The 56,117-nt window shown below is 64.5% G+C and carries 49 protein-coding genes, 2 tRNA genes, 2 rRNA genes, 1 pseudogene and 1 riboswitch (2 of these 55 cut by a window edge); of the genes and pseudogenes, 20 read left to right on the top strand and 34 right to left on the bottom strand.

What is annotated here, in order from left to right; genetic code table 11:
• The 4 genes from JQ580_RS13405 to JQ580_RS13390 form a co-directional block, all read right to left on the bottom strand.
• Positions 1–813: ribosomal RNA gene (locus JQ580_RS13405) — 23S ribosomal RNA — on the bottom strand (it extends 2,059 nt beyond the left edge of the window).
• A 413-nt stretch (positions 814–1,226) separates the two neighbouring features.
• Positions 1,227–1,302 (bottom strand) — tRNA-Ala (locus JQ580_RS13400).
• 33 nt (positions 1,303–1,335) lie between these two features.
• A tRNA-Ile gene (locus JQ580_RS13395) sits at positions 1,336–1,412 on the bottom strand.
• 191 nt (positions 1,413–1,603) lie between these two features.
• Positions 1,604–3,092 (bottom strand): 16S ribosomal RNA (locus tag JQ580_RS13390).
• Together the 16S and 23S rRNA genes with 2 tRNA genes alongside form the textbook arrangement of a ribosomal RNA operon.
• A gap of 1,156 nt (positions 3,093–4,248) precedes the next feature.
• Between JQ580_RS13390 and JQ580_RS13385 the strand changes: the two genes are divergently transcribed.
• Together JQ580_RS13385 and JQ580_RS13380 are read left to right on the top strand one after the other, a co-directional pair.
• Positions 4,249–6,315 (top strand): M23 family metallopeptidase, encoded by a 2,067-nt coding sequence (locus tag JQ580_RS13385; protein ID WP_212280506.1) that lies wholly within the window; start codon positions 4,249–4,251, stop codon positions 6,313–6,315.
• Between the two features lie 149 nt (positions 6,316–6,464).
• Complete coding sequence (locus JQ580_RS13380; protein ID WP_212280505.1) at positions 6,465–8,084, top strand: SMP-30/gluconolactonase/LRE family protein; 1,620 nt, start codon at positions 6,465–6,467, stop codon at positions 8,082–8,084.
• A 133-nt stretch (positions 8,085–8,217) separates the two neighbouring features.
• Here the strand turns inward: JQ580_RS13380 and clpB are convergent, their stop codons facing one another.
• Positions 8,218–10,857, bottom strand: a complete 2,640-nt coding sequence (clpB, locus tag JQ580_RS13375; protein ID WP_212280504.1) for an ATP-dependent chaperone ClpB — start codon at positions 10,855–10,857, stop codon at positions 8,218–8,220.
• Positions 10,858–11,099: 242 nt separating this feature from the next.
• On the opposite strand from clpB, the gene JQ580_RS13370 reads away from it, so the two are divergent.
• The gene (locus JQ580_RS13370) at positions 11,100–11,888 is read left to right on the top strand and encodes an MOSC domain-containing protein (RefSeq protein ID WP_212280503.1); all 789 of its coding nucleotides are present in this window, start codon (positions 11,100–11,102) and stop codon (positions 11,886–11,888) included.
• 107 nt (positions 11,889–11,995) lie between these two features.
• On the opposite strand, the gene JQ580_RS13365 is transcribed toward JQ580_RS13370, so the two are convergent.
• Positions 11,996–12,805, bottom strand: coding sequence for a TIGR02594 family protein (locus JQ580_RS13365; RefSeq protein ID WP_212280502.1), 810 nt, complete (start codon positions 12,803–12,805; stop codon positions 11,996–11,998).
• Positions 12,806–13,020: 215 nt separating this feature from the next.
• Here JQ580_RS13365 and JQ580_RS13360 point away from each other — a divergent pair, with 215 nt between their 5' ends.
• Positions 13,021–13,884 carry an alpha/beta fold hydrolase gene (locus JQ580_RS13360; protein ID WP_212280501.1) on the top strand — a complete coding sequence of 288 codons (864 nt, stop codon included), beginning with the start codon at positions 13,021–13,023 and terminating at the stop codon, positions 13,882–13,884.
• A 667-nt stretch (positions 13,885–14,551) separates the two neighbouring features.
• Here the strand turns inward: JQ580_RS13360 and metW are convergent.
• Both metW and metX read right to left on the bottom strand, forming a co-directional pair.
• Positions 14,552–15,214, bottom strand: a complete 663-nt coding sequence (gene metW / locus JQ580_RS13355; RefSeq protein WP_212280500.1) for a methionine biosynthesis protein MetW — start codon at positions 15,212–15,214, stop codon at positions 14,552–14,554.
• A gap of 1 nt (position 15,215) precedes the next feature.
• Positions 15,216–16,412 carry a homoserine O-acetyltransferase MetX gene (metX, locus tag JQ580_RS13350; protein ID WP_212280499.1) on the bottom strand — a complete coding sequence of 399 codons (1,197 nt, stop codon included), beginning with the start codon at positions 16,410–16,412 and terminating at the stop codon, positions 15,216–15,218.
• A 91-nt stretch (positions 16,413–16,503) separates the two neighbouring features.
• A riboswitch (SAM riboswitch) is annotated at positions 16,504–16,583 on the bottom strand.
• Between the two features lie 156 nt (positions 16,584–16,739).
• Between metX and JQ580_RS13345 the strand changes: the two genes are divergently transcribed.
• From JQ580_RS13345 to JQ580_RS13335, 3 genes are read left to right on the top strand one after another with little or no spacing between them, the layout of a single operon-like run.
• Positions 16,740–17,588, top strand: a complete 849-nt coding sequence (locus tag JQ580_RS13345; RefSeq protein WP_212280498.1) for a chorismate mutase — start codon at positions 16,740–16,742, stop codon at positions 17,586–17,588.
• A 36-nt stretch (positions 17,589–17,624) separates the two neighbouring features.
• Positions 17,625–18,722: a pyridoxal phosphate-dependent aminotransferase gene (locus JQ580_RS13340; protein ID WP_212280497.1), complete on the top strand. Its 1,098-nt coding sequence runs from the start codon at positions 17,625–17,627 to the stop codon at positions 18,720–18,722.
• Entirely contained in the window at positions 18,719–19,654 is a 936-nt protein-coding gene (locus JQ580_RS13335; RefSeq protein WP_212280496.1) for a prephenate/arogenate dehydrogenase family protein, read from the top strand. Before JQ580_RS13340 ends, JQ580_RS13335 begins: the two co-directional genes overlap by 4 nt.
• 128 nt (positions 19,655–19,782) lie before the next feature.
• Here the strand turns inward: JQ580_RS13335 and JQ580_RS13330 are convergent, their stop codons facing one another.
• Complete coding sequence (locus JQ580_RS13330; protein WP_212280495.1) at positions 19,783–20,967, bottom strand: DUF2125 domain-containing protein; 1,185 nt, start codon at positions 20,965–20,967, stop codon at positions 19,783–19,785.
• 110 nt (positions 20,968–21,077) lie between these two features.
• Here JQ580_RS13330 and JQ580_RS13325 point away from each other — a divergent pair, with 110 nt between their 5' ends.
• Positions 21,078–21,686: a gamma-glutamylcyclotransferase gene (locus tag JQ580_RS13325; RefSeq protein WP_212280494.1), complete on the top strand. Its 609-nt coding sequence runs from the start codon at positions 21,078–21,080 to the stop codon at positions 21,684–21,686.
• On the opposite strand, the gene JQ580_RS13320 is transcribed toward JQ580_RS13325, so the two are convergent.
• The 4 genes from JQ580_RS13320 to ftsE form a co-directional block, all read right to left on the bottom strand.
• Positions 21,683–22,456, bottom strand: a complete 774-nt coding sequence (locus tag JQ580_RS13320) for a lysophospholipid acyltransferase family protein (protein WP_212280493.1) — start codon at positions 22,454–22,456, stop codon at positions 21,683–21,685. The genes JQ580_RS13325 and JQ580_RS13320 overlap by 4 nt on opposite strands.
• A 34-nt stretch (positions 22,457–22,490) precedes the next feature.
• On the bottom strand, positions 22,491–23,195 hold the full coding sequence (locus JQ580_RS13315; RefSeq protein WP_212280492.1) for a YdcF family protein: 705 nt from the start codon (positions 23,193–23,195) through the stop codon (positions 22,491–22,493).
• 71 nt (positions 23,196–23,266) lie between these two features.
• Positions 23,267–24,235 carry a cell division protein FtsX gene (locus JQ580_RS13310; RefSeq protein WP_212280491.1) on the bottom strand — a complete coding sequence of 323 codons (969 nt, stop codon included), beginning with the start codon at positions 24,233–24,235 and terminating at the stop codon, positions 23,267–23,269.
• Positions 24,228–24,887 (bottom strand): cell division ATP-binding protein FtsE, encoded by a 660-nt coding sequence (gene ftsE, locus JQ580_RS13305; protein WP_018646542.1) that lies wholly within the window; start codon positions 24,885–24,887, stop codon positions 24,228–24,230. The genes JQ580_RS13310 and ftsE overlap by 8 nt, the downstream gene beginning before the upstream one ends.
• 161 nt (positions 24,888–25,048) lie before the next feature.
• On the opposite strand from ftsE, the gene JQ580_RS13300 reads away from it, so the two are divergent.
• Both JQ580_RS13300 and JQ580_RS13295 read left to right on the top strand, forming a co-directional pair.
• The gene (locus JQ580_RS13300) at positions 25,049–25,930 is read left to right on the top strand and encodes an MJ0042-type zinc finger domain-containing protein (RefSeq protein ID WP_212280490.1); all 882 of its coding nucleotides are present in this window, start codon (positions 25,049–25,051) and stop codon (positions 25,928–25,930) included.
• Positions 25,931–25,966: 36 nt separating this feature from the next.
• Positions 25,967–26,344: a response regulator gene (locus JQ580_RS13295; RefSeq protein ID WP_094895924.1), complete on the top strand. Its 378-nt coding sequence runs from the start codon at positions 25,967–25,969 to the stop codon at positions 26,342–26,344.
• Positions 26,345–26,484: 140 nt separating this feature from the next.
• Here JQ580_RS13295 and JQ580_RS13290 read toward each other — a convergent pair whose 3' ends face one another.
• Positions 26,485–27,639, bottom strand: coding sequence for a DUF4175 family protein (locus JQ580_RS13290; protein ID WP_212280489.1), 1,155 nt, complete (start codon positions 27,637–27,639; stop codon positions 26,485–26,487).
• On the bottom strand, positions 27,627–29,564 hold the full coding sequence (locus JQ580_RS13285; protein ID WP_212280488.1) for a TIGR02302 family protein: 1,938 nt from the start codon (positions 29,562–29,564) through the stop codon (positions 27,627–27,629). The genes JQ580_RS13290 and JQ580_RS13285 overlap by 13 nt, the downstream gene beginning before the upstream one ends.
• A 167-nt stretch (positions 29,565–29,731) precedes the next feature.
• Here JQ580_RS13285 and JQ580_RS13280 point away from each other — a divergent pair, with 167 nt between their 5' ends.
• Both JQ580_RS13280 and JQ580_RS13275 read left to right on the top strand, forming a co-directional pair.
• Positions 29,732–30,115, top strand: a complete 384-nt coding sequence (locus tag JQ580_RS13280; protein ID WP_018316258.1) for a carboxymuconolactone decarboxylase family protein — start codon at positions 29,732–29,734, stop codon at positions 30,113–30,115.
• A gap of 217 nt (positions 30,116–30,332) precedes the next feature.
• Positions 30,333–31,223 (top strand): NAD(P)-dependent oxidoreductase, encoded by an 891-nt coding sequence (locus tag JQ580_RS13275; RefSeq protein WP_212280487.1) that lies wholly within the window; start codon positions 30,333–30,335, stop codon positions 31,221–31,223.
• A 175-nt stretch (positions 31,224–31,398) separates the two neighbouring features.
• On the opposite strand, the gene lysA is transcribed toward JQ580_RS13275, so the two are convergent.
• The 3 genes from lysA to argH form a co-directional block, all read right to left on the bottom strand.
• Positions 31,399–32,664 (bottom strand): diaminopimelate decarboxylase, encoded by a 1,266-nt coding sequence (lysA, locus tag JQ580_RS13270; protein WP_212280486.1) that lies wholly within the window; start codon positions 32,662–32,664, stop codon positions 31,399–31,401.
• A 23-nt stretch (positions 32,665–32,687) separates the two neighbouring features.
• Positions 32,688–32,984: an LPS translocon maturation chaperone LptM gene (gene lptM / locus JQ580_RS13265; RefSeq protein ID WP_212280485.1), complete on the bottom strand. Its 297-nt coding sequence runs from the start codon at positions 32,982–32,984 to the stop codon at positions 32,688–32,690.
• A gap of 93 nt (positions 32,985–33,077) precedes the next feature.
• Positions 33,078–34,475, bottom strand: a complete 1,398-nt coding sequence (gene argH / locus JQ580_RS13260; protein WP_212280484.1) for an argininosuccinate lyase — start codon at positions 34,473–34,475, stop codon at positions 33,078–33,080.
• 101 nt (positions 34,476–34,576) lie between these two features.
• On the opposite strand from argH, the gene tlpA reads away from it, so the two are divergent.
• Complete coding sequence (gene tlpA, locus JQ580_RS13255; RefSeq protein WP_212280806.1) at positions 34,577–35,242, top strand: thiol:disulfide interchange protein TlpA; 666 nt, start codon at positions 34,577–34,579, stop codon at positions 35,240–35,242.
• 5 nt (positions 35,243–35,247) lie between these two features.
• Here the strand turns inward: tlpA and JQ580_RS13250 are convergent, their stop codons facing one another.
• From JQ580_RS13250 to JQ580_RS13225, 6 genes are all read right to left on the bottom strand, one after another.
• Positions 35,248–35,442 (bottom strand): hypothetical protein, encoded by a 195-nt coding sequence (locus JQ580_RS13250; RefSeq protein ID WP_094973271.1) that lies wholly within the window; start codon positions 35,440–35,442, stop codon positions 35,248–35,250.
• 76 nt (positions 35,443–35,518) lie between these two features.
• Entirely contained in the window at positions 35,519–36,400 is an 882-nt protein-coding gene (locus tag JQ580_RS13245) for a 3-hydroxybutyryl-CoA dehydrogenase (protein ID WP_212280483.1), read from the bottom strand.
• A gap of 209 nt (positions 36,401–36,609) precedes the next feature.
• Complete coding sequence (locus JQ580_RS13240; protein WP_212280482.1) at positions 36,610–37,560, bottom strand: electron transfer flavoprotein subunit alpha/FixB family protein; 951 nt, start codon at positions 37,558–37,560, stop codon at positions 36,610–36,612.
• On the bottom strand, positions 37,560–38,309 hold the full coding sequence (locus JQ580_RS13235; protein WP_212280481.1) for an electron transfer flavoprotein subunit beta/FixA family protein: 750 nt from the start codon (positions 38,307–38,309) through the stop codon (positions 37,560–37,562). The genes JQ580_RS13240 and JQ580_RS13235 overlap by 1 nt, the downstream gene beginning before the upstream one ends.
• A 126-nt stretch (positions 38,310–38,435) precedes the next feature.
• Positions 38,436–39,008 (bottom strand): cob(I)yrinic acid a,c-diamide adenosyltransferase, encoded by a 573-nt coding sequence (locus JQ580_RS13230; protein ID WP_212280480.1) that lies wholly within the window; start codon positions 39,006–39,008, stop codon positions 38,436–38,438.
• A 71-nt stretch (positions 39,009–39,079) separates the two neighbouring features.
• Positions 39,080–39,274, bottom strand: a complete 195-nt coding sequence (locus tag JQ580_RS13225) for a twin transmembrane helix small protein (protein ID WP_028147306.1) — start codon at positions 39,272–39,274, stop codon at positions 39,080–39,082.
• Positions 39,275–39,499: 225 nt separating this feature from the next.
• On the opposite strand from JQ580_RS13225, the gene JQ580_RS13220 reads away from it, so the two are divergent.
• Positions 39,500–40,393 (top strand): YihY/virulence factor BrkB family protein, encoded by an 894-nt coding sequence (locus JQ580_RS13220; RefSeq protein ID WP_212280479.1) that lies wholly within the window; start codon positions 39,500–39,502, stop codon positions 40,391–40,393.
• Here JQ580_RS13220 and JQ580_RS13215 read toward each other — a convergent pair.
• Both JQ580_RS13215 and gluQRS read right to left on the bottom strand, forming a co-directional pair.
• The gene (locus tag JQ580_RS13215) at positions 40,320–41,594 is read right to left on the bottom strand and encodes an ATP-binding protein (protein WP_212280478.1); all 1,275 of its coding nucleotides are present in this window, start codon (positions 41,592–41,594) and stop codon (positions 40,320–40,322) included. The two genes, JQ580_RS13220 and JQ580_RS13215, sit on opposite strands and share 74 nt — an antisense overlap.
• Positions 41,595–41,698: 104 nt before the next feature.
• Positions 41,699–42,568, bottom strand: a complete 870-nt coding sequence (gluQRS, locus tag JQ580_RS13210; protein ID WP_212280477.1) for a tRNA glutamyl-Q(34) synthetase GluQRS — start codon at positions 42,566–42,568, stop codon at positions 41,699–41,701.
• A 182-nt stretch (positions 42,569–42,750) separates the two neighbouring features.
• Here gluQRS and JQ580_RS13205 point away from each other — a divergent pair, with 182 nt between their 5' ends.
• The 4 genes from JQ580_RS13205 (at position 42,751) to JQ580_RS13190 (ending at position 47,182) form a co-directional block, all read left to right on the top strand.
• Positions 42,751–43,398: a DNA-3-methyladenine glycosylase family protein gene (locus tag JQ580_RS13205; protein WP_212280476.1), complete on the top strand. Its 648-nt coding sequence runs from the start codon at positions 42,751–42,753 to the stop codon at positions 43,396–43,398.
• A gap of 127 nt (positions 43,399–43,525) precedes the next feature.
• A complete protein-coding gene (locus JQ580_RS13200; RefSeq protein WP_212280475.1) occupies positions 43,526–45,301 on the top strand; it encodes a flavin-containing monooxygenase in 1,776 nt (591 codons plus the stop codon).
• A gap of 130 nt (positions 45,302–45,431) precedes the next feature.
• Complete coding sequence (locus tag JQ580_RS13195; protein ID WP_212280474.1) at positions 45,432–46,409, top strand: peptidyl-alpha-hydroxyglycine alpha-amidating lyase family protein; 978 nt, start codon at positions 45,432–45,434, stop codon at positions 46,407–46,409.
• A 215-nt stretch (positions 46,410–46,624) separates the two neighbouring features.
• Positions 46,625–47,182, top strand: a complete 558-nt coding sequence (locus JQ580_RS13190; RefSeq protein WP_008142962.1) for an HNH endonuclease — start codon at positions 46,625–46,627, stop codon at positions 47,180–47,182.
• A gap of 21 nt (positions 47,183–47,203) precedes the next feature.
• Here the strand turns inward: JQ580_RS13190 and JQ580_RS34095 are convergent.
• From JQ580_RS34095 to JQ580_RS13175, 3 genes and pseudogenes are all read right to left on the bottom strand, one after another.
• A pseudogene (locus JQ580_RS34095) lies at positions 47,204–47,335 on the bottom strand (family 1 glycosylhydrolase); the annotation flags it as partial.
• Positions 47,336–47,446: 111 nt separating this feature from the next.
• Positions 47,447–48,451, bottom strand: a complete 1,005-nt coding sequence (locus JQ580_RS13180; RefSeq protein WP_212280805.1) for a glycoside hydrolase family 16 protein — start codon at positions 48,449–48,451, stop codon at positions 47,447–47,449.
• Between the two features lie 142 nt (positions 48,452–48,593).
• Positions 48,594–49,475 carry a DMT family transporter gene (locus tag JQ580_RS13175; RefSeq protein WP_212280473.1) on the bottom strand — a complete coding sequence of 294 codons (882 nt, stop codon included), beginning with the start codon at positions 49,473–49,475 and terminating at the stop codon, positions 48,594–48,596.
• Between the two features lie 164 nt (positions 49,476–49,639).
• Between JQ580_RS13175 and JQ580_RS13170 the strand changes: the two genes are divergently transcribed.
• Together JQ580_RS13170 and JQ580_RS13165 are read left to right on the top strand one after the other, a co-directional pair.
• Positions 49,640–49,861: a dodecin gene (locus JQ580_RS13170; protein WP_212280472.1), complete on the top strand. Its 222-nt coding sequence runs from the start codon at positions 49,640–49,642 to the stop codon at positions 49,859–49,861.
• Between the two features lie 80 nt (positions 49,862–49,941).
• Positions 49,942–50,589: an HAD family hydrolase gene (locus JQ580_RS13165; protein ID WP_212280471.1), complete on the top strand. Its 648-nt coding sequence runs from the start codon at positions 49,942–49,944 to the stop codon at positions 50,587–50,589.
• 16 nt (positions 50,590–50,605) lie between these two features.
• On the opposite strand, the gene JQ580_RS13160 is transcribed toward JQ580_RS13165, so the two are convergent.
• The 5 genes in view from JQ580_RS13160 to JQ580_RS13140 are tightly spaced (at most 30 nt apart) and all read right to left on the bottom strand, a layout consistent with a single transcriptional unit that may run on beyond the window.
• Complete coding sequence (locus JQ580_RS13160; protein WP_212280470.1) at positions 50,606–51,574, bottom strand: ABC transporter ATP-binding protein; 969 nt, start codon at positions 51,572–51,574, stop codon at positions 50,606–50,608.
• Positions 51,571–52,566, bottom strand: a complete 996-nt coding sequence (locus tag JQ580_RS13155; protein WP_212280469.1) for an ABC transporter ATP-binding protein — start codon at positions 52,564–52,566, stop codon at positions 51,571–51,573. The genes JQ580_RS13160 and JQ580_RS13155 overlap by 4 nt, the downstream gene beginning before the upstream one ends.
• A complete protein-coding gene (locus tag JQ580_RS13150; RefSeq protein ID WP_212280468.1) occupies positions 52,566–53,483 on the bottom strand; it encodes an ABC transporter permease in 918 nt (305 codons plus the stop codon). Before JQ580_RS13150 ends, JQ580_RS13155 begins: the two co-directional genes overlap by 1 nt.
• Entirely contained in the window at positions 53,449–54,408 is a 960-nt protein-coding gene (locus tag JQ580_RS13145; protein WP_106949356.1) for an ABC transporter permease, read from the bottom strand. The genes JQ580_RS13150 and JQ580_RS13145 overlap by 35 nt, the downstream gene beginning before the upstream one ends.
• Before the next feature lie 30 nt (positions 54,409–54,438).
• Positions 54,439–56,117: the 3' portion of a peptide ABC transporter substrate-binding protein gene (locus tag JQ580_RS13140; protein ID WP_212280467.1), read on the bottom strand. It continues 115 nt past the right edge of the window; only the last 1,679 of its 1,794 coding nucleotides appear in the window; its start codon lies off the right edge, out of view — the gene reads right to left on this strand; the stop codon is at positions 54,439–54,441.

Genomic DNA, 56,117 nt, shown 5'->3' with positions numbered 1-56,117 from the left:
TCAACCTGCTCATGGCTAGATCACTAGGTTTCGGGTCTAATACAACGAACTTGACGCCCTATTCAGACTCGCTTTCGCTACGCCTTCGCCTATCGGCTTAAGCTTGCTCGTTAAATTAAGTCGCTGGCCCATAATACAAAAGGTACGATGTCACCCAGAACGTATCTTGGGCTCCATCTGTTTGTAGGTGTCCGGTTTCAGGTCTATTTCACTCCCCTCGTCGGGGTGCTTTTCACCTTTCCCTCACGGTACTGGTTCACTATCGGTCGCTGAGGAGTACTTAGGCTTGGAGGGTGGTCCCCCCGCGTTCAGACAGGATTTCACGTGTCCCGCCTTACTCGTGGCTACATCATTGCATTACTCGTACGGGGCTATCACCCTCTAAGGCCCAGCTTTCCTGACTGGTTCCGATTGTCTCTGATGTAACACTGGCCTGGTCCGCGTTCGCTCGCCACTACTAACGGAGTCTCTGTTGATGTCCTTTCCTCCAGGTACTTAGATGTTTCAGTTCCCTGGGTTTGCTTGAAACCTCCTATGTATTCAGAAGTCTCATACCTTCTCTTGATAACCGGAAATCCAAAACCTCTTCGATCGAAATCTTAAGGTTTGGCGTCTTCCATCTCTGGTCGAACTCCACACCACAGTCTTTCGACTGAGGTCTTGGAGTTCCGGCTATCGAAGGTGGGTTTCCCCATTCGGAAATCCATGGATCAAAGCTTCTTCGCAGCTCCCCACAGCTTATCGCAGCGTAGCACGTCCTTCATCGCCTCTCAGCGCCAAGGCATCCACCGAACACCCTTAAGGCACTTGATTGCTCTCATTATCAATGTCCACACACTCGGCAGAATGTTGTCTGCAGAATTGCCTTGCGGCGCGCGCCCTCGATGAACGCTATCTGCAGCCGGACAATGATTAGAAAGACCAGCTTGCTTCGTAAGATCGTTCCGATAGCGAGGCGGTCAAGCTTCGCTAAAAGGATCATTTACAACTCGCCTGTCTCTCAAGCGCAGCCTTGTGAGCCACCTTTGAAAGACGCACGAGCGCCGAAATGATCCGGAGATAATGAAGTATCGCGCAACAATTGCTTGTTGCCCGATCCAACTCGGATCGATCTCCTCTTTACGATGTCAGAAATCACGCAACCTGCTGTCTATCCAGACTAGCGGGAAGCGAAGTGATGTTTCGCGGACGATTCAGGTACACGATCAGTCGGTGATCATACCATCTGGTGGAGCCAGACGGGATCGAACCGACGACCTCATGCTTGCAAAGCACGCGCTCTCCCAGCTGAGCTATGGCCCCGTAACCAGAAGACGAATGCTTACTCGATGAGTGTGGTGGGCCTGGGAAGACTTGAACTTCCGACCTCACGCTTATCAAGCGCGCGCTCTAACCAACTGAGCTACAAGCCCCTAACGCATATCCCGTCAAGGACCAGGGATCCCGCATGACGCAGGCCCAGCGCGTGTTCGTCCGCGAAGAAAGAGAAACGTAGACGGCGAAATCCCGCCAATGCAGCTCAACGATCTGGCGATCTGTTGGCCACTGATGTTTCTAAAACGATCCGATAGCGAGCCGAAGCTCTCTGAAGGATCATCCTTAGAAAGGAGGTGATCCAGCCGCAGGTTCCCCTACGGCTACCTTGTTACGACTTCACCCCAGTCGCTGACCCTACCGTGGCCGGCTGCCTCCCTTGCGGGTTAGCGCACCGTCTTCAGGTAAAACCAACTCCCATGGTGTGACGGGCGGTGTGTACAAGGCCCGGGAACGTATTCACCGTGGCGTGCTGATCCACGATTACTAGCGATTCCAACTTCATGGGCTCGAGTTGCAGAGCCCAATCCGAACTGAGACGGCTTTTTGAGATTTGCGAAGGGTCGCCCCTTAGCATCCCATTGTCACCGCCATTGTAGCACGTGTGTAGCCCAGCCCGTAAGGGCCATGAGGACTTGACGTCATCCCCACCTTCCTCGCGGCTTATCACCGGCAGTCTCCTTAGAGTGCTCAACTAAATGGTAGCAACTAAGGACGGGGGTTGCGCTCGTTGCGGGACTTAACCCAACATCTCACGACACGAGCTGACGACAGCCATGCAGCACCTGTGCTCCAGGCTCCGAAGAGAAGGTCACATCTCTGCGACCGGTCCTGGACATGTCAAGGGCTGGTAAGGTTCTGCGCGTTGCGTCGAATTAAACCACATGCTCCACCGCTTGTGCGGGCCCCCGTCAATTCCTTTGAGTTTTAATCTTGCGACCGTACTCCCCAGGCGGAATGCTTAAAGCGTTAGCTGCGCCACTAGTGAGTAAACCCACTAACGGCTGGCATTCATCGTTTACGGCGTGGACTACCAGGGTATCTAATCCTGTTTGCTCCCCACGCTTTCGTGCCTCAGCGTCAGTATCGGGCCAGTGAGCCGCCTTCGCCACTGGTGTTCTTGCGAATATCTACGAATTTCACCTCTACACTCGCAGTTCCACTCACCTCTCCCGAACTCAAGATCTTCAGTATCAAAGGCAGTTCTGGAGTTGAGCTCCAGGATTTCACCCCTGACTTAAAGACCCGCCTACGCACCCTTTACGCCCAGTGATTCCGAGCAACGCTAGCCCCCTTCGTATTACCGCGGCTGCTGGCACGAAGTTAGCCGGGGCTTATTCTTGCGGTACCGTCATTATCTTCCCGCACAAAAGAGCTTTACAACCCTAGGGCCTTCATCACTCACGCGGCATGGCTGGATCAGGGTTGCCCCCATTGTCCAATATTCCCCACTGCTGCCTCCCGTAGGAGTTTGGGCCGTGTCTCAGTCCCAATGTGGCTGATCATCCTCTCAGACCAGCTACTGATCGTCGCCTTGGTGAGCCATTACCTCACCAACTAGCTAATCAGACGCGGGCCAATCTTTCGGCGATAAATCTTTCCCCGTAAGGGCTTATCCGGTATTAGCACAAGTTTCCCTGTGTTGTTCCGAACCAAAAGGTATGTTCCCACGCGTTACTCACCCGTCTGCCGCTGACGTATTGCTACGCCCGCTCGACTTGCATGTGTTAAGCCTGCCGCCAGCGTTCGCTCTGAGCCAGGATCAAACTCTCAAGTTGGACTTGAACTTTGAACCGGCTGATCACAACGTTTGACGAGGTCCCACCATTATCGACCGAAGTCGATGTGCTGCCTGCGATTCACATCGCGGGCAACGATGGTGTTTCCTTGAAAACGTGTACCGCCGAAGTCTTTCGTCCGGTCCCGATCCAAAAAGCCGAAGCTCTTTAAATGCGAGACCCGCAAGGACTCCGCCGTCCACGTTTCTCTTTCTTCATCTTCACTTGTCAAACAGCCCGGGACCAGGAGGCCCCAACCTTCCAGAGAGGAAGGGTTCCGACACCCTTACCGACGACGAATGAACTCCAACCGATTTACGTCGGCTGTTGTGCACTCAACGAAGTGAGGAGCATCAGTGGCGCGTTCGCTCGCCTTGGTCAGTGACCCGGCGGCGCCGCGCTCAGTGGTCGGGTTATAGGCCCCCGCCCTCGGGATTGTCAACGCCCAATGTCAACAAATCGTCGCACGGTGGATTGTCGCGAAAAGTAGCGTTTTTCCAAGCGGTTACGAGGACGGCAAATGCGCCAATCCGATCCGGCCGGTGAAAAAACTTGAAAAAAGTTTGAGCCCCAGGCGGCTCCTGAAGCGCCCTGGGAGGGGGTGTGGAGGCAGGCGCGGGAAGCGACCAGAGAGGGCCCGGGGGATAGGGCCTGCCCAGAAGGGTGGCGCGCGGGTCGGCGACTTGGACAGGATGCTTGGGCCGGATATCCGGGCCGGATCGTTGGACAGGCTCGAGGGCAGCTCGCCGTACTTTTGCGGTAGGACGCGGCCTACGGCGCCACCCTCGGAAGGGCTCCTGCCCCCAGGACGTTCAGGAAACTTTTTCCATGACAGGCGCCGTACTTGAGCCACAATCCCGCGGCGTTCTGATAAGAGACGAGCTTGAATCGCCGGGATGCCAGTGGGGGCTGCCGGCGGTTTTCATGGGGTCAGAGGAAGGCGATCTTGCAGATGACGCGGCCTTCTTCCGACATTCGAGAGACATCGAGAGAGCTTTTTCCGCACAGCTGTTCGTAATTTCGGCCGGGCCCTTCGCGGGGCCTTCTGAGCGCGAACGCCTGCGCGGCTTGCCTTTTCCCGGCGATCCCCCTTCAAGAGGGCGGCCAGGGACGAGGCCAGAACCGGGCGTCTTGGGTCGTTGATTGGGGGACTTGAGTGAACCACAGGACATCACGCGGCGCTTACGGGCGTGAGACCGGGATCATCGATCTCGGCCACGAGCCGCCGCTGTCCGTCGATGGTTCCGAGGCCGCCGTGATCGATCGCCGCCGCGTCTCGGTGCAATGGTTCAGCGGCACAATCTTGACCGGACTTTGCGGCGCAGCCCTGATCGGCGGCGCCGTTTTCGCATCGCTCGACGGCGAGATGACCTTCGCCAAGGTGCCGGAGCGGGTCGAGGGCGCGCTGCGCGGTGCATTCGGCGCCGCCGATCGCGCCGCCACACTGCACAAGAGCGATCGCCTGCCGCCGCCCAGCGAATCCACGGCGTCCCGCAACATCGTGCGCGTCTCCACGGTCGCCCGTGTCGGCAACCGCGACGTGATGCGCGTGCGTCCGTTCGTGCGGATCGCCGGCAATCTGTCGATGACCACGAGCGACCTCTCGGCGAAGATCCCGCCGTTCAACGCCCAGCGCCTGCTCACCGATGTCGGCTCCGATCCGAAGGCGGCGGCCGAGGACCCGAACAATCCGGAAGCCGTCGAGCCCGACGCGGAAGTCTCCTTCGTCACCAAGGACCTGTCGGCGGTGCTGCCGAAGGCCAAGATTTCCGCCGTGGTGGCGCTCGACGACATCCTGATGCGGGTGCGCGACGCCGCCAACTGGCGCGGCAATGGCGGGGTGCGCTACGCCTCGCTCGCCAATGCCGCCGCCGACATCTCGGGCGCAACCGGCCCGTCCGACATGAGAAGCGCCTACGCCGCCGAAGCCTCGCCGTCCGACCCCTATGCCGGCTTCGAGACCCGCGTGGTGCCGGAAAACGTGACGCTGCTGCCCAAGACCAAGGAGCAGATCACCGGCGGCAATCCCAACGGCGAACGCGTCCACCTGGTCAAGAAGGGCGACAGCGTCGCTTCCGTGCTGCGCGATCTCGGCGCGAACGCCGACGAGATCAAGGCGATCACCGCGACGCTCGGCCCCCGCGGCCGCGACGGCGGCCTCAAGGAAGGCGAGAAGCTCCGCATCCTGATGGCGCCCGCAAGCCCCGGCGCCCGCCTCCAGCCGTATCGCGTCGTGGTTGCAAACGAAACCATGGTCGAGGCGATTGCGGCGCTGTCCGATCTCGGCAAATACGTCGCGGTCGACGTCTCCAGCATGAACACCGTTGCCGACGCTGCCGCCAGCGCGAGCAGCGAAGACGATGACGACGATGACGGCACCGGCGTGCGGCTCTACCAGAGCATCTACGAGACTGCGATGCGCAACAAAGTGCCGATGCCCGTCATCGACGACATGATCAAGATCTACTCCTACGACGTCGATTTCCAGCGCAAGGTCCAGCCGGGAGACTCCTTCGACGTGTTCTACGCCGGCGAGGAAGAGGGCGTGACCTCGAGCGAAAAGAACGACGTTCTGTTCGCCTCCCTCACCGTCGGCGGCGAGACCAAGCGATACTATCGCTACCAGAGCCCCGACGACGGCGTCGTCGACTACTATGACGAGACCGGCAAGAGCGCGAAGAAATTTCTGGTCAGGAAGCCGGTCAACAACGCCATCATGCGCTCGGGCTTCGGCGGCCGCCGCCACCCGATCCTCGGTTACGTGAAGATGCACACCGGCGTCGACTGGGCCACCGCCTACGGCACGCCGATCTTCGCCTCCGGCAACGGCATGATCGAAAAGGCCGGTCCCGAGGGCGGCTACGGCAAATATATCCGCATCAAGCATTCCAACGGCTACGAGACGGCCTACGGCCACATGTCGGCGTTCGCCAAGGGCATGGAAGTCGGCAAGAAGGTGCGGCAGGGCCAGGTGATCGGCTTCGTCGGTTCGACCGGCCAATCGACGGGCCCGCACGTCCACTACGAAATCCTGGTCAACGGCCGCTTCGTCGATCCGCTGCGCGTGAAGCTGCCGCGCGGCCGTTCGCTGGAAGGCCCGGTTCTGGCGGGCTTCGAGAAGGAGCGCGACCGGCTCGACAGCATGATGAGCGGCCGCGGCGGCACGATCGCCCGCATGTCGGACGCGACCGGCGGCCCCTTGCAGGTCAGCAACCGGCAGTAGCAGAAGGCCGGCACCGGCCTGACGTCTCCAGCCACGATCCGCACTCGGCGTTCTCGCGCGCAGCCCGCGTCGTCATCTCACAATTTAAAGTTTCGTTTGCCAAAGCCGCATCAGGGGCGAATACTTTCCAAAAAACGGGAGGTCTCGCCATGAACAACAGGCTCGCCTGCGCAGCATTCGTCGCAGCCTTTTTTGTCACCACGTGCGTATCGGCCGAGACTTGGGAGGTCACCAGGCTGGTCCAGGGCTCGGCATTCCATGGCGTGCACGGGCTCGGCATCGACAAAGCCGGCCGTCTGTTTGCCGGCAGCGTCGCCGGCGCGGCGCTCTACGAGGTCGACATATCCGGCGGTACCGCCAAGGTTGCAATCCCTTCTCCGGTCGGAATGGCCGACGACATCGCGTTCGCGCCCGACGGCACCATGGCCTGGACCGGATTCCTGACCGGCGATCTCTACGCGCGCAAGGGCGACGGCCCGATCAAGAAGCTCGCCAGCGGCCTTCCCGGCATCAACTCGCTCGCCTTCCGCAAGGACGGCAGGCTCTACGCCACCACGGTTTTCCTCGGCGACACCCTCTACGAGATCGACGTCGAGGGCGTGAAGCCGCCGCGCCAGATCATGGAGAAGATGGGCGGCCTCAACGGCTTCGAGTTCGGTCCCGACGACAGGCTGTACGGTCCGCTCTGGTTCAAGGGCCAGGTCGCAAAAGTCGACGTGGACAGGGCTGAACTGACCGTCGTCGCCGACGGCTTCAAGGTCCCGGCCGCGGTGAACTTCGATTCCAAGGGCAATCTGTGGGTGGTCGACACCGCGCTCGGTCAGCTCGTCCGGGTCGATCCAAAATCCGGCGCCAAGACCATGGTCGCGCAATTGAAGCCGTCGCTGGACAATCTCGCCATTGACAACAAGGACCGCATCTACGTCTCCAACATGGCCGACAACGGCATCCAGGAGGTCGATCCCGCGACCGGCCGGGCCAAGCAGATTATCATCGGCAAGCTCGCCTTGCCGGGCGGCATCGGCGTCACCTCGGAGAACGGCAAGGATACGATCCACGTCGCCGACGTGTTCGCCTATCGCACGGTGGACGGTGCGACCGGCGAGGTCACCGAGAAGGCCCGCATGCACGCCGCCGATACAACGCTCGAATATCCGATGAGCGCGACGGCGCGGGGCGACGACGTGGTGCTGTCGAGCTGGTTCACCGGCACGGTGCAGGTGATCGACGCCAAGACCGGCGCCACCCGCGACATGCTGCACGGCTTCAAGGCGCCGCACGATGCGATCGTGCTGGCCGACGGCAGCATCCTGGTCGCCGAGCTCGGAACCAAGTCATTGGTCAAGGTCAGCGGCGAGCACGGCAAGGATCGCACCACGCTGATCGGCAACCTCGAGGGCCCGGTCGGGCTTGTCCGTGGCAAGGCCGACGAGGTCTACATCACCGAGGCGTTTGCGGGCACGGTGTCCCGCATCGACAGCAACGGTGAAAAGACCGTGGTCGCCAAGGAGCTGAAGATGCCGGAGGGCATCGCGCGCGACAGCGACGGCATGTTGATCGTCGCGGAAGTCGGCGCCAAGCGGCTGATCTCGATTGCGCCGGAGGACGGCAAAGTGACCGAGATCGCCGCCAATCTTCCGATCGGCCTGCCGGGTGCGCCTGGTGGACTGCCAACGAATATTCCGACGGGCGTGGGGGTCGGCGCGAGTGGGACGATCTACCTCTCGTCCGACGTCGAGAACGCGATCTACAAGGTGACAAAAAGATAGCGTCTGATCCGGCGTCCAAGTTCGTCGGGTGCTGCGCACCGTTTCGGATCACGCTTCTAGGACGCAGAAAAAACGCCCCGGAGAGGCTGTCCTCTCCGGGGCGATCATCGTTTCAGGCTTCGATCGCCCGCGTTCAGTTCAGCTTGCGCTTCGCCACCGGCGCCTCGAACGGGGTGATCTCCGCGGTCTGCGGGGCCTTGCCGTTGAAGGTCAGCACGTTGCCTTCGGACGAGATCGCGACACTGTCGCCGTCCTTGACGTCGCCGGCCAGGATCATCTCGGCGAGCGGGTCCTGGACGTGGCGCTGGATCACCCGCTTCAGCGGCCTTGCGCCGTAGGCGGGGTCCCAGCCCTTGGCGGCGAGCCAGTCGCGGCCGGCAGCATCGAGCGTCAGCACGATCTTGCGATCGCTCAGGAGCTTCTGCAGCCGCCCGAACTGGATCTCGACGATCCGTCCCATCTCGCTGCGCTGCAGCCGGTGGAACAGGATGATCTCGTCGACGCGGTTGAGGAACTCGGGACGGAAATGCCCGCGCACCATCCCCATCACCTGCTCGCGCACGGCTGAGGTGTCTTCGCCCTCCGGCTGGTTCACCAGGAATTCCGAACCGAGGTTCGAGGTCATGATGATCAGCGTGTTGCGGAAGTCGACCGTGCGTCCCTGGCCATCGGTCAGGCGGCCGTCGTCGAGCACCTGCAACAGGACGTTGAAGACGTCGGGATGAGCCTTCTCGATCTCGTCGAACAGCACCACCTGGTAAGGCCGGCGCCGCACCGCTTCGGTGAGCGCACCGCCCTCGTCATAGCCGACATAGCCCGGAGGCGCGCCGATCAGCCGCGAGACCGAGTGCTTCTCCATGTACTCGGACATGTCGAGGCGGACCATCGCGGTCTCGTCGTTGAAGAGGTACTCCGCCAGCGCCTTGGTCAGCTCGGTCTTGCCGACGCCGGTGGGGCCCAGGAACATGAACGAGCCCATCGGACGGTTCGGGTCCTGCAGGCCCGCGCGCGAACGGCGCACCGCGGTCGCAACCGCATGCACGGCTTCGGCCTGTCCGACGACGCGCTTGCCGAGGGAATCCTCCATCCTCAGGAGCTTGTCTTTCTCGCCCTCCAGCATCTTGTCGACGGGCACGCCGGTCCAGCGCGAGACCACCTGTGCGATGTGGTTGGCGGTGACCGCCTCCTCCATCATCTCGCCGGAGTTCTCCTTGGCCTCGATGTCGGCAAGCTGCTTCTCGAGCTCGGGGATCCGGCCATAGGCCAATTCGCCGGCCTTCTGGAATTCACCGCGCCGCTGGGCGTTGGCAAGCTCGACCCGCAAGCCGTCGAGCTCGGCCTTCAGCTTCTGGGCGTCGGAGAGCTTGTTCTTCTCCGCACTCCAGCGTGCCGTCAGCGCCGCGGACTTCTCCTCGAGGTCGGCCAGCTCCTTCTCCAGCGTCTGCAGGCGGCTCTTCGAGCCGGCATCGCTCTCCTTCTTCAAGGCTTCCTGTTCGATCTTCAGCCGGATGATTTCCCGATCCATCGAATCGAGCTCTTCCGGCTTGGAATCGACCTGCATCTTCAGCCGCGCCGCGGCTTCGTCCATGAGGTCGATGGCCTTGTCGGGCAGGAAACGGTCGGTGATGTAGCGGTTGGACAGCGTCGCCGACGCCACGAGCGCGGAATCGGTGATCCGCACGCCATGGTGCTGCTCGTACTTGTCTTTCAGGCCGCGCAGGATCGAGATGGTGTCCTCGACCGAGGGTTCGCTGACGAAGATCGGCTGGAAGCGCCGCGCCAGCGCGGCGTCCTTCTCGACGTGCTTCTGGTATTCGTCGAGCGTGGTCGCGCCGATGCAGTGCAGCTCGCCACGGGCGAGCGCCGGCTTCAACAGGTTCGACGCGTCCATCGCGCCATCGCCCTTGCCGGCGCCGATCAGCGTGTGCATCTCGTCGATGAACAGGATGAAGGTGCCCTCGCTCCCGGTCACTTCCTGGAGCACGGCCTTCAGCCGCTCCTCGAACTCGCCGCGGTATTTTGCACCCGCGATCAGCGCACCGAGATCGAGCGACAGCAGCTTCTTGTCCTTCAAGCTCTCCGGCACGTCACCGTTGACGATGCGCAGCGCGAGGCCTTCGGCGATGGCGGTCTTGCCGACGCCGGGTTCGCCGATCAGGACGGGATTGTTCTTGGTCCGGCGCGAGAGCACCTGGATGGTGCGGCGGATCTCCTCGTCGCGGCCGATGACCGGATCGAGCTTGCCGTCGCGCGCAGCCTGGGTCAGGTCGCGGGCATATTTCTTCAGCGCGTCGTAGGCGTTCTCCGCCGTCGCACTGTCAGCCGTGCGGCCCTTGCGCAGGGCCTCGATCGCGGCATTGAGATTTTGCGGGGTGACGCCGCCCTTGGCGAGGATCGCGCCGGCCTCGCTGGTCTTTTCCAGCGTCAGCCCGAGCAGCAGCCGCTCGACCGTGACGAAGCTGTCGCCGGCCTTCTCGCCGGCCTTTTCCGCGGCATCAAAAGTGCGGGCGAGTTCGGGCGCCAGATAGATCTGGCCGGCGCCGCCGCCGGAGACCTTCGGCACCTTGCCGAGGGCGTCCTCGGTCGCCTTCAAAATTGCGCGGGAATTGCCGCCGGCTCGATCGATCAGACCGCCGGCCAGCCCCTCGCCGTCGTCGAGCAGCACCTTGAGGAGGTGGAGAGTCGAAAACTGCTGGTGCCCCTCGCGCATCGCGAGCGACTGCGCGGACTGGATGAAGCCCCTGGAGCGTTCGGTATATTTGTCGATGTTCATTTCGTTGTCTTTCCCTCGGCCTGCCCTCGGAGCCCTCAAAGGCACTCCTAGCGGCATCTTCATTGGGTTTCCGCTTGCCGCGTTGACATTCCTCAACCGACAGCGGTCGTTAGCAGCCGGCGCTGGCGTCGGCCTGACCCAGATGTGGGAAGCGTGTCCTTGGATCGGAAGAGGCGACTTCACAATTTCGTGCGCTGGTGCTGCCGCTTGGCGCCGTCTGGCCGAATCCCCTAAGTAGCGGCATGACAGCCAGCCAGACCGCCGAAATAACCGGCCTTTACCGCTACCCCGTCAAGGGCCTGACGCCAGAGCCTTTGACCCGCGTCCCCTTGCGGACCGGCCAGACCCTGCCCGCCGACCGCCGCTACGCCGTCGAGAACGGCCCGAGCGGGTTTGATCCCGAACAGCCGCAGTGGAAGCCGAAAATCCAGTTCCTGATGCTGGCGCGCAATGAGCGGCTGGCGGCCCTCGACACCCGGTTCGAGGACGCCACCAACGTCTTGACCATCCGCCACGACGGCCAGACCGTCGCCAGTGGCGACCTTGAGACCGCGGCCGGGCGCGCCGCCATCGAGGGCTACTTCGCGGAGAATTTTCAGGCAGAGCTGAAGGGGCCGCCAAAGCTGCTGTCAGGCCGCGACCACAGCTTTTCCGACGTCGCCCGCAAGGTGGTCTCCATCATCAATCTCGGCAGCGTCCGCGCCATCGAGACCATGCTGGGCGGCACGGCCGTGCATCCGCTGCGCTTCCGCGCCAATCTCTACCTGAAGGGTTGGCCGGCCTGGTCCGAGCTCGACCTGGTCGGCCAGACGCTGGCGATCGGCGCGGCACGGCTGAAGGTGGTCAAGCGTATCGTCCGCTGCCCGGCCACCAATGTCGACCCGGTGACGGCCAAGCGCGATCTCGAAATCCCGCCGACACTCTCGCGCAACCTCGGCCACATGGATTGCGGCATCTATGCCGAGGTGATCGCCGACGGCGAAATCGGCGTGGGTGATGCGGTGGCGGTCGAACAGCCGAAACTCATCTGACGACTTGCCGGCTCAACGACTGCCGTCATCGTGAGGAGCGAAGCGACGAGGCAATCCAGCTATATCCGCGGAGGGATGCTGGATTGCTTCGCTGGCAATGACGAGCGTCAGTTCGGCATCACATAGGCATAGATCCGGCCGCGTGAAACCGGCGCCTCGCGGACGCGGTTGCCGTTGTTGCCGGAGATCATGATCGGATTGCCCTGCGCGTCGACGCCGGTGATGATGCCGACATGACCGCCCCGGCGACCCCGCGACATCACCGCGATGGCACCCACCTGCGGGCCGGAGACACGCGTGCCGTAATGCGCGAACGAGTTCGCCATGTCGGATCCGGTGCCGCGGTGGCCGGTTTTCTCCAGCACCATGTTCATGAAGCGCGCGCACCACAGGCTACCGCGGCCGGTCGGATTGCCGCCGACATAGCGGCGCGCCTCGGACACGAGGCCCGATCCGCCGCCGAAGCCGCTGCTCATGCTCGTGCTCATGTTGCCGGTGTTGGTCATATCGCCGGCGCCGTTCTTGTTCACGGCATAACTCTTGTTGACCGCGCGGCTCATATTGCCGGCGCGGCTCATGTTGCCAGGGCGGCTCATGTTTTCGCCAAATCCCATGTCGCCACCGCCTGCGTAACGCATGCCACCCATGCCGCCGCTATTGGCGTTGGGATCGTAGCTGGCCTGCGCATTCATGAATCCGGTCGTTTGCCATTGTGCCGCGCTGCGCTCGACGCGCGATCTGCTGGCATGGTGGCGGTAGTGATGATGATGTCTGGCGTGATGCGCGTGAGCGTGCCGCTCTGCGCTATGACGATACGGCCGTGCCGAGACCGGAGAGGAAAATGCGGCAACCGCCGCGAAGAAGAGCGCCAGCGCGACAACACAACGCGACAGGCGAGACGCAAACAACTCGAACATTCTTCATCCTTCGTTGACACCCCCAGTTCCCAATCGGCCCGTGCACGGCCGACATCCACGAGGCCGTTAAGCCGCCCGATGTGGCGAGAAAAAGACGACGCGACGGTGGATAGCTGCGATGATTTTGTGCCGATACTGGATCGATGCTGCCGCATTGCGGACAACAGCATTAACTGCGATCCTGCAAAGGCGGCTTCAAGAGAGGGAAACGGTTAATGCCCCACGCCACGACCAGGGACGACGTCCGCATCTATTTCGAAGAAGCGGGTCAGGGAACGCCGATCATTTTTCTGCACGAGTTCGCGGCCGACCATACCAATTGGGAGCCGCAGATGCGTTACTTCTCGCGCGGCCATCGCTGCATCACCTATTCGGCGCGCGGCTACACGCCGTCGGACGTGCCAGATGGCGAGGTCTACAGCTACACGCATTTCTACACCGATGCGCTCGCGGTGCTCGACCATCTCGGGATCGAGCGCGCGCATCTCGTCGGCCTGTCGATGGGCGCCTACTCCTCGCTCCAGATCGGGCTCAACGCGCCGCAGCGCGCGCTGTCGATGACGCTGGCCGGCATCGGCTCCGGCTCGGAGATCGAGAAATTGGACGCCTGGCGCAAGCAGTGCCGCGCCAATGCCGAGCAGCTTGAGACGCTGGGCTCAGCCGAGGTCGCGAAAGTCACGCGCGAGGCGCCGAGCCGGATTCCCTTCTTAGTCAAAGATCCCCGCGGCCATGCCGATTTCTACGCCGCGCTGGCTCGGCACGATTCCAAGGGATCGGCGCGCACGATGCGCGGCTTCCAGGGCGGCCGCCCCTCGATCTACACGATGACGGATGCGATCAAGAAGGCATCCACGCCGGCGCTGATCATCTGCGGCGACGAGGACGATCCCTGCGTCGGACCGAGCCTGTTCCTGAAGCAGCACCTGCCGGCCGCCGGGCTCGCGATGTTTCCGAAGTCGGGCCACGTGCTCAACCTCGAAGAGCCCGCGCTGTTCAACGAGACGGTGGCGCGGTTCATCACGCTGGCAGAAGCCGGGCGTTGGCCGGCGCGCGATCCGCGGTCGCTGGCGGCGCATTAAGGTGACGGCTTCACCACACACTCCGTCATTGCGAGCGGAGCGAAGCAATCCAGAATCCCTCCGCGGAAAGACTTTGGATTGCTTCGCTCCGCTCGCAATGACGGAGGATAGAGCGCGGATCCTCAGGGTGAGGGCCTACGGCGTCACTTCCCGCCGCCCTGGCTCAGCAGGAACACGCCCTATTCGCCGGCAAATCTCTCTTCAGCTTGGGCCTAGTATCGCACGACAGTAGCTCGCGACCGCGGCATCGCGATTGCAGGTAAATATTGCGATTGCAAGATTTCCTCCCGCAATGACGGACAGTCCGAACGCGAAAAGCATCGAGTCGTGAACCGATACCCAATTGAACGGACCATCGATCACCTCATCACTCCAGATCTTTGATATTCGCCAAGCCATCACAGCAGAGAAACAACTCAACAGTGGCAGGCCGATTGAATCCAACACGAGATCCAGACCAAGGTGCTCTTGGCGATAGCTTCCGACGCAGGGCTGAAACAACGCGCCGACAAGCATCAGGACGCCGAACAAGGTTACAATCACGGCCGACGCTATACAGACACCAAGTGTAGCCGCAATTAAGAGGCGACGTATTCGACTCGGCATTTCTTCTCCCCGGAGCCGACTTCGTTCAGCACCCGCGGATGCCTGACCGGCGGCGCCCAGACTACTTCCCCCCGCCCCTGCTCAGCAGAAACACGCCCTGTTCGCCGAACATGTTCCACACCCACCAAGGCAGATTGAGCGGCACCGGGCGACCGTAAAGGTCGAGCGCCACCGAACGCTCCATCTTGACGTTGATCTCGTCGCAGAGCTCGACGAAATCCTTGATGGTGCAGAAATGGATGTTGGCGGTGTCGTACCAGGTCGCCGGCAGATTCTCGGTGCGCGGCATGTGGCCGCCGATCAGAAGCTGGAGCCGCATCTTCCAGAAGCCGAAATTCGGGAACGAGACGATGGCACGGCGGCCGATGCGCAGCAGATTCTCCAGCACCACGCGCGGCTGACGTGTCGCCTGCAGCGTCTGCGACAGGATCACGTAGTCGAACGCATCGTCGGGATAGTTCACGAGGTCGGTGTCGGCATCGCCCTGCACCACAGCCAGCCCCTTGGCGACGCAGCGGTTGACGCCCTCGCGCGACAGCTCGATGCCGCGGCCGTCGACGCCGCGGGTTTCCAGCAACTGAAGCAGATCGCCCTCGCCGCAGCCGACGTCGAGCACTTTCGAGCCGGGCTTGACCATCTCGGCCACCAGCCGATGATCGGCGCGAAACTCACCGGACCGTCCGGGCGCAACGCCGCCCAGGGGCAATACTTCCTGCACGGACATGCTAGCCATCCTTCAGTCCGCGCGCCTTGCCGGCCGATTGCAGGAAGGCGCGGGAGATATCGAGGAATTCGGGCACGTCGAGCAGGAAGGCGTCGTGGCCGCGATCGGTCTCGATCTCGGCGAACGACACCCGCGCGCTCGACGCATTCAGCGCGTGGACCAGCGCACGCGATTCCGAGGTCGGAAACAGCCAGTCGCTGGTGAAGGAGACCACGCAGAAGCGGGTCTTGATGTCCGCGAACGCCTTGGCGAGCACGCCGCCATGGTCGGCGGCGATGTCGAAATAATCCATCGCGCGGGTCAGATAGAGATAGGAGTTGGCGTCGAAGCGCTCGACAAAGGACGAGCCCTGGTAGCGCAGATAGGACTCGACCTGGAAGTCGGCGTCGAACGAGAAGGTCGGCAGCTCACGGTCCTGCATGCGCCGGCCGAACTTGCGATGCAGCGCGGCGTCGGAGAGATAGGTGATGTGCGCGGCCATCCGCGCCACCGCCAGCCCGCGATGCGGATGGATGCCCTGATCGGCATAGCCGCCACCGTGCCAGTCGGGATCGGCCATCACCGCCTGACGGCCGAGTTCGTGGAAGGCGATGTTCTGCGCCGAGTGCCGCGTCGCGCAGGCGATCGCCAGCGCGGAGAACACGCGGGCAGGATAGGCCGCGGTCCATTGCAGCACCTGCATGCCCCCCATCGAGCCGCCGACCACCGCGAACAGCGTGTCGATGCCGAGCCGGTCGATCAGCATGGCCTGCGCGCGCACCATGTCGGGGATGGTGATCACGGGGAACGCCAGGCCCCAGACCTTGCCGGTGGCGGGATTGATCGACGCCGGACCGGTCGAGCCCATGCAGCCGCCGATCACGTTGGAGCAGATGATGAAGTAGTGCTTGGGATCGATGGGGCGGCCAGGGCCGACCAGCGTCTCCCACCAGCCGGGCTTGCCGGTGACGGGATGCACATTGGCGACATGCTGATCGCCGGTCAGCGCATGGCAGATCAGCACCGCGTTGGAGCGATCGGCGTTGAGTTCGCCATAGGTCTGGTAGGCGATCTGGAACGGGGTGAGATCGACGCCGCAATCGAGCCGTAGCGGCTGCTCGGCGCCGAAATGCGCGACCTGCGAGCTTGGATGATCCACCTCGTGCGACCGCTCGTCGGCGCTGATCGCAGGACTCGGTATCGACTTGACGTCACCCATCTGACCATCGACCTCGTTTGCGGTCAGGCTCGAGACCGCATTTGAAATCAGGCCATGAAAAACCCGGCCTGAACGATAGGTTCGGCCGGGATCGAAAACGTCCCCGGCCTGTTTAGCGAGTTTTTTAACGTGGCTGCAAGCCGGCCGGCTCAAATGACCACGGAACGGACAAAAGCTACCGTCTTGGGCGGTTTTCGTCAAGTCGCGGCCCGGATCGACCAAATTCGCCTGCCGCGCCTTCGGCGGAAAGCAGCGTCGTTTCTCTTTGCTTTCGCGGCCCCGACTGCCTAATCAGGGCATCCCCATCGGAACAATCGACAGCCAGACATGTCCCACATTCCGCCCGCGCCACCATCGCTGCAGGAACTGCGCAAGGAGATCGACGCGATCGACGACGGCATGCATCGCCTGTTGATGCAGCGTGGCGACATCATCGACCGCCTGATCCAGGTGAAGCAGACCCAGGAGGTCGGCTCGGCGTTCCGCCCGGCGCGCGAGGCCGCCATGATGCGTGACCTCGTGCAGCGTCATCGCGGCATCCTGCCGCTCGACACGGTCGAGAGCATCTGGCGCGTCATCATCTCGACGTTCACTTACGTGCAGGCGCCGTTCTCCGTGCATGCGGACATCTCCGTGAGCGAGCCGGCGATGCGCGATTCCGCGCGATTCCATTTTGGATTCACCGTCCCCTACGTCGCGCATTTCAGCGCGCAGGCCGCGGTCGAGGCGGTGGCGAAATCCAAGGGCGACCTGGCGCTGGTCTCGGCGACCTCGAGCCGCACGCCATGGTGGCTCTCGCTCGAGGAAAAGGGCGCGCCGAAGATCATCGCGCGCATGCCTTTCGTCGAGCGCGCCGACCATCCGGCCGCGCTGCCGGTATTCGCGATCTCGCGCGTCCCCGACAGCGCCCTGGTGACCGAGGTCGAGACCTTCAGCGTGCGTGTCTCGGGGTGGAACGCCGAGGTCGCACGCGCCCTGTCGCCGCTCGCCGAGATCGTGGCAGTGCCCGATACCGCCTTCGACGGCGCGGCGCTGCTGGTCTCGGTCACGAGCACGACCAGCATCGAGAAAATCAGGGCTGCCCTGATCGAAGCGGGGGCCTCGGTGCGCTCCACGGCCCTCGTCGGCAGCCACGCAACGCGCTATACGGTGCCCCCGACCGGGGCGAAAACGTAGGTCTCGCGCCGCGCCCCGCCATTTTCGGAGTTCAAGATGTCACGCCCCGTGCCGAATCCCGGCATTCTCGATATTGCGCCCTACACGCCCGGCAAGAGCCCGGTCGCCGAGCCGGGCCGCAAGGTGTTCAAGCTCTCCGCCAACGAGACGCCGTTCGGGCCTTCGCCCAAGGCGATCGAGGCGTTCAAGAACGTGGCGGATCACCTGGAAGACTATCCCGAAGGGACCTCGCGCGTGCTGCGCGAGGCGATCGGCCGCTCTTTCGGGCTCGATCCCAACCGCATCATCTGCGGCGCCGGCTCTGACGAGATCCTCAATCTGCTCGCCCATACCTATCTCAGCCACGGCGACGAGGCGATCTCCACCACGCACGGCTTCCTGGTCTACCCGATCGCGACCATGGCGGTCGGCGCCAAGAACGTCGTCGCGGCCGAAAAGGACCTCACCTGCGACGTCGACGCCATTCTCAAGGCGGTGACGCCGAAGACCAAGCTGGTCTGGCTCGCCAACCCCAACAATCCGACCGGGACCTATATTCCGTTCGACGAGGTCAAGCGGCTGCGGGCCGGCCTGCCCTCGCACGTGCTGCTGGTGCTCGACGCCGCCTATTCCGACTATGTCTCGCGCAACGATTACGAGATGGGGATCGAGCTCGTCGCCACCACCGAGAATACGGTGGTGACCCACACCTTCTCGAAAATCCACGGCCTCGCCGCGCTGCGCATCGGATGGATGTTCGGCCCCGAGCACATCATCGACGCGGTCAACCGCATCCGCGGTCCCTTCAACGTGTCGACGCCGGCGATGTATGCCGCTGTCGCCGCGATCGAGGACACCGCGCACCAGGCGATGTCGAAGCAGTTCACCGAAACCTGGCGCAACTGGCTGACCGAAGAGATCGGCAAGCTCGGGCTGAAGTTGACGCCGAGCGTCGCCAATTTCGTGCTGATCCACTTCCCGACCGACAAGGGCAAGACCGCCGACGACGCCGACGCGTTCCTGACCAAGCGCGGCCTGGTGCTGCGCGGCCTGAAGAACTACGGCCTGCCGCATTCGCTGCGCATGACCATCGGCACCGAGGAGGCCAACCGCCTCGTCGTGGAGGGCCTGCGCGACTTCATGGCGGGCAAATGAGCAGCGCACCGCACTTCCAGCGCGTCGCGCTGATCGGCTTCGGCCTGATCGGCGGCTCGATCGCGCGCGCTGCGAAGCTCCAGGGCCTGGCCGGCGAGATCGTCACCACCGCGCGATCGGAAAAGACGCGCGCGCGGGTGATGGAGCTCGGCATCGTCGACCAGGTCGTGGCGACCAATGCGGACGCGGTGAAGGATGCCGACCTCGTCATCCTCTGCATTCCCGTCGGCGCCTGCGGGCCGGTGGCGCTGGAGATAGCCGCGCACCTGAAGCCCGGCGCGATCGTTTCCGACGTCGGCTCGGTCAAGGGCGCGATCGTCAGGGACATGGCGCCGCACCTGCCGAACACGGTTCATTTCGTGCCTGCGCATCCTGTCGCCGGTACCGAGCATTCGGGGCCGGATTCGGGCTTCGCCGAACTCTTCATCAACCGCTGGTGCATTCTCACCCCGCCGGAAGGCGTTGATGCCGATGCCACCGATCGCCTGCGCGCATTCTGGGCGGCGATGGGCGCCAAGGTCGAGGTGATGACGCCGGATCACCATGACCTGGTGCTGGCGATCACCAGCCATCTGCCGCATCTGATCGCCTACACCATCGTCGGAACCGCCGACGAGCTGGCGCAGGTGACGGAATCCGAGGTGATCAAGTTCTCGGCCGGCGGTTTCCGCGATTTCACCCGGATCGCGGCGTCCGACCCGACGATGTGGCGCGACGTCTTCCTCGCCAACAAGGACGCCGTGCTGGAGATGCTCGGCACTTTCACCGAGGATCTTTCAAAACTCACCCGCGCCATCCGGCGCGGCGACGGCGAAGCGCTGTTCGACCATTTCACCCGCACCCGCGCGATCCGACGCGGCATCGTCGAGATCGGCCAGGATTCGGCCGCGGCGGATTTCGGCCGCCAGCACGGCGCGCTGAGGAAGCCGTAGCTTTTTCCGCACTCTCCGTCATGGCCGCACTTGACCCGGCCATCCACGCGCATCCGCGATTGCCAGCAGACGCGGATGCCCGGGACAAGCCCGGGCATGACGACGGAGCGTGTAATCGCCTCCTGCCCTCAATACAGCGGCGGGATCTGGCCGACCTTGACCGGGCCCAGCAGCACGGCGCCGTCGACGAATTTCAGCGGGAAGCTGCGCGCCTTCTTGCCTTCCAGCGTGCTCTCGGTGCCGATCGAGTTGATGCCGGCGGCGACGCCGGCATTGGCATTCTGCTTGATGACCTTGCCGAGGCCGGGAACGGCGCGATCGAGCGCACCGAACAGATTGTTGAGGTCCTGCGACTTCACGCCGGGCGCGACGCGGTCGAGCGTGGCCTGCGGCACGCCCTCTTCCAGCATCTTCTCGATGCCGAGCGCCGGGATCACGCGCTCGAGGCCCGTCACCGTCATCTGCAATTCGCCGTCGAGACGACCGTTGGCCGAGAGGCCGAGCGTGCCGGCCGCAACCGCGATCATCTCGCCCTGCTGGATCCGCGATTGCACGATCTCGATGTGGCCGCCGGCGGCCTGGATCTCGCGGAAGCGCTGCGGCCAGGGCTTCGGCGTCAGATCCGACAGCCCGGTGATCCTGGCCCGCGTGTCCGCCTCGAACGGCTCGGCAAGCAAGGGATGAACGCCCTGGATGCTGCCCTGCGCGACGTGAAGCACGGTCTCGATCACGGGATGGTCGGCCTTCGATCCGTCCGCGAGGCGCCCGTGCAGTTCGACCTGCTTGGCGCGCGCGAGCGGCACCTGCACGCTGCCGTCGAGACGATTGAGACTGGGATCGTCGAACACCAGCGAGGCGCGGTCCGGGATGGCCGGCAGGCCGACCACGCTGCTGCGGCCCTTGCTCCAGTTCACCACGAAGGTGTTTTGCGTGACGCCGTCGGTCAGCGTCGCGGGCGCCGAGAATTCGGCGATGACGAGCTTGGGATCGTAGACCTGCGCAACGACCAGGATGTTGTCGAGCTTGGCCGTAAACGGCGTCTTGCTCGCGTTCTGCGACACCAGCGAGACGCTGGCGCCGGAGCACTGGACCTCGAAGCGGAACGGGAAGCCGGCGATCGAGCGCTTGGCGCAGTCATAGATGCGGCCGGACCTGGTCTCCTGCGCCCGCCAGGCGTCGGCGGCCACTTCGGCCTGCGAGGCCGCATAGAACCAGAAGCCGCTCCAGGCGACGGCAAGGATCAGGACGAGGACGGGTGCGATGAAAAGGCCCCAGCGGGAGCGGCGGCCTGCGGCAACGGTCATATTGGACATGCGGCGACCCTTTGCCCCCAGATTCAGGCAATTATAAGCGGGCTCCGCCTGCGACAAAAGGCGGAGAATTCGCTTCGCTTGGGGCCTTCATTCTGGTAGCCGTGCCCGAAATGTCGGAAATTACCGTTCCCTCCGTCACCACCGCCAAGGGCGACCTCTGGGTGTTCGGCTATGGCTCGCTGATGTGGCGGCCGGGCTTCGAGTTCGAGGAGCGCGTCCCGGCGCGGCTGGTCGGCGAGCACCGCGCGCTCTGCGTCTATTCCTTCGTTCATCGCGGCACGCCGGAAAAGCCGGGCCTGGTGCTCGGGCTCGACCGCGGCGGCGCCTGCCGCGGCATCGCGTTTCGCGTCGCCGAGAAGAACCGCGCTGACGTCGTCGCGTATTTGCGCGCGCGCGAGCAGGTCACCTCGGTCTATCGCGAGGTGATGCGCTCGGTCTGGCTGGAGAACGACGCGCGCCAGCGCGTGCCTGCGCTCGCTTATGTCGTCGACCGCGGCCATGTGCAATATGCCGGCCGTCTCTCGCTCGCCGAGCAGCACCGCCACGTCGTCCAGGGTCACGGCCAGTCCGGCGCCAACCGCGACTACGTCACCGCGACGGTGAAGGCGATCGAGGCCGAAGGCTTTCGCGACACGCAACTGCATCAGCTCGCGACCATGCTGCATGCGGACGCGCACTCGCTGCACGCGCCGGCTCCCGACGATCGAGACGGCCGCTAGCTCTCCGACGGCGCGTAACTCGGCGAGGCGCCGATCAACTGCTTCTGCTCCTTGCGGCCGGCTTCGACGAGGCGGCTGGTTGCCTCTTCGATCGCCGTCTGCACACGAGAGAGAAACTCGTCCTTCGGCAGGCCCGGCGGCAGCGGATCGAGGAATTCGACCACGAGCGTACCGGGATAGCGCATGAAAGTGCGACGCGGCCAGAACAGGCCGGAATTGAGCGCGATCGGCAGGCACGGCACGCCGCAGGACGAATAGATCTGCGCAAAGCCGGTCTTGTAGTCCGGCGGCGCACCCGGCGCGCGGCGCGTGCCTTCCGGAAAGATCACGAGCTGCTTCCCGCCGCGCACCGCCTCGCGCGCCCGCCGCGTCATGTCCAGCAGCGCCTTCACGCCGGCCTTGCGGTCGATCGCGATCATCCCGGTCTTGACCAGGAACTGGCCGAACACCGGGATCTGCATGAGCTGACGCTTGAGAATGAAGATCGGACGATTGAAGAACCCGGGCAGCACGAACGTCTCCCAGAACGACTGGTGCTTCGCCGCGATCACCAGCGGCCCCTGCGGGATGTTCTCGACACCGCGGAATTCGACCTTGATGTTGCAGACCACGCGCATCAGCACCAGCGTTGCCTTCGCCCACCATTGCGCAACCGTCAGCATCGCGCGCGGCGGCAGCAGGAAGGTCGGCAGCGCCACGATCGCGAGGCACACCAGAACGGCGTAGAACAGCACGTTGAACACCAGCGAGCGCAGGAAAATCAGGAACATCGACGATCCGATTAATTTGCCGATCAATTGCCGGTCAATTGGCCTGTGCGGTGGCGGGCCGCCTCAGTTGCTGACCTGCAGGCTGCTCCGACATCTCGGGCGAAAGGTCAATCCCGAAATCCTCCAGCCGCACCCTGAGCTCGGCCGCGATGTACTTGACATATTCCGACATCAGCAGCCGCAAGGTGGACGCCGAAGTCCACCACGGCTCCTCGCGCCATTTCTCGCCGACCACCGCGAACGGGATCAGCGTCGTCTGTGGCATCGCATGCGAGAATTCCACCAGCGCGCGCGGCATGTGATAGTTGGAGGTGACCACGATCAGCGACTTGAACCGTCGCCCCTCGGCCCAGCGCCGCGCCTCAGCCGCATTGCCGCGGGTCGAAAGCGCGGTGCGGTCGAGATCGACGCAACAGGTCATGAAGGACTGGTTCTCCGGCAGCGTCCGGGAGATATCGCTCGCCGTGGATGTCGGGTGCACGCCGGAGATCAGCAACCGCCTGCCGTAGCCGGAAGCCAGCAGCTCCATCGCATCCGACACCCGCGAGGAACCGCCGGTCAGGACCACGATGCCGTCTGCCTTCCGGCTTGGGGCGATCTCGGCACCGCGCAGTTGCGACAGGAACGCGATGAAGCCCGCCGCCGCCCCGACAAAGGCGAACGCAATCGTCGACACCAATGCCGCGCGCAGCCAGCCGCGCGGCAGGTTCGGCGATCGATCGTCGGTCGGCGAGGTCATGTGATGTCAGTGAACCCTTCCCTGGGTGATTTTAAAACGTTTTGAGGCGAAGTGGAGTCCGGTTATCAACCCTAGTCGACGTCATTCAGCGTCGCGAACAGGGTCTGGCGTGAGGCCGCCGCGGTGATGGCGCCGATCAGCACGGCCTGGACCACGAGCACGATGTAGCCGGACGGCCGCAGCGAGAAGGTACCGAGCAGCGCGGCGAACTGGTCGCCGACGGGGGTACCGGAAAACCAGCCGGCGATCGACTCGGAGAAGCCGAACACCAGCATCGCGGCGCCGCCGCCGATCACGCCGCCCTCCAGGCCCAGCCTGAGGAAATGGCGCAGGAAATGATTGGCGATGTAGCGGTCGCCGGCGCCGACGAAATGCAGCACCTCGACGATCGGACGGTTCGCCGCCATGGCCCCGCGGGTCGCGAACGAGACCGAGATGATGGTGGCGATAATGACGAGCGCAAGGATGCCGAGGCCCGCAAGCACGGTGGCGTTGGTCATCGAGCGCATCCGCTCGATCCAGGCGCGATGATCATCGATGCTGGCACTTGGCGCGACCTGGGTCACGCGCGCGCGCAAGGCGCCGAGATCGAGCGGCGTTCCAGGTTGCACGCGCGCGATGATCATGCGCGGCACCGGCAGATCGTCCATCGACAGCCCGGTGCCGAGCCAGGGCTCGAGCAGCTTGCCGCTCTCCTCCCGGGTGAACGGCTTGACCTCGACGATTCCGGCCTGCGCGCGTATCGCCTCCGTCACCGCCGCGGTGTCGCGTTCGAGATCTCGGCCGGCCTGCGGGCGAACCTGGATGGTGATCTCGCTCGCGACGTCCGACTGCCATTCCGCGGCGGAGGCGCTGACCAACAGCACCGTGCCCGTGGTCATCGACGCCAGGAAGGTCATGATGGCGACGACGGCCACCAGTGCGCGGCCCTGGATCGAGGCACGCGGCACGATCGGCGACATGTTGCGCGCCTTGGCCGGAAGCTGCGGACGCTCCTGTCCGAGGTCCACCAGCACGCCGCGCTCGTCGGTCCTATTCATAGACGTGCAACCGTCCCTGATGCAGCACGAGACGGCGGGCCTCGTACTGGTCCATCAGGCCGATGTCGTGGGTCGCGATGATGACGGCGGTGCCCGACTTGTTGAGCTCGATGAAGAGCCGCAGCAGGCGGCGTCCCAGCGTCGGATCGACGCTGCCGGTCGGCTCGTCGGCGAGCAGCAGTTGCGGCCGCGAGATCACGGCGCGCGCGATCGCCGCGCGCTGCTTTTCACCGCCCGACAGGATCGGCGGCAGCGCGTCCATGCGATCGCCGAGCCCGACCCAGCGCAGCAAATCGATCACCTCCTTGCGATAGCTCGACTCGCTGCGGCCCATGACGCGGAACGGCAGCGCCACGTTCTCGTAGGTCGTCATGTGATCGAGCAGGCGAAAATCCTGCAGCACGATGCCGATGCGCTTGCGCAGATCGGCGATCTCGTCCTTGCCGAGCTGCGAGATGTCGTGGCCGAACAGATTGACGAGGCCCCGTGTCGGCCGGTGCGACAGGAACAACAGGCGCAGCAGCGACGTCTTGCCGGCACCGGAGGGGCCGGTGAGGAACTGGAAGGAATGCGCCGGGATCTGGAAACTGAGGTCGCGCAGAATCTCCGGCCCCAAACCGTAACGCAATCCGACATTTTCGAACCGAACCAAGTTCAGCTCCGTTCGAGAGGGGGCGCGGGTCGCATGGCTGCGCTTCGCCATGCGCGATCAACGGGTTTTGCCGCCGTTATGGTTTCCGGTTCGTTAACGGTCCCCTTGTAGCATCCAGGGTGCCCGGTTCGGCGCGACTGGGTCATCGTCGAGGCTCGTCCATGCATATCGTCTGCCCCCATTGTATGACATCCTACGCCATCAAGCTCGCGAGCCTTGGGGCGAACGGACGGGCGGTCCGTTGTTCCCGCTGCAAGGAGACCTGGATCGCCCATGCCGAGGATGCCATCGAGGAGGCATCCGTCCCGGCCATGGCCGCAGCCAGCCAGGCCGACGACCAGGCCGACCTTGCCGAGCAGTGGAACTCCTACGCCAAGGACGACGGCGCCACCGATACGCCTGTCGTCGACAGTCCCTCGATCGCCAGCGACTGGCCCGAGGAACAGGCTCCCAATGCAACCGAGGACGAGTGGTCGGCGGCAGCCCGGGAAGCCGAGGAAGAGGTCGTCGGCGCGCAGCACCAGTCATGGTTCCGCAGCCTATTCCCTCGCCGCGGCGCACGGGTCAGCCGTCCGGTCGCCACCGCTACGCCTAAAAAATCATACTTCGGCCTGCCAACCGCCTGCGCCGCCATGGGCGCGCTGGTGCTGGCGCTGGTGATCTGGCGCGGCGACATGGTGCGGCTGCTGCCGCAGACCGCCGCCTTCTACAAGATGGTCGGGCTTGAGGTGAACCTGCGGGGCCTCGCCTTCAGGGACGTGAAGCTGTCCAGCGAGACCGTTGATGGTAAGCAGGTGCTGGTGATCGAGGGCGTGATCGTCGGCGAGGGCAAGAAGCCGCTCGATATTCCGCGGCTGCGCTTTGCCGTCCGCGACGGGCAAGGCGCGGAGATCTACGCCTGGAATACGGTGCTGGAGCAGACCGTGCTGCGGCCCGGCGAGCGCGCCTTCTTCCGCTCCCGCCTCGCCTCGCCGCCCCCGGAAGGCCGCAATATCGACGTTCGCTTCTTCAGCCGGCGCGACATTGCCGGCGGCAGCGTATAATCGCGCCGCCCGGGAGTTGGTCCGAAGGTTGATCCCATGCCGAAGATCCTGATCGCCGACGACGAAGATTCGATGCGCACGCTGGTGGCGCGCGCCATTGCCATGGACGGGCACGAAACGGTCACCGCGCAGGACGGTGCCGAAGCGCTGGAGATCCTGACCCGCGAAGACGGCGCGTTCGACCTGCTCCTCACCGACATCCAGATGCCCGTGATGGACGGCATCGCGCTGGCGCTCTCCGCCGCGCGCGATTTTCCCGATTTGACCATCCTGCTGATGACCGGCTTTGCCGACCAGCGCGAGCGCGCCTCGAACCTCAATGCGCTGGTGCACGACGTCGTGACGAAACCGTTCTCGATCGCCGACATCCGCATCGCCGTGGCGGACGCACTGGCGGCAAAGAAGGGGTCTTAGGCTAAACACATGTACTGCTGTCAGCCCCGCGAAGGCCGGGCATCCAGTACGCCGCAGCCTATCGATAGAATCACGACCGTCTCGGAGTACTGGATCGCCAAATCAAGTCGGGCGATGACAGTGAGCCTGTGGCGTCCGCCTCAAAAGTCCTTCAGCAGCCGTTCGATGTAATCGAGCTCGATCTGCGGGCGCGAGCTGTCGCCGAGGCGGCGGCGGAGCTCTTCGAGGATGCGGCGGACGCGCTGGGCGTCGATCTCGCCCGGGATCTTGACGGTGTAGTCGTCGCTGAGGTCGCGGCCGTGCAGCGGGCGGCCCAGCGGATCGGTCTGATTGCCGCCGCTCTGCTGACGGCCGGCGCGATTGCCGGGGCCATCGCCCTGTCCGTCGCCATCGCCCTGCTGCATCGCCTCGGCCATTTTCTGCGCGCCCTTGCGCATTGCGTCGAGGGCCTTGCCTTGCGAATCCACGGCGCCATCGGCATTGCCATCGCCGAGCTTCGAGCCGGCATCGCCCATCGCACCATCGGCGTCGTCCAGGCTGCCGTCGTCATCTCCCTGATCGCCGTCCTGATCGCCGCTCTGGCCCGGATCGCCCTGCTGGCCCTTCTGGCCTTTCTGACCCTGCTGAGCCTTCTGGCCTTTTTGTCCCTTTTGCGCGAGGCCGCGCTTGGCGAGTTCGTCCTGCAGCTTCTTCAAGCGGTCACGCAGCGACTGCTGATCCTGCTGCAGGTCCGACATCGACTGGTCGCCCTGCTGCTTGCCGCGCGAGCGCTCACGCCGGGAATCCTGACCCTGCTTGAAGGTCTTGTCGCGCAATTGCTGCTGCTTGCGGATCATGTCGCTGAGCTCGTTCAGCGCCTGCTCCATCTCGCTCTCGCCGGATTGCCCGGGCTGCGCCATCTGGAGGTTTTCCATGATCTGCGCAAGCTGCTCGAGCAGGCGCTGGGCGGCCTCTTTATTGCCCTCGCGCGCCGCCTTCTCGATCTGCCGCAGGAGGTCATCCAGATCGCGCTGCGTGATGACGTTGCGATCACGGCTGGAGGATTGGCTCCGTTCCGTCGCCCGCTTGTACTCCTCGAGCTTCTGGATGGCGTCGGACTGGTTGCCCAGGCTCTTCCCGGATTCCTTCTGCCGGAGGCTGTCGCCGGACTCCTGCATCGCCTTTTCCGCGCTGTCGAGCAGCGCATCGGGATCCTGATCCAGCTGGGCAGCAGCCGGCGAGACGCCGCCCAACAGCAAGGCGAGGCAGGCGATCGACATCGCCTTCAAGACTGGCGCGCGTGCTAGCTTCCGCATTTCCGGTCCCGGGTAAACTGGTTGGTCTTGTCGTCTCCCGCCTTGTTGGCACGGCTGTTCGCCGACTTCCGATAGGCCTGAAGCTGCTCGCGCAAGACGTCCTGCTGCTGCGCCAGGTCTGCGAGCTGCTCGGGCGTTGCATTCTGGGTCTTTTGTCGCAGCTCGACGGCCTTGTCGAGGATGAGCTGGACTTCCGCGGGGAACGGCTGCCGGGCACCGAGCGGATTCTGCTCGGCGCGCCGGGCGAGATCGCGCACCTTGCCGGCCATGGCCTCGCGCAGCTTCTGCGTCAGCACCCTGAGTTCGTCCTCGCTGGCACCTCGGTCCAGCGCCGCCTTGAGCGCATCCTGCGCCGAGCGCAGCGCCGCGTTGACGCTGCCGGCGACACCGTCGTCCTCGATGGTCGTCGCAAAGGCCCACATGCTCGCCACGACATTGCGCAGCGCATCTTCGGTGCGAGCCGCCTCGAGCTGGGTTGCGAGACTGCGGAGGCCGAGATAACAGCCGGCGTCAGGCGTGAACAATTCGGGTGCGATCATCAGCGCGTCGAGCGCGGTGTAGACGTCCGAGTTCCTGTTGGCGTCCAGCGCGAGAATGCGGCGCTGCTCGATCAGCGCACGCGCGAGCGAGTTGGTGAACAGACGCTCGGGCAGGCGCATGTTGAAGGGTTCGCTCCTGGCCTCGTTGCCGGCCTCGTCCTTGGCGGTGAGCGTCAGCGTGACGTCGGCGCCGGCATAGGGGTCCTCGCTGAGGTCTTTCACCGTCTGGCCGACGCCGTTGCGGGTGCGCGCGTTCGGCAGAACGAGCGGGAATTGCGGCGGCTGGAACAGCGGCCGGGCGGCGGCTTTGCCGTCGGAATCCTTGCTGCCGTCCTTGGCTTCGGCGGGGCGCAGGGCAATCTGCGCATCCGCGCCGGTGACGCCGTAATCGTCCTCGATCTTGTAGGAGAGCTGCAGCCCACCGCGCGCCTGGCGCTCGGGATCCTTGGCGAGTGCGATCGTCGGTGCATGGTCCGGCGTGGCGGCAAACGCCCATTGCGGCTGGCCGGAGGGCGCGCGGACATGTGCGGTGCCGTCAGCCGTGATGGTGAAATGCTTCTCGTTGGTGCCCTTGGGGGCGGCTTCCGCGGGGGCAACCTCCTTGAGGCCGCCGGAGACGACGACATCCAGACTGCCGCCGGAGGAGCGCACGATCAGGGTCGAGCCTGCCGGAACCGCCAGCGGGCCGGAAGCCGGCAGCGCCGCGGCCTCCCGGTTGGCGGCCGACAGGATGACCGGCGGTTTGCCGGTGTAGAGCGGCGGGGTGACCCAGGCATCGACGCGGACATTGGCCGGCGCCAGCACGCCGTTCCAGTCGAAGGCGGCCCCGAGCCGCATTCCGCGTTCGTCGCCGGCGGCGAAGAAGGTTGCAACGAGCATCACCATGACCAGCGCGCGAAGCGCCCACGGATCATGCAGCGCCAGCCGCGGATGCGGCAGGCCGGCGCGGATGCGCTTGAGCGAGGCCAGCGTACGCTCGCGCTGCGCCTGCCACAGCGCCTGTGCGACCGGGTCCTGCGAAGTCAGCGTGTCCGTCAGCGTCGTGGCCGGGCGGTGACGGATGCCGGAACCACGATCGAGCCGGGCCAGCGCCTCCTCGCGGCTCGGCCAGCGGAAGCGAATCAAGGGAAACAGGACGGCAATTGCGATGCCGGCGAAAACGACGAGACCGATGGCACGGGCCAGGAACGGCAGCGCCAGCCAGAGGCCGGCCCAGGACACCACGAGGAACAGGCCGACGACAGTCAGAAGCCGCGCCAAATTCGGCCAGGCTCGCTCCCACGCGATGGCATAAATGGCCCGATCGAGGGCCTGCGCCAGCTTCAGCCGCGACAGAGCATCGCTGTTGCGGATCGGGTCTGACGGGTCGGGGGTGACGCCGTTCAATCAACTCTCCAGGTTGCCCGGGAGAGAAGACTATCACAACGGCAGCACTGAGGCATCCGTTCCGGCACGGGAGAGGTCCCTTTTCCCGCATAACACGAGGACGTGACTGGCCCCTCACAACCCCGTAATTTCCGCGCCGCCACCCGATAGAGACGAGAGGAAACGCCATGGACAAGAAGATGCACGACAAAGGCCTGGAAGTCCGCAAAGCGGTGCTGGGCGAGGCCTATGTCAACAACGCCCTTAAGAACGTCGACGATTTCAACCGCCCGTTCCAGGAGATGCTGAACGAATATTGCTGGGGCACGGTGTGGGGCCGCGAGGAGCTGCCGCGCAAGACCCGCAGCATGCTCAACATCGCCATGATCGCGATCCTGAACCGCCAGCACGAGTTTCGCGCGCATCTGAAGGGCGCGCTGACGAACGGCGTCAGCCGCGAGGAGATCCGCGAGATCCTGATGCAGGTCGCGATCTATGGCGGCATGCCCGCCGCCGTCGACAGCTTCCGCATCGCGCGCGAGGTGTTTGCGGAGATCGACGGCAAGGCGTGAGGGGCACTCTCTCCGCCGTCGTCCCGGGGCGCGCGAAGCGCGAGCCCGGGACCCATAACCACAGGAAGCTGTGGTTACGGGGACTAGGAGTGATCGCCTTCGCGCTACGACCCCTCCCTGGGCGTATGGGTCCCGGGCTCATCGCTTCGCGATGCCCCGGGACGACACCGGGGGTCGATCAAGCATCTCTCAAACAACGAAGAAGGTAGGAAACACCATGGACATCGGATTCATCGGCCTCGGAAACATGGGTTTCCCGATGGCGCGGCGGTTGATCGAGGCGGGACACAAGCTCGTCGTGTTCGACACGCGCAAGGAGGTCACGGACAAGCTCGTGGCGCTCGGCGCGACGGCGGCGACATCGCCGAAGGACGTCGCCGACCGTGTCGAAACCGTGATGGCGAGCCTGCCCTCGCTGCAGGCCTCGCTCGACGTCGCCACGGGAGCGAACGGCGTGATCGAAGGTCGTCGCGCAAAACGCTTCATCGATCTCTCCACCGTCGGCTCGACGATGGCGACGAAGATTCACGGCATTCTCGCCAAGCGCAACATCGTGCAGATCGACTGTCCCGTCTCCGGCGGCGTCGGCGGCGCCGAGAAGGGCACGCTGGCGGTGATGGTGTCCGGGCCGAAGGCGGATTTCGAACTGCTCAAGCCGGCCCTCGACGTGATCGGAAAGGTGTTCTTCATCGGCGAGAAGCCTGGCGCCGCCCAGACCATGAAGCTCGCCAACAATTTCCTCTCGGGCACCGCGATGGTGGCGACGTCGGAGGCCGTGGTGATGGGCGTGAAAGCCGGGCTCGATCCCGCCGTGATGATCGACGTCATCAATGCCGGGTCGGGCATGAACACCGCAAGCCGCGACAAGTTTCCGCGCGCGGTGCTGCCGCGCAGCTTCGATTTCGGCTTCGCCACGGGATTGATGGTGAAGGACGTGCGGCTGGCGCTGGAAGAGATGAAGCAGCTCGGCCTGTCGATGGAGGTCGCCGACGCAGTCGGGCGGTTGTGGGAGACGATCATCGCTGCGGAGGGCGCGGAATCCGATTTCACTGTGGCGATCAAGCCGATCGAGAAGCAGGCAGGCGTCGTGGTTGGCGGAAAAAAATAGCGTTCAACTGGATCGCGCGCGCGCCGCTTGATTTGCCCGCCAGATCAAGAGGTTTTGTCCGACGGGTCAAACCTGACGGTCGGTCGCCGGACAATCTTCGCGCACGCCTAACCCGTTGATTTCACAACGTCGGTCTACTGTGCATGGGGTTGTTTTGCAGATTTTGGCTTCGCCCTTACAGCCAGGGCGCCGGCCGATCCATTGCAATGAGCTGCTCGACCTCCACGCGCGGGCGCACGACCGCGTATTGATCGCCCTTCACCAGCACCTCCGGCACCAGCGGCCGGGTGTTGTAGGTGCCGGCCTGCACGGCGCCGTAGGCGCCTGCGGTCATGATGGCGATGAGATCGCCGGGCGCAGGCGTCGGCAGCGTGCGGTCGAGCGCGAGATAGTCCCCGGTCTCGCAGACCGGGCCGACGACGTCGGCCAGGATTGTCGCGGCGTCCTTGGCCGGTTGCGTCACCGGCAGGATGTCGTGATGCGCTTCGTACAGCGTCGGGCGGATCAGGTCGTTCATCGCGGCGTCGATGATTACGAAATTCTTGCCGTCGCCGTGCTTCACATAGATCACCTTGGCGACGAGGATGCCGGCATTGCCGACGATCATGCGGCCCGGCTCGAACATCAGCGTGCAGCCGAGATTGTGGCTGACGCGCTTGACCATGGCAGCATAGGCCGCCGGCGCCGGCGGCGCCTCGCGGTCCATGTAATAGGGGATGCCGAGGCCGCCGCCGAAATCGACATGGCTGATATTGTGGCCGTCGGCACGCAGCGTCTGCACGAATTCGGAGAGGATACGGAACGCCGTCTCCATGCCGGAGAGGTCGGTGATCTGGCTGCCGATATGCACGTCGGTGCCGGTTACCTCGATGCCCGGCAGTTTTGCGGCGCGGGCATAGACCTCGCGGGCATGCACGATCGGGATGCCGAACTTGTTCTCGGACTTGCCGGTCGAGATCTTGGCGTGGGTGCCGGCGTCGACATCGGGATTGACGCGCAACGAGATCCGCGCGGTCTTGCCCGTCTCGGTCGCCAGGCGCGACAACAGCTCGAGCTCGGGCTCGGATTCGACGTTGAGACAGAGGATGTCGGCGGCGAGCGCGGCGCGCAGCTCCGCTTCCGTCTTGCCGACGCCGGAGAAGACGATCTTGCTCGCGGGAATGCCGGCCGCCAGCGCGCGCTTCAACTCGCCGCCGGAGACGACGTCAGCGCCGGCGCCGAGCTTGGCCAGCGTGCGCAGCACCGACTGGTTGGAGTTCGCCTTCATGGCGTAGCAGACCAGCACCTTCTCGCCGGCGAAGGCCTCGGTGAAGACGCGATAGTGCCGCTCCAGCGTCGCGGTCGAATAGCAATAGAACGGCGTGCCGACGGTCGCGGCCAGCTCGGACAGATTCACCGCCTCGGCGTGCAGCACGCCGTTGCGATAGTCGAAATGATTCATGGCGCAGGCTCGGTTGTCCCGGCTTATCTCTTGCCGGGAGGTTCGTCCAAGAGCGGATCGAGAATGAACGGTTTCTTGCTGCCCCTGGCCGCCGCAGGCGCGGCATCCGCACCTGATGAGGTGGGATTGAACATGCTCGACGACTTCTGGGCTGCGGTCTCGGTGTCGGCTGGAGGTGCAACGTTGGCCGTAGACGCGCTGGAGGCCGTCGGCGGCAGATCCAGCGGACCCTTACGGCCGCAGCCGGCCAGCGCAAGCGCCGTCAGGCTCAAGACAATGATGGCCCACCCCGAGCCGGCCGGGCGAAACTTTGACGTCACGACGAAATCCCCACTACGCGGGCCGCACCATACAGAGATTGGCGCACTCTGGCGAGAGCCGGATGACCATGAAACATAAGCGAAATTTCGTCCTCAGCCCAATTTCCGCTCTTTTTCCAGCCGCTTCGCCCAGGCCTTGGCCTGGGCCGCCACGTTCTTCGGCGCGGTGCCGCCGAAGCTGGTGCGGCTCTTCACCGACGATTCGACCGAGAGTACGCCGAGCACGTCCTTGGTGATTTTCGGCTCGATCGCCTGCATCTCCTTGAGCGGCAGCTCGTGCAGGGCGACGCCGCCCTCGGCGGCCTTGGCGACGATGCGGCCGGTGACGTGATGGGCCTCGCGGAACGGCATCTTCAGGGTGCGCACCAGCCAGTCGGCGAGGTCGGTCGCGGTGGCATAGCCCTCGCCCGCGGCCGCTTGCATCCTGGCTTCGTCAGGCTCGAGGTCGCGGACCATGCCGGTCATGGCGCGGATCGCCAGCGACAGCGCGGCGAAGCCCTCCATCGCGCCCTGCTTATCCTCCTGCATGTCCTTTTGATAGGCGAGCGGCAGGCCCTTCATCACGATGAGGAGACCGTTGAGCGCGCCGATGACGCGACCGGTCTTGGCGCGCACCAGCTCGGCGGCATCCGGATTGCGCTTCTGAGGCATGATGGAGGAGCCCGTGGTGAACTTGTCGCTGAGCCGGATCAGGCCGACCAGCGGCGAGGTCCAGATCACGATCTCCTCGGCAAAGCGCGACATGTGCACGGCGCAGATCGAGGCCGCCGCCAGCGTCTCCAGCACGAAGTCGCGGTCGGAGACCGCATCGAGCGAGTTCGCCATCGGGCGGTCGAAGCCCAGCGCCTTGGCGGTCGCGTGGCGGTCGATCGGGAACGAGGTGCCGGCGAGCGCGGCGGCGCCAAGCGGGGATTCGTTCAGCCGCTTGCGCGCGTCCTGGAAGCGGCCGCGATCGCGCGCGGCCATCTCGACATAGGCGAGCAGATGATGGCCGAAGGTCACGGGTTGCGCGGTCTGCAGGTGGGTGAAGCCCGGCATCACGGTTGCGGCATGCTCCAGCGCGCGATTGACCAGCGCGGCCTGGAACGCGGCCAGCGCCGCGTCGGTCTCGTCGAGGACATCACGGACATAGAGACGAAAATCGGTGGCGACCTGGTCGTTGCGCGAGCGCGCGGTGTGCAGGCGGCCGGCGGCGGGGCCGATCAGCTCGGTCAGGCGGCTCTCGACATTCATGTGAATGTCCTCGAGCGCGCGCTTGAACTCGAAGCCGCCCTTGCCGATCTCTGACAAAATCGTGTCTAGACCCCTGCCGATATTTTTCGCATCAGATCCCGTGATGATGCCCTGGCTGGCGAGCATCGCAGCGTGGGCCTTGGACGCGGCAATGTCCTGGGCGAACAGGTGACGATCGACGTCGATGGAGACGTTGATCTCTTCCATGATCTGGTCGGGACGTTCCGAGAACCGGCCGCCCCACATCTTGTTGCTCATGATCCCCTGCTCACGCCTTGATTTGCCGCACGTTTGCCGGCTGCCGTCAGCCGTACTAAGAGGCCCCTGATAGCCATATCTGCGACCGGATGACAAACGATATGCTCGACAAGAAGCCCTCCGCCACGCGCCGGGTCCCCCTCGTTATCGCCACGGTGGCGATCGGAGGACTGGCCGGCTTCGCCGCGCTGTACGGGCTGGGCCTGAGCCGGTCGCCGTCAGGCGATCCGACCTGCAAGCCGGCGGTGGCGACGGCGCAAAAGATCGCCCCCCTCGCCCACGGCGAGCTGGCGGCGCTGACCATGGCGAGCGCGCCCCTCAAGCTGCCCGACCTCACCTTCGAGGATTCCGACGGCAAGCCGAAGAAGCTGTCCGATTTCCGCGGCAAGACGCTGCTGGTGAACCTCTGGGCCACCTGGTGCGTGCCGTGCCGCAAGGAAATGCCGGCGCTGGACGAGCTCCAAGGCAAGCTGTCGGGCCCGAATTTCGAGGTGGTAGCGATCAATATCGACACCCGCGATCCCGAGAAGCCGAAGACCTTCCTGAAAGAGGCCAATCTGACCAGGCTCGGCTACTTCAACGATCAGAAAGCCAAGGTTTTCCAGGATCTTAAGGCGATCGGGCGGGCCTTGGGCATGCCGACTTCGGTGCTGGTCGATCCGCAAGGCTGCGAGATCGCGACGATCGCGGGGCCGGCGGAGTGGGCGAGCGAGGACGCGCTCAAGCTGATCCGGGCGGCGACGGGCAAGGCCGCCGCAGCGCTCTAGGGATTTTAGGCCGTGACGTTGAGATTGCCGCCGACGCCGGCACCGACATTGGCGAGCGAGGGCTGACCGGCGCCCATCAGCGTCAGGACGGTGGATTTCTCCATATCCGCGTTCTGCTTGGCCAGCGTCGCCGAAATATTCGACTGCAGTGCGCCCTGCTGAGCGGCCAGCATGGTGCTGACCATTGCCATCATGTCCATTACGCGAACCCTCGTACCGGCCGTAACCTAGGCGCGCGGGGTTAACGCGACATGAATTGTCACACAGCGGATCGGATCAGCGCGTCGGAACCGGCTTGGCGCCGCGGTAATCGTAGAAGCCGCGCTGGGTCTTGCGGCCGAGCCAGCCGGCCTCGACGTATTTCACCAACAGCGGACACGGGCGGTATTTGGAATCGGCAAGACCCTCATGCAGCACCTGCATGATCGAGAGGCAGGTATCGAGGCCGATGAAATCGGCGAGCTCCAGCGGGCCCATCGGATGGTGGGCACCAAGCTTCATCGCCGCGTCGATCGCCTCGACATTGCCGACGCCTTCATACAGCGTGTAGATCGCCTCGTTGATCATCGGCAGCAGGATGCGGTTGACGATGAAGGCCGGGAAATCCTCGGAGACCGCGACCTGCTTGCCGAGCTTGGCGACGAATTCCTTCGACGTCTCGAAGGTGGCGTCATCCGTGGCGATGCCGCGGATCAGCTCCACCAGCTCCATCAGCGGCACCGGATTCATGAAGTGAATGCCGATAAAGCGCTCGGGCCGATCGGTGGCGGCGGCCAGCCGGGTGATCGAGATCGAGGATGTGTCGGAGGCGACGATCGCCTCGGGCTTCAGCACCGCGCAGAGCTCGTGGAAGATCTTACGCTTGACCTCTTCCTTCTCGACCGCGGTCTCGATCACGAGATCGCAGTCGGCGAGACCGTCGAGCTTCTCGGCGAGCGAGATACGGGCGATCGCCTTGGCCTTGTCGTCCTCGGTGACGCCCTTCTTGGAGACCTGGCGCGCCAGATTGCCATTGATGGTGGCCATGCCCGACTTGAGACGGTCGGACGAGACGTCGTTGAGCACCACGTCGAAGCCGGCCAGCGCCGCGACATGCGCGATGCCATTGCCCATTTGCCCCGCGCCGATCACGCCGACCTTCTTGATCACTGCCGCCATAATGTCATCCACCGGAACGGCGCGCGAGGAGCGCGCCTGCCTATCCCCCAAGCCGGGAGGTCTGATTGATCAGAAGCTTGATTTAATCAGAACCCGGGCTCGAAACCTAGATTGGATCGCCTCCCCGGCGTGCCCCACGCCAAAGAAAACGCCTCAGAAATGAAACACCGGCCGGAGTTTATCCCTCCGGCCGGTGTTTTCGACGTGTTTTACTTGCCGAGCTTGCCGAGTTCGGCGGTCAGCTCCGGAACCGCCTGGTAGAGATCGGCGACCAAGCCGTAATCGGCAACCTGGAAGATCGGCGCGTCCTCGTCCTTGTTGATCGCGACGATCACCTTGGAGTCCTTCATGCCGGCCAGATGCTGGATTGCGCCGGAAATGCCGACGGCGACATAGAGCTCGGGAGCCACCACCTTGCCGGTCTGGCCGACCTGCCAGTCGTTCGGCGCATAGCCGGCGTCCACCGCCGCGCGCGAGGCACCGACACCGGCCCCAAGCTTGTCAGCGAGCGGCTCGATGTATTTGGCAAAATTCTCGCGGCTCTGCATGGCGCGGCCACCGGAGACGATGATCTTGGCCGAGGTCAGCTCGGGACGGTCGCTCTTGGCAACTTCCTCGCCGACGAAGGTCGACAGCGCCGGATCGGCGGCCGCCGCGACGGTCTCGACGGACGCGCTGCCACCGTTGCCGGCTGCAGCGAAGGTGGAGGTGCGCACCGTGATGACCTTCTTGGCGTCCTTGGACTTCACCGTCTGGATGGCGTTGCCGGCATAGATCGGGCGCTCATAGGTGTCGGGGGCGATCACCTTGGTGATCTCCGAGACCTGCATGACGTCGAGCAGCGCTGCGACGCGCGGCATCACGTTCTTGAAGCGCGAGGTCGCGGGCGCAACGATGGCATCGTAGCCCGAGGCCAGCGAGACGATCAGCGCGGCCAGCGGCTCGGCGAGATCATGTGCGTAAAGGTCGCCTTCGGCGACCAGCACTTTCGCGACACCAGCGAGCTTCGCAGCCGCCTCGGCCGCAGCCTTGGTGCCCTGTCCGCCGCCCGCGACCAGCACGTGGACGTCGCCGCCGAGCTGCGAAGCCGCCGTGAGCGCCTTGTTGGTCGAGTCCTTGAGGACGTCGTGTTCGTGTTCGGCAATCAGCAGCGTCGTCATCAGAGCACCCCAGCTTCGTTCTTGAGTTTCGACACCAGCTCGGCGACGTCCTTGACCTTGACGCCCGCCTTGCGGCCGGCCGGCTCCGTCGTCTTGACGATTTCGAGACGCGGAGCGACGTCGACGCCGTAGTCGGCGACGGCCTTCTCCGCGATCGGCTTCTTCTTCGCCTTCATGATGTTCGGCAGCGAGGCATAGCGCGGCTCGTTGAGACGCAGATCGGTGGTGACGATCGTCGGTCCCTTCAGCTTCACGGTCTGGAGGCCGCCGTCGACTTCGCGGGTGACCTTGAAGTCAGAACCTTCGACCTCGAGCTTCGAGGCGAACGTCGCCTGCGACCAGCCGAGCAGCGCGGCCAGCATCTGGCCGGTCTGGTTGCTGTCGTCGTCGATCGCCTGTTTGCCGAGGATGATCAGGCCGGGCTGCTCTTCGTCCGCAATCTTCTTCAGGATCTTGGCGACCGCGAGCGGCTCGACCGCACCGTCCGCTTTCACCAGGATGCCGCGATCGGCGCCCATGGCCAGACCGGTGCGGATCGTCTCCGACGCCTGCGCGGGTCCAATGGAGACAACCACGACTTCGGTCGCCTTGCCGGCTTCCTTCAGGCGCAGCGCTTCCTCGACCGCGATCTCGTCGAACGGGTTCATCGACATCTTGACGTTGGCGAGTTCAACGCCCGATCCATCGCTCTTGACGCGGACCTTGACGTTGTAATCGACCACCCGCTTTACCGGCACAAGAACCTTCATCGATCCTCTTTCACTCAATTTGGGAGGGGGGTTATCAACTGGCGCGGAACCTAAAGGCCTGATCTGCCCCGGTCAACGCGCGAACGGGCCTAATTTTAGCCCTCTGAAATGCGAGAGCCCGATGGGTCAGCGGTTCTGGCCCGGAACCCAGAGCACGTCGCCGGCGCCGTTCCCGTTGGCAGCCCGGCTGGCCACGAACAGGAAGTCCGACAGGCGGTTCATATAATGGATGCCAGCCGCGCTGACCTGCTCCCCGGGTCGGGCCGCCAGTTCCACAATTACTCGTTCCGCCCTGCGGCATATCGTGCGCGCTACATGGAGATGGGCCGCGGCCGGCGTGCCGCCCGGAAGCACGAACGAGGTCAGCGGCGCGAGCTTGTCGTTGAGCGCATCGATGTCGCGCTCGAGCCGCTCGACCTGGCTGGCCACCACCCGCAGCCGTTCGGCCTTGCCGTCGCGTTCTGGGACCGCGAGGTCGGCGCCGAGGTCGAACAGATCGTTCTGGATGCGGCCGAGCATCGCATCGAGATCCGGCATGTCTGCGGTATGGAGCCTCACCACGCCGATCGCGGCATTGGTTTCATCGACGGTGCCATAGGACTCGATGCGCAGATCGTATTTCGGACGCCGCTCCCCGGTTCCGAGCGCCGTCGTGCCGTCGTCACCGGTCTTGGTGTAGATGCGATTGAGCAGGACCATCTATTCCCCAATATTCATAGTGCGCGCGGCACACCGTCGGAAACCGGCGATAGGTATCTGCCGTATCTGTCCTAGCGTCCCATCGCCCACACTGCGAGCATGGCGATGACGATGGCCACGAACTGCAGCAGCACGCGCCAGCGCATCAGCTTCTGCGACGTGTTCGGCGAGCCGCCGCGCATCATGTTGACGAGACCGAGCAGCAGCACCACCGCAACGGCGCCGGCTGCCACCGGCAGGATGAAGGTACTCAAAAGCGATGCCATGACGGGCTAGATAACACCGTGTGTGCCGGACCGCTATCTCCTCGTCATTGCAGTGCCTGCATGACGGCGCGCCTGGAATAGCGACGCGGTCGTTCCGGAAACTGGCTTTTGGGCCCATAATATCAGAAGGTAGCGAGATGATTTCCGATTTGCGCCAGATGCCCGGTCTGTTCGCCTGCCCCGACGGGCGGCTGGCCAGCGCGGCAGCAGCGATGTAGGTGGCGCGTGAAGGTCATTCGCACCGTCTATGATGTCGCAATGGACGCGTTCTACACCTTCCTGGCCGATGACGGCTGGGCGATCGCCAGCCATATCGCGCTGTCGACGCTGATGGCGCTGTTCCCGTTCCTGATCGTGCTGACCTCGCTCGCGGGCTTCTTCGGCTCCAAGGAACTCGCCGACCAGGCCGCCAGCCTGATGCTGCAGATCTGGCCGAAACAGGTCGCCGATTCGATCTCGGGCGAGGTGCATGACGTGCTGACCACGACCCGTACCGGCGTGCTCACCGTCGGCGCGGCGCTGTCAGTTTATTTCGCCTCCAACGGCGTCGAGGCGCTGAGGGTCGCGCTCAACCGCGCCTATGCGGTGGTGGAGATGCGGCGCTGGTACTGGCTGCGGCTGGAATCGATCGGCTACACGCTGGTCGCGGCGTTCACCGCGCTCGCCATGGCGTTCCTGATCGTGCTCGGCCCTCTGCTGATCGAAGCCGCACGCAGCCACATTCCGCTGTTCGTGGAGTCCAACGAGCGGATTTTGACCGGCGTCCGCTATGGCATCACCGTCGGCGCACTGGTGGTGGCGCTCCTGATCCTGCACGCCTGGCTACCTGCAGGACGGCGCAGCTTCGCCCAGATCCTGCCCGGCATCGTCTTCACCATCGTGGCGTCGCTGATATCAGGCATCGTGTTCGGCCAATATCTGGCGCGCTTCGCCAACAACTACGTGACGATGTATGCGGGGCTCGCCTCGGTGATCATCGCGCTGGTGTTTTTGTACTTCATCGCCGCGATCTTCGTTTACGGCGGCGAGCTCAACGCCGCGATCATCAAGTCGCGGCTTCCTCATGGCGTGTCGCTTCAAGCAGCGCAGTCGCTAGCGCCCGCGGAGACACAGGCTTGACCAGGAAGGCGTCGGCGCCGGCCTCGCGCGAGGCCGCCTCGTCCTCGCTGCGACCGGACACCCCGATGATCGGGATCCGGGCCAGCGGCGCCTCCATGGTACGGATCCGCCGGATGGCCTCGACGCCGTCGATGCCGGGCAGCACCATGTCCATCAGCACCGCGTCGAACGCGCCTTGCGCCAGCCGGCCGACGGCGTCCTCACCGCGCCCGATGAACTCGGCATGATGACCGAGCTCGGTCAGAATCGTGTTGAGCACGACGCGGCCGAACGGATTGTCCTCAACGCTGAGGACGCGCAGCGCGGCGACCGTATCGGCCTCCGCCTCGCCCTTGGTCTTGCGAGATTTGCCGGGATCAGCCGCATCGAGCGACACCGTCAGCGTAAAGGTCGCACCGCCGCCGCGGCGCAGTGCGACGGTGATATCGCCGCCCATCGCGCGCGCCAATTGCTTGACCGAGGACAGCCCCAAGCCGGCCCCGCCGAAGCGCGAGGCGATGGTGACATTGGCCTGGGTGAACGGGCGGAACAGCCGCTTGATCTCGGCCATGGTCAGGCCGATGCCGCTGTCGGACACGGCAAAGGCGACGCCGACCCTGCCCTTCGCCTTGCCCTTGACGGGGCGCCAGGGCGTAACCTCGAGCGCCACGCCGCCCTGGTCGGTGAACTTCACGGCATTGTCGATCAGGTTCTCAAGCGCAGCGCGCAGGCGGACGGGATCGCCGACCACGAGGCCGGGAAGCTTGTCGGAGATCGCGACCTGGGCCTGGAGGCCCTTGGCGGCGGCGCGGCCGGCGAGTGAATCGCCGGCGCTGCGGGCGAGCGTCCCGAGGTTGAACAGGTCCTGCCGCAGCGTGCTTCCGGCCTTGCCAGCTCCCCTGCCTCCCCCCTTGCCGGTTCGGGCGGCATCCACGAACAGCGTGGCAAGGCTTGCCAGGTGCTCGGCGCCGGCCTTGATTGTGTCGGCCCAGCGCCGCTCCCGTTCGCCAAGATCGGAGGTCGCGAGGAGATCGCTGATCGCCAGGATGCCGGTCAGGGGGGTCCGGACCTCATGGGCAAAGGCGGCGAGTGCCGCCTGGACCACGTCCGGCCCGACCGCCTTGGTGCTGCGCTTGCGCAACGAGGCGGCCGGCCCGGGCCGCTTCCGAGGCGGTCGCTTGGACGTCCGCGTAGTGCGCGCTGGGCGCTTCTTCGCCGCCATAAATCCCCTTCGAAGTGTCCCCTTCGAACCCTGGACCATCAAGCAAGCATGGCACGGCGGAACGCCCGGAGTCACGGCGGCGTTTAGCTAAACCCCAGAGAAATCTAACCTAATCCCACCAAGGCGCGGATGCTCGCGGGCGAGGCCCCGGCGGCACGCAACTCCCGCAGACCGGTCGAGCGGCTCGATTTCGACAGCTTCCGCCCCTCGCAGTCGCAAATCAGCCGATGATGGCGGTAGGAGGGTTCGGGCAGGCCGAGCAGGACCTGGAGCAGGCGATGGACGGCGGTGGCGTGGAACAAATCCTGGCCCCGCACGATCTCGCTGACACCCTGGAGCGCGTCGTCGACGACAACAGACAGATGGTAGCTGGTCGGCGTCTCCTTGCGGGCCAGGATCACATCGCCCCAGGCCTCCGGTCGCGCCGGGACGATGCCGCGCTCGGCATCGGCCCCCTCGCCCAGCTCGGTCCAGGTCAGGCCGGCGACACGCTGGCAGGCGGCCGCCATGTCGAGCCGCAGTGCGTAAGGCACGCCCGAAATGATCAGGCGCTCCCGCGCGTCGACAGGCAGCGATTTGACATTGCCGGGATAGAGCGGCGCGCCGTCGGGATCACGCGGCCACCGTCCCTCCCCTTCACGCGCGGAAACGAGCCTTGCGATCTCGGCGCGGCTTTCGAAGGCGGGATAGACGAGGCCCAGCGCCGACAGCTTGTCCAGCGCGGCGCGATAATCGGGAAGATGCTCGGACTGCCGCCGCACCGGCATCTCCCAGTCGATCCCGAGCCAGCTGAGATCCTCGTAAATCGCCGCCTCGAATTCCGGCCGGCAGCGCGTCGTGTCGATGTCCTCGATCCGCAACAGCAGCCGGCCGCCGGTCTCGCGCGCGCGGTCGAAATTCAGCAGCGCGGAATAGGCATGGCCGAGATGGAGGAAGCCGTTGGGGCTGGGAGCGAATCGGAAAACGGGTGGCATCGGTTTCAGGGACCTCGTCATTGCCGGGCTTGACCCGGCAATCCATCTTCCACGACTCTGTTACAATAGGAGATGGATGCGCGGGTCCCGCCTTACGCCGAAGGCTTCGACGGGTTTCGCGGTATTGGGCCGGCCGAGCCTTAGCAGAGACGGCAAGCCCGCGCATGACAAGTCGAGTGACCATGACCATCCACCTCGAAACCCAGTCCGATCTCGAAGAGGCCGTTCACACGCTGATCAAGCGCGACCCGCGCCTCAGACCCGTGTTCGAAATCGCGGGCATGCCGGCGTTGCGCCGCCGCGAACCGGGTTTTGCGGGCCTTGCCCACATCGTCTGCGGCCAGCAACTCTCGACCGCGAGCGCCGCGGCGATCTGGGGACGGTTGTCAGCCGCCTTCGATCCGTTCGACCACGACGCTTTGCGCCGGGCCCGCACCGACCGGCTGGGGCGGCTCGGCCTGTCGGCCGCCAAGATCAAGACGCTGAAACATCTCGCGCGCGAGATCGGCGCGCAGCGGCTGAACCTCGACGTGCTCGCCGAGGAAGACGCCGACGCGGCGCATCACACGCTGATCGCGCTGCCCGGCATCGGCCCGTGGACCGCGGACGTCTACCTGCTGTTCTGCCTCGGCCATGGCGATGCCTGGCCCGCCGGCGACCTCGCCGTGCAGGAGGCCGTCAAGATCGGCCTCGGCTTTCCGGCGCGGCCCACGGAAAAGCAGATGGCGCCGCTCGCCGAGCCCTGGCGTCCGCTGCGCGGCGCGGCGGCGCATTTGTGGTGGAGCTATTATCGCGCTGTGAAGAAGCGCGAGGGCGTGCTGCCGGCGTGACGGTCGTATTCCGCTCGAGCAGGGCCACATGCTTTTCCTGCTCGGGCAAACCGCTTTCGACGCATGCTCATCCAGTATAGCCTCGACCCCAGAGGAAACGCCGCAAAATGCGGCCACGAGGTCGCGCATGCTCGACAAGACCAAGGATCTATCCGTCGCCGCGCAGGTGTGGCTCGACGCATTCGAGCGCGCGCTGGGCAGGCCCGATCCCGCCACGCTGGACCACCTCTTCCTGGCCGACGGCTTCTGGCGCGACGTGCTGGCGCTGAGCTGGAACCTGCAAACGCTCGCTAGCCGCGAGACGATTGCGCAAGCCCTGGCTGCGCTCGCGCCGAAGGCGGCGCCGGCCAATTTCAGGATCGCGCTCAACCGCGCGCCGCCGCGCTGGGTGACGCGTGCCGGCACCAACACTATCGAAACGATCTTCGATTTCGAAACCGCAATCGGGCGTGGCAGCGGCATATTGCGGCTCGTTCCCGACAGTGCTGACGGCGACCGCCTGAAGGCATGGACGCTGCTCACCGCGCTCAACGAATTGAAAGGTTTCGAGGAACAGCTCGGCACGTCGCGGCCGCGCGGCCAGGCCTATTCACGCGATTTCCGCGGACCGAACTGGCTCGATCTGCGCAACGCCTCGCGCGACTATGCCGATCGAGATCCGGCCGTGCTGGTTGTCGGCGGCGGCCAGGCCGGGCTCGCGATCGCAGCGCGGCTGAAGCAACTGCAGGTCGACACGCTGATCGTCGATCGCGAAATGCGGATCGGCGACAATTGGCGCAAGCGCTATCATGCGCTGACCCTGCACAACCAGGTGCAGGTCAATCACCTCCCCTATATGCCGTTCCCGCCGAACTGGCCGACCTATATCCCCAAGGACAAGCTCGCCAACTGGTTCGAAGCCTATGTCGACGCCATGGAGCTGAACTTCTGGACCGCCACCGAATTCCAAGGCGGCTCCTACGACGATGCGAACGGACGCTGGACGGTCACCCTGCGCCGCGCCGACGGCAGCCAGCGGATCATGCATCCGCGTCACATCGTCATGGCAACCGGCGTCAGCGGCATCGCCAATATTCCCGATATTGCGACCCTCGACAATTTCAAGGGAACGCTGCTGCATTCCAGCCGCTACGAGGATGGCGAGAACTGGGCCGGCAAGCGCGCGATCGTCATCGGCACCGGCAACAGCGGTCACGACATCGCGCAGGACCTTCATTCCAGCGGCGCCGAGGTGACGCTGGTGCAACGCTCTCCGACGCTGGTCACAAATATCGAACCGTCGGCACAGCTTGCCTACGCGACCTACAATGAAGGCACGCTCGAGGACAACGACTTGATCGCGGCTTCGATGCCGACGCCGCTGGCGAAGAAGACGCATGTGATGCTGACGGAGCAGTCGAAGCAGCTCGACAAGGAGCTGCTCGAGGGCCTTGCCCGAGTCGGCTTCAAGCTCGATTTCGGCGAGGCCGGCACCGGTTGGCAGTTCAAATACCTCACCCGCGGCGGCGGCTATTACTTCAACGTCGGCTGCTCGAACCTGATCGTCGAGGGCGCGATCAAGCTCAGGCAGTTCGACGAGATCGAGAGCTTCGTCACCGACGGTGCGCGGATGAAGGACGGCACCACCATTGCGGCCGATCTCATCGTGCTCTCCACCGGCTACAAGCCGCAGGAATATCTGGTGCGGAAACTGTTTGGTGACGGCGTCGCCGACCGCGTCGGCCCGATCTGGGGCTTTGGCGACGGCGTCGAGCTTCGCAATATGTATGCGCGCACGCGGCAGCCCGGCCTCTGGTTCATCGCCGGCAGCCTCGCGCAATGCCGCATCAATTCGAAATATCTCGCGCTCCAGATCAAGGCGATCGAGGAAGGGATTTTGGGGCGTGAGGTGAGCACGGCTTGAGCCCTTCGTCATTGCGAGCGCAGCGAAGCAATTCAGAATCTCTCCGCAGAGGCAGTCTGGATTGCTTCGCTGCGCTCGCGATGACAATGTGGCGACAATTGCGGGCCACCACGAACAGAAGGGATTACAGATGCCAGCCATTCTCGGCACCGGCGAGCATCGCTACCGCGTCGTCGACAATTTCGCGAAACTGCCCGCAGGCTGGCAGCTCACCGACGTCGCCTCCGTCGCGGTCGACAGCAAGGACCGCGTCTACGTCTTCAATCGCGGCGTCCACCCGATGGTGGTGCTCGATCGCGACGGAAACTTCCTGCGGAGCTTCGGCGAAGGGCTGTTCTCGCGCGCGCACGGCCTGCACATCGACGCCGACGACAATCTCTACTGCACCGATGACGGCGACCACACCGTGCGCAAATGCACCACCGACGGCAAGGTGCTGCTGACGATCGGCATTCCCGAGAAGCCTTCGCCATTCATGAGCGGCGAGCCGTTCCATCGCTGCACCCACACCGCGCTGTCGCCGACAGGCGAGATCTACGTCTCCGACGGCTATGGCAATGCACGCGTGCACAAGTACACGCCGGACGGCACGCTGCTCAAGAGCTGGGGCGAGCCCGGCACCGATCCCGGCCAGTTCAACATCGTACACAATATCGCGACCGATGCCGACGGCTGGGTCTACGTCGCCGACCGCGAGAACCATCGCGTCCAGGTGTTCGACGGCAACGGCAGATACGAGACGCAGTGGAACAATCTGCATCGGCCCTGCGCGCTGTGCTGTTGCGGTGGGGCCAAGAGCCCGACTTTCGTCATCGGCGAGCTCGGCCCGGGCCTTGCCATCAACCGCAATGTGCCCAATCTCGGCCCGCGGCTGTCGATCGTGGACGCCAAGGGCAACCGCATCGCGCGCCTCGGCGGCGAGGACGGTCCGGGCGTTGCGAGCGGAAAATTCCTGGCACCCCACGGCATCGCGCTGGATTCAAAGGGCGATATCTATGTCGGCGAGGTCGGCGTCACCAACTGGGACACCAGCTTTCCCGACGAGGAGATGCCGGCCGCAGTGCGCGCAACGCGATGCTTGCAGAAGCTGGAGCGGGTACGGGAGTAGCTGCTGCAAACGGGCCGCGACCCGCCGGTTGCGGCAGTTCCGCGCCAGCTGCGGACCTCCCCCAAATCGCGGCTTTTTGAGCGCCTGTGCCACCCCGGTGCCGCATTGCCTGCGCCTGAATAAGTCGCTCAACGGGCTTCACAATCCCGTCACGCTGCATGTAGTATGTCAGGACATGCTGCTTCGCAGCGTATATTGGAGGCCGGGAGCGTTACTTGAACGCACATGTCTCGCAAGGCAGTTGGCCGGTGTTGGTGCTGAATGCGGACTTCCGGCCGCTGAGTTACTACCCGCTGTCTCTTTGGTCGTGGCAGGACGCGATCAAGGCGGTGTTCCTCGACCGCGTCAACATCGTCGCGCATTACGATCAGGCTGTTCACAGCCCCACGCTGCAGATGCAGCTGCCGAGCGTCGTCTCGCTCAAATCCTTCGTCAAGCCCACCACCCATCCGGCCTTTACCCGGTTCAACGTCTTCCTGCGCGATCGTTTCGCCTGCCAATATTGCGGCTCGCCCGAAGACCTGACCTTCGATCACATCATCCCGCGCAGCAAAGGCGGCCAGACCACCTGGGAGAACGTCGTCGCGGCGTGCTCGCCCTGTAACCTGCGCAAGGGCAATCTCACGCCGGCGCAAGCCAAGATGTTTCCGCGCCAGAGCGCGTTTGCGCCGACCGTGCACCAGCTGCACCGCAACGGCCGCCTGTTTCCGCCGAATTATCTCCACGATAGCTGGCTGGATTATCTGTACTGGGATACGGAGCTGGATCCGTAGGGGCGGGGTATCACCCCTGGTCGCATTCCTCGCCGCTACATTGCGATAGAACGCCGCGCTCAGCTTCGGCAGCCCTGCCCGTCTCTCGAGGTCGACGCGGTAGAAGCCGAAGCGCTTGCCGTAGCCGAACAACCACTCGAAATTGTCCACCTTGGTTCGCGCGACATCCTTCCTGTAGCGATGATGATGCCCGTTGGCGCGTCTCCGGTCGCCCTGCCCCGCAGCAAGTGCTCAGGAATGGCGCCGAGACATCGGCGGACATCGCTATCTCCGCGCCTGCGCTTCCATGTCGATCTGATAGGCGGAAATCCGGTCGATCTCGAACGCGACGCTTCGTGGCGATTCCGCATTGACGGGACTAACACCGGGAAAGAACTTTGACCCGATCGCGAGGTTGACGATCATGTACATGGGATCGTCGAAGCCGATCGGCACCTTGATGTCGGAGACCGGATTGCGGTCGATGAAATAGACCAGCCGATCCTCCTGCCACAGCACACCGTAATTGTGGAATGCGCTCGAGGCGTCGCCGACCGCGAAGTCGAAACCGCAGGACTGGATCTTCTGGGTCGACGGGATCCGCCAATGGGTCGTCATCACGAGATCGCCCGGCCGCTCGCCCCGGCCTTCCAGCACGTCGACCTCCGGCGGCCAGCCGCCATCGTCCGCCAGCATCCAGAACGCCGGCCACACCGCATGGCCGACCGGCACCTTGGCGCGAATTTCGAAATAGCCGTGCTTCTGGGCGAACCTGCCCTGGGTCGTCAGGATGCCCGAGATGTACTCGTTGTCGAACAGCAGCGGTTTCAATTCCGGCGGCGTGCGGCTGGCGACGATCGACAGCACGCCGTCCTTCACCCTGAACGGATCGAGCCCGAGCGGCGCAGCCGCGCGCCCGGCATAACGCGGATCGACGTAGATCTGCTGTTCGCCGTTGGCGCTGGTCTTCCGCTTGAAATCGGAGCCGTCGCCGCCCCAATAGCGCGCCTCCGGCCAGGCCGCGCCGCCCGCATAATGCGGGACCCAGCGACCGTTCGACAGCGGATGCTCGTCGAAATGCTCGCTGAACGTCCGGCGCAGCGGCAGGAAGACGAGCGAGGACGAATTGACCGTTTCAAGCCTGCGGCACGTGATGGTGGACGGATCGGTCGTAACCTGCAGCGACATGCGCACCGGCGCGCCATCGAGCTCGTCTTGCGCGATGCCCGGCGCAGGCACGGCGCAAAGACCGATCGCGACCAGAGCGCCCCTCGTCCAACGCTCGATCATCATCGCACCTCGAAGAGACCAGGATCTCCGCTGAAGTTAGCTCACCCGTCTTCGCACCGGCAACGGCGGCATCCGACGCCGGCGGGCGATTTGAAAACCGCTTTTCTCTTTCCGCTCGGCCGGCCTCGGGGCGGGACGACCCTTACCCGCGCTGCAAGGCCAGCGTCACGCCACCGAGCGTGAGCGCCATCGCCGTCCACTCGCGCCAGCCCAGCGGCTCGCCGAGAATGATGGCGGCAGAGACCACGCCGATCACCGGAACGATCAGCATGCCGGTCGAGGCCGTGGTCGGCGGCAGGCGGCGCAGCGTCTCGAACCAGGTCACGTAGCAGATCCCCATCGGCACCAGCGTCATGTAGACGAAGCAGCCGAGCCCCAGCGGCGTGATCGCGGTGACGTCGGGATGCTCGAACAACATGCCGAGAACCAGCATCGCGCCGCAGCCAAGCCCGACCTGCCAGGCGACGACGACCAGCGGCGGCATCGGCAGCGGCTTGCGGTTGAGCACGTTGCCGAGCGCGAACAGGATGGCGCAGAGCAGCGCCAGCGTGATCCCGACCAGCTTGTCGACGCCGAACGAAAAGCCGTTGCCGCCGAGGAGCAGCGTGACGCCGGCAACGCCGAGGACGAGCCCGAAGACGTCCCGTAAGGCTGGCCGCGTGTGCAGCACCGGCCAGGCGAACAGCATCGCCCAGATCGGCATGGTGTAGGCGAGCAGGGCGCCCTCGCTCACCGTCACATATTTCATCGCGACCGTGCCGAGCCCCATCCAGGCGAAGACATTGGTGAAGGTTGCAAACAGCAGCCGCGGAATGGCCTCGCGCGGCACGGCGAACGATTCCTTCCGGCTCAGCACCAGCGTGCCGAGAATGACCGAGGCGCACACGCCCGCAAGCCCGCGCGCGAACAGCGGCGGCCATTGCTGAAGCAGCAGCTTCATCAGCGGCCAGTTCAGCGCCCAGCCGAACGCCGTCACGCAGAGGCAGAGGGAGCCGATCGTCCTGTCGCGTCGTGCCGAATCCATGGATAGCGCTTAGCAGGCAAGCGCGGCCGGCTCCACCTCGCCCGGCGCATGCGGGCCATCACGGCCCGGGAACCCGAAGCGCGCAGGCCCGTTCAGAGTCAGCGCCATGCGCGCGGCCACCGAACACCGTCGTCGGCCGCAAGATGAAACAGGGGAGAGAAACCATGCCCACGCCCGAGAGTGATCATGTCTACAAGATCCTGGATCTCGTCGGATCCTCCGAAAGCTCGATCGAGGACGCGATCAAGAACGCGATCAGCCGCGCGTCCAAGACCATCCGCGAAATGAAATGGTTCGAGGTGGTGCAGACCCGCGGCCACATCGAGAACGGCACTGTCCGCCACTATCAGGTGACGCTGCGCGTCGGCTTCACGCTGGAGGGATGAGGCGGCCTCGTCGCGGCGATCCGGCCTCACCCCGGATTGTCGCCTGCGTCCCGGCGAGATAAGACTCAGATCAAGGCCGGATGTGCGGCCGATCCGCGAGTGCCGCCGTGGCTGATTCAATCAAGCTCGTCCTCTTCGACATGGATAATGTTCTCTGCGCCTACGACAGGCGGACGCGCGTCGCCTATCTGGCGGAGCTTGCGGGAACGACGCGCGAAGCGGTCCATGCGGCGATCTGGGACAGCGGGTTCGAGGCGCTCGGCGATTGCGGAGCACTCGAAGCGGCCGATTATCTGCGAGGCTTTGGCGAACGCATCCGCTACCCGCTGTCGAGCGAGGAGTGGGTGGAGGCCAGGCGCCGTTCGATGCAGCCGGATCGCGCGATGCTGGACATCGCCGGCCGCTTGCGAAACACCGTCGAGATCGCCGTCCTGACCAACAACACCACCCTGGTCGCCGACCATATCGACACGCTGCTGCCGGAGTTGCGCCCGCTGTTCGGCGCCCGGATCTACGCCTCTGCGCAATTCAAGACGGCCAAGCCGGACCCGCACTGCTATCGCCGCTGTCTCTCGGAGCTCGACACGAGGCCAGAAGCCGTCCTGTTCGTCGACGATCTCGCAGCCAACGTTGCCGGCGCGCGCGAGGCGGGTCTGCGCGCGCATCAGCACACGTCCGTCGAAAGCTTCAAGCAGGCGCTCTCGCAACACGGCCTGCTTGGCGAGTGAAGCCGCGTTGGCCGCGTCAGGCGAGATGACACGCCACGAAATGTCCGCCCGCGCCTTCCCTCAGCACCGGCGCGACTTCCGCGCAGCGCGGCTGGGCGATCGGGCAGCGGGTGTGGAAGTGACAGCCTGACGGCGGCTTCATCGGGCTCGGCACGTCGCCCTTGAGGCGGATGCGCTCACGCTTGAGCTTGGGATTGGGCACCGGCACCGCCGACAGCAACGCCCTGGTGTAGGGATGCTGTGGATTGCGATAGAGGTCGCTCGCTTTCGCCAGCTCGACGATGCGGCCGAGATACATCACCGCGACGCGGTCGGAGATGTGCTCGACCACCGAGAGGTCGTGCGCGACGAAGAGATAGGTGAGGTTCAGCTCGGCCTGGAGGTCTTCCAGCAGGTTGATGACCTGGGCCTGGATCGACACGTCGAGCGCCGAGACCGGCTCGTCGCAGACGATCAGCTTCGGCTCGACCGCGAGTGCCCGCGCGATCACGATGCGCTGGCGCTGACCGCCTGAGAATTCATGCGGATAGCGCCGCATGTGCTCGGCCTTTAGGCCGACCTTGACGAGCAGGCTGGCGACGCGGTCTTCCCGCTCCTTGGCCGAGGATCCGAGCTTGTGGATGATCAGCGCCTCGCCGAGGATTGCACCGACCGTCATGCGCGGATTGAGCGAGGCGAACGGATCCTGGAACACCAGCTGCATGTTCCGCCGCATCGCGCGCAGATCGTTGCCGCTGAGCTGACGCACGTCCTGGCCATCGAAAGTGACCTCGCCGTCGGTCGGCTCGATCAGGCGCAGCACGCAGCGCCCCGTGGTCGACTTGCCGCAGCCGGATTCGCCGACGAGACCGAGCGTCTCGCCGCGATTGACCGAGAACGAGACGCCGTCGACCGCGTAGACGGTGCCGACCTGGCGCGACAGCAGGCCGCCGAGCACGGGGAAGTGCTTCTTCAGGTTGGAGACTTGCAGCAAGGGCTCGCTCATGCCGCGGCTCCCAGGTTCGGATCGCCGAGATGACAGGCCATGCGATGGCCGGGTGCGATCTCGCGCAGCAGCGGCTCCTTCTCGGTGCAGACGGTCATGGCGAACTTGCAGCGCGGCGCAAAGCGGCAGCCGACCGGCGGGTTGATCAGGATCGGCACCGAGCCGCCGATCGCCTCGAGCCGCGTCTTGTGCTCGCTGTCGAGATCGATGCGCGGAATCGAGCGGATCAGCCCTTGCGTATAAGGATGGCCAGGGTTGCTGAACAGATCGTCGACCGGCGCTTCCTCGACCACCTTGCCGGCATACATCACGACGACACGCTGCGCGGTCTCGGCGACGACGCCCATGGCATGGGTGATCAACATCACCGCCATACCGAAGCGCTCCTTCATGTCCTGGAGCAGATCGAGGATCTGCGCCTGGATGGTGACGTCGAGCGCGGTGGTGGGCTCGTCGGCGATGATCAGCTTCGGCTTGCAGGCGAGCGCCATCGCGATCATCACGCGCTGGCGCATGCCGCCGGAGAACTGGTGCGGATGATTGTGGACCCGGCCTTCGGCGTTGGGGATCTGCACCAGCTTCAGCATCTCGATGGTACGATCGAGCGCCTGCTTCCTGGTCACGTTCTCATGCCGGCGCAGGCTCTCGGCGATTTGCTCGCCGATGGTGAGCACCGGATTGAGCGAGGTCATCGGCTCCTGGAAGATGAAGCCGATCTCCTTGGCCCTGATCTCGTCGAGTTCGTTGCTGGTTAGCGGCACGAGATCGCGACCCTCGAACATGATCTGGCCAGCCGCGATGCGGCCCGGCGGCATCGCGATCAGCTTCAGGATCGACATCGCGGTCACGGTCTTGCCGCAGCCGGATTCGCCGACCACGCAGAGCGTCTCGCCGCGGTTGATGGAGATGTCGACGCCGTCGACGGCCTGGAGGATGCCGTCATCGGTGGAGAAATGGGTTTTCAGTCCCTTGATCTCGAGCAACGGCGCCATCAGATCACCCGTCGCGCATCGAGCGCGTCACGCAGGCCGTCGCCGATGAAGTTGATGGCGACCACCGCAATGAAGATCGCGCCGCCCGGAAACAGCGCCCAGTGCGGGCCGATGTCGAGAAAGTCCTTGGCGTCGTACAGCAGGCGGCCCCAGGTCGGCGTATCCGGCGGGAAGCCGAGGCCGAGGAAGGACAGCGTCGATTCCGCGATGATCGCGGCGGCAACGTCGATGGTGCCGGCGATGATCACCGGACCGAGTGCATTGGGCAGGATGTGACGCACCACCTGCCGCACCGGGCTCGCCCCGAGCGCCCGGGCGGCCTCGACGAATTCCTTCTCGCGGATCGACAGGAACTGCGCGCGCACGAGCCGAGCCACCGGCATCCAGCGCAACCCTCCGATCACGAGCACGATCAGGATGAAGATGCCGCCCTCGGGGCCGAACGCGGCCTTCAGGCCGTCGCGGAACAGATAGATCAACAGCAGCAGCAAAGGCAATTGCGGCAGCGACAGGAACAGGTCGGTGAGCCACATCAACGCGTGACCGAGCGCACCGCGCGACATGCCGGCGAGCGCGCCGATCAGAGTGCCGACGAAGACCGACACCAGCATGGCTGCAAGACCGACCGCGAGCGAGATGCGCCCGCCATAGATCATGCGTGCGAGAATGTCCTGACCGAGATCGTCGGTGCCGAAGGGATGGGCGAGCGAGGGCCCCTGGAGACCGGCCACGATGTCGATGTCATCGATCTTGACGCGCCAGATGAAGGGCCCGACCAGGACGGCAAAAATGAGGACAAGGAGCAGGAAGGCGCTGACCACGGCGAGCTTGTGGCGGCTGTAGCGCCGCCACGTCTCGCGCCACGGCGAGTAGACGCGCCGCTCAGCGGAAGGAGATGCGAGGGTCAAGCCAGCCATAAAGGATGTCCGCAATGAGATTGAACAGCACGACCAGGCACGCGAACACGAAGGTGACGGCCATCACCACCGGCGTGTCGTTGGACAGGATCGAGGAGATCAGCAGCGAGCCGATGCCGGGGATGCGGAAGATCTGCTCGGTGACGATGGCGCCGCCGAACACCGCGGGGATCTGCAACGCGATCAGCGTCACGACCGGGATCATGGCGTTGCGCATCACATGCTTGACGATGACCTTGGCCTGGCCGAGGCCCTTGGCGCGCGCCGTCGTGATGTAGTCGAGCCGGATCACATCCAGCATTGCCGAGCGCACGAAACGCGTCATCGACGCCGCCTGGAACAGGCCGAGCACCGCCACCGGCATGATCGCCTGACGGATCATCTCGAACACCCAGTGAATTCCGGTTGCCTTGACGTCGGTGGTGTAGACGAAGGGCAGCCAGTCCAGCGTGACCGAGAAGATCAGGATGAACAGGATGCCGGTGAAGAAGGTCGGCAGCGAGAAGCCGACGAAGGCGAGCGTGTTGGCGACCTGGTCGAACAGCGAATACGGCTTCGTCGCGGCATAGACGCCGACGGGAATCGCGATCAGAAGCGCCAGGATCTGCGCCGAGCCGATCACATAGAGCGTGGTCGGCAGGCGCTGGAGGATCAACTTGTCGACGTCCATCCGGCTGACAAAGGAGAAGCCCCAGTCGCCGTGCAGCATGGCGTTGAGCCAATGCACGTAGCGGAGGTAGATCGGATCGTCGAGGCCGAACTTGGCCCGAAGTGCGGCCTGCACTTCGGGCGGGACGTTCGGATTCGTCGCCAGCTCCGAGAACGGATCGCCGGGCGCGAGCGCCAGCACGAAGAACAGCACGGCCGAGATCCCGAGCAGGCTCGGAATCGCGATCAGCAGGCGACGCAGAACGTATTGACTCATGAGGGGAAGCCCCGGTCTAGCGCTGGGGGATCATTCCTCGCGGTACCAGTCGAACAGATTGTCGGTCTCGTTGGCCCAACCCGAAATCACCGGACGCAGATTGTTCGCGGCCGCCTCGACCTTGAGACGATGCATCACGGGGATGAACACCGTATCTTCCCACATCAGGTCGTTGGCCTTGATGTAGAGCGCGGCGCGCTTGACCGGATCCATCTCCGTATCGGCAGCGTTGATCGCAGCGTCATAGTCCTTGTTCACCCAGCGCGGGAAGTTGGTGCCCTGCCACTTGTTCTCCTTGGTCGCAACCGCAGTGGAGAGATAGCGGCGCATGTGCTGCGACGGGTCCGGCTGGCTCAGCGGGATCTGGAACATCTCGATGTCGGCGTAGAACTTCGGATAGGTATCGGGATTGGCGACGTCCGACGAGAAGAACACCGAGGCCACCACCGATTTCAGCTCGACGTCGATGCCGGCCTTCTGACAGGCCTGCTTGACGATGGCCTGGGTTTTCTGGCGCGGCCCGTTGATCGCGGTCTGGTACAGCAGCTTCAGCTTCTTGCCGTCCTTCTCGCGGATGCCGTCGGCGCCGGGCTTCCAGCCGGCGTCATCGAGCATCTTGGCGGCCTTCTCGATGTTGAATTCCCAGCTGGTGTTCTTCGAGACGAACTTCTCGGGACCATTGAGGAAGTTCGCGGTGGTGCGGCCGGCGCGGCCGTAGATCGCCTTCTTGACGGAGTCGCGGTCGACCAGCAGGGACAGCGCCTTGCGCACGACCGGATCCGAGAACAGCGGATGCTTGGTCTTCATCGACGAGCGCTCGCCGTCGACCTCGACGTTCGGATCGGTGAAGTTGAGCGCGATGAACTCGGTGTCGCCGCCGACCGCGTAGACGGTCTTGCCCTTGCCGCCCTTCTCCAGGCGCAGCAGCACGTCGTCCTCAACCTGGATGTTCCAGCCGAAGTCGTACTCGCCGGTCTGGATCACCGCACGCGCGGCCGAGACGGCGTCGCCGCCGCCCTTCATCTCGACCGAATCGAAATACGGACGGTTCTGCATGTGGTAGTCGGGATTGATCACGCCGCGGATGAGATCGCCCGGCTTGAACTCAACGAACTTGTACGGGCCGGTGCCGACCGGCGACAGATTGGTCGGGGCCTCGCGGGATTTCGAGCCGATGTAGTCGGCAAACAGATGCTTCGGCAGGATCTGGCCGGCGCCGGCACCGACGAAAGCATCCGCCCAGAACGGCGTCGGCTTGGGGAAGGTGATCTTGACGGTGAGATCGTCGATCTTTTCGACCGTGATGTCGCGATAGACACCGATGGTAATGGCCGCGGTCGCGGGATCCTTGGCATACTGCCAGGTGAACACAAGATCGTCGGCCGAGAACGGCTTGCCGTCGTGCCACTTCACGCCGGGCTTCAGCTTCCAGGTCACGGACTTGCCGTCGGCCGCGAGCAGGCCGTTCTGGATGGACGGAATCTCCGTCGCCAGCACCAGCTTCATGTTGCCGTCGGGATCCCAACAGGCGAGCGGTTCGTAGAACAGGCGCGAGCCGTCCTGATCCTTGGTGCCGGTGGCGAAATGCGGGTTGAGGAGGGTCGGGCCCTGCCACCACAGGAGCTTCAGCGCACCGCCGCCGCCACGCTTGGTCGGCTTGTAGGTCGAGGCGCCCTCGGCCATGGCAACGCCGCCCAGCGCGAGGATCT

The organism is Bradyrhizobium sp. SZCCT0148 (assembly GCF_018129985.1).
In the GTDB taxonomy this organism is placed as follows: domain Bacteria; phylum Pseudomonadota; class Alphaproteobacteria; order Rhizobiales; family Xanthobacteraceae; genus Bradyrhizobium; species Bradyrhizobium japonicum_H.
Note: the sequence above shows the minus strand (reverse complement) of the source record. Positions and strands in the feature narration are given on the sequence as shown.

Excerpts from the sequence above, each read along its gene's own strand:
- JQ580_RS13380 (WP_212280505.1), top strand. The coding sequence starts at position 6,465 with ATGAACAACAGGCTCGCCTGCGCAGCATTCGTCGCAGCCTTTTTTGTC.
- clpB (WP_212280504.1), bottom strand. The coding sequence starts at position 10,857 with ATGAACATCGACAAATATACCGAACGCTCCAGGGGCTTCATCCAGTCC.
- JQ580_RS13370 (WP_212280503.1), top strand. The coding sequence starts at position 11,100 with ATGACAGCCAGCCAGACCGCCGAAATAACCGGCCTTTACCGCTACCCC.
- JQ580_RS13365 (WP_212280502.1), bottom strand. The coding sequence starts at position 12,805 with ATGTTCGAGTTGTTTGCGTCTCGCCTGTCGCGTTGTGTTGTCGCGCTG.
- JQ580_RS13360 (WP_212280501.1), top strand. The coding sequence starts at position 13,021 with ATGCCCCACGCCACGACCAGGGACGACGTCCGCATCTATTTCGAAGAA.
- metW (WP_212280500.1), bottom strand. The coding sequence starts at position 15,214 with ATGTCCGTGCAGGAAGTATTGCCCCTGGGCGGCGTTGCGCCCGGACGG.
- metX (WP_212280499.1), bottom strand. The coding sequence starts at position 16,412 with ATGGGTGACGTCAAGTCGATACCGAGTCCTGCGATCAGCGCCGACGAG.
- JQ580_RS13345 (WP_212280498.1), top strand. The coding sequence starts at position 16,740 with ATGTCCCACATTCCGCCCGCGCCACCATCGCTGCAGGAACTGCGCAAG.
- JQ580_RS13340 (WP_212280497.1), top strand. The coding sequence starts at position 17,625 with ATGTCACGCCCCGTGCCGAATCCCGGCATTCTCGATATTGCGCCCTAC.
- JQ580_RS13335 (WP_212280496.1), top strand. The coding sequence starts at position 18,719 with ATGAGCAGCGCACCGCACTTCCAGCGCGTCGCGCTGATCGGCTTCGGC.
- JQ580_RS13330 (WP_212280495.1), bottom strand. The coding sequence starts at position 20,967 with ATGTCCAATATGACCGTTGCCGCAGGCCGCCGCTCCCGCTGGGGCCTT.
- JQ580_RS13325 (WP_212280494.1), top strand. The coding sequence starts at position 21,078 with ATGTCGGAAATTACCGTTCCCTCCGTCACCACCGCCAAGGGCGACCTC.
- JQ580_RS13320 (WP_212280493.1), bottom strand. The coding sequence starts at position 22,456 with ATGTTCCTGATTTTCCTGCGCTCGCTGGTGTTCAACGTGCTGTTCTAC.
- JQ580_RS13315 (WP_212280492.1), bottom strand. The coding sequence starts at position 23,195 with ATGACCTCGCCGACCGACGATCGATCGCCGAACCTGCCGCGCGGCTGG.
- JQ580_RS13310 (WP_212280491.1), bottom strand. The coding sequence starts at position 24,235 with ATGAATAGGACCGACGAGCGCGGCGTGCTGGTGGACCTCGGACAGGAG.
- JQ580_RS13300 (WP_212280490.1), top strand. The coding sequence starts at position 25,049 with ATGCATATCGTCTGCCCCCATTGTATGACATCCTACGCCATCAAGCTC.
- JQ580_RS13295 (WP_094895924.1), top strand. The coding sequence starts at position 25,967 with ATGCCGAAGATCCTGATCGCCGACGACGAAGATTCGATGCGCACGCTG.
- JQ580_RS13290 (WP_212280489.1), bottom strand. The coding sequence starts at position 27,639 with ATGCGGAAGCTAGCACGCGCGCCAGTCTTGAAGGCGATGTCGATCGCC.
- JQ580_RS13280 (WP_018316258.1), top strand. The coding sequence starts at position 29,732 with ATGGACAAGAAGATGCACGACAAAGGCCTGGAAGTCCGCAAAGCGGTG.
- JQ580_RS13275 (WP_212280487.1), top strand. The coding sequence starts at position 30,333 with ATGGACATCGGATTCATCGGCCTCGGAAACATGGGTTTCCCGATGGCG.
- lysA (WP_212280486.1), bottom strand. The coding sequence starts at position 32,664 with ATGAATCATTTCGACTATCGCAACGGCGTGCTGCACGCCGAGGCGGTG.
- argH (WP_212280484.1), bottom strand. The coding sequence starts at position 34,475 with ATGAGCAACAAGATGTGGGGCGGCCGGTTCTCGGAACGTCCCGACCAG.
- tlpA (WP_212280806.1), top strand. The coding sequence starts at position 34,577 with ATGCTCGACAAGAAGCCCTCCGCCACGCGCCGGGTCCCCCTCGTTATC.
- JQ580_RS13250 (WP_094973271.1), bottom strand. The coding sequence starts at position 35,442 with ATGGACATGATGGCAATGGTCAGCACCATGCTGGCCGCTCAGCAGGGC.
- JQ580_RS13245 (WP_212280483.1), bottom strand. The coding sequence starts at position 36,400 with ATGGCGGCAGTGATCAAGAAGGTCGGCGTGATCGGCGCGGGGCAAATG.
- JQ580_RS13240 (WP_212280482.1), bottom strand. The coding sequence starts at position 37,560 with ATGACGACGCTGCTGATTGCCGAACACGAACACGACGTCCTCAAGGAC.
- JQ580_RS13235 (WP_212280481.1), bottom strand. The coding sequence starts at position 38,309 with ATGAAGGTTCTTGTGCCGGTAAAGCGGGTGGTCGATTACAACGTCAAG.
- JQ580_RS13230 (WP_212280480.1), bottom strand. The coding sequence starts at position 39,008 with ATGGTCCTGCTCAATCGCATCTACACCAAGACCGGTGACGACGGCACG.
- JQ580_RS13225 (WP_028147306.1), bottom strand. The coding sequence starts at position 39,274 with ATGGCATCGCTTTTGAGTACCTTCATCCTGCCGGTGGCAGCCGGCGCC.
- JQ580_RS13215 (WP_212280478.1), bottom strand. The coding sequence starts at position 41,594 with ATGGCGGCGAAGAAGCGCCCAGCGCGCACTACGCGGACGTCCAAGCGA.
- gluQRS (WP_212280477.1), bottom strand. The coding sequence starts at position 42,568 with ATGCCACCCGTTTTCCGATTCGCTCCCAGCCCCAACGGCTTCCTCCAT.
- JQ580_RS13205 (WP_212280476.1), top strand. The coding sequence starts at position 42,751 with ATGACCATCCACCTCGAAACCCAGTCCGATCTCGAAGAGGCCGTTCAC.
- JQ580_RS13200 (WP_212280475.1), top strand. The coding sequence starts at position 43,526 with ATGCTCGACAAGACCAAGGATCTATCCGTCGCCGCGCAGGTGTGGCTC.
- JQ580_RS13195 (WP_212280474.1), top strand. The coding sequence starts at position 45,432 with ATGCCAGCCATTCTCGGCACCGGCGAGCATCGCTACCGCGTCGTCGAC.
- JQ580_RS13180 (WP_212280805.1), bottom strand. The coding sequence starts at position 48,451 with ATGATCGAGCGTTGGACGAGGGGCGCTCTGGTCGCGATCGGTCTTTGC.
- JQ580_RS13175 (WP_212280473.1), bottom strand. The coding sequence starts at position 49,475 with ATGGATTCGGCACGACGCGACAGGACGATCGGCTCCCTCTGCCTCTGC.
- JQ580_RS13170 (WP_212280472.1), top strand. The coding sequence starts at position 49,640 with ATGCCCACGCCCGAGAGTGATCATGTCTACAAGATCCTGGATCTCGTC.
- JQ580_RS13165 (WP_212280471.1), top strand. The coding sequence starts at position 49,942 with ATGTGCGGCCGATCCGCGAGTGCCGCCGTGGCTGATTCAATCAAGCTC.
- JQ580_RS13160 (WP_212280470.1), bottom strand. The coding sequence starts at position 51,574 with ATGAGCGAGCCCTTGCTGCAAGTCTCCAACCTGAAGAAGCACTTCCCC.
- JQ580_RS13155 (WP_212280469.1), bottom strand. The coding sequence starts at position 52,566 with ATGGCGCCGTTGCTCGAGATCAAGGGACTGAAAACCCATTTCTCCACC.
- JQ580_RS13150 (WP_212280468.1), bottom strand. The coding sequence starts at position 53,483 with ATGGCTGGCTTGACCCTCGCATCTCCTTCCGCTGAGCGGCGCGTCTAC.
- JQ580_RS13145 (WP_106949356.1), bottom strand. The coding sequence starts at position 54,408 with ATGAGTCAATACGTTCTGCGTCGCCTGCTGATCGCGATTCCGAGCCTG.